At 58.4% G+C, this 57671-nt stretch carries 49 protein-coding genes, 1 tRNA gene and 1 other RNA gene (2 of these 51 only partly in view); 33 read left to right on the forward strand and 18 right to left on the reverse strand.

Features of this window, described 5'->3' with window-relative positions:
* The 4 genes from N7V53_RS16055 to N7V53_RS16070 form a co-directional block, all read left to right on the forward strand.
* A protein-coding gene (locus N7V53_RS16055; protein ID WP_279793986.1) for a glutathione S-transferase crosses the window boundary here: on the forward strand, positions 1–319 show its 3' portion. 290 nt of this gene lie to the left of the window's left edge; the window shows 319 of its 609 coding nt (coding positions 291–609); the start codon falls outside the window, past its left edge; its stop codon occupies positions 317–319.
* A gap of 92 nt (positions 320–411) precedes the next feature.
* Positions 412–1788: an L-seryl-tRNA(Sec) selenium transferase gene (selA, locus tag N7V53_RS16060; RefSeq protein WP_279793987.1), complete on the forward strand. Its 1377-nt coding sequence runs from the start codon at positions 412–414 to the stop codon at positions 1786–1788.
* On the forward strand, positions 1785–3635 hold the full coding sequence (selB, locus tag N7V53_RS16065; RefSeq protein ID WP_279793988.1) for a selenocysteine-specific translation elongation factor: 1851 nt from the start codon (positions 1785–1787) through the stop codon (positions 3633–3635). The genes selA and selB overlap by 4 nt, the downstream gene beginning before the upstream one ends.
* Before the next feature lie 106 nt (positions 3636–3741).
* On the forward strand, positions 3742–4209 hold the full coding sequence (locus N7V53_RS16070; protein ID WP_279793989.1) for a 4Fe-4S dicluster domain-containing protein: 468 nt from the start codon (positions 3742–3744) through the stop codon (positions 4207–4209).
* Between the two features lie 7 nt (positions 4210–4216).
* On the opposite strand, the gene avtA is transcribed toward N7V53_RS16070, so the two are convergent.
* Together avtA and N7V53_RS16080 are read right to left on the reverse strand one after the other, a co-directional pair.
* Complete coding sequence (gene avtA, locus N7V53_RS16075; RefSeq protein WP_042718646.1) at positions 4217–5515, reverse strand: valine--pyruvate transaminase; 1299 nt, start codon at positions 5513–5515, stop codon at positions 4217–4219.
* A 94-nt stretch (positions 5516–5609) separates the two neighbouring features.
* Entirely contained in the window at positions 5610–7646 is a 2037-nt protein-coding gene (locus tag N7V53_RS16080; protein WP_279793990.1) for an alpha-amylase, read from the reverse strand.
* Between the two features lie 317 nt (positions 7647–7963).
* Here N7V53_RS16080 and N7V53_RS16085 point away from each other — a divergent pair, with 317 nt between their 5' ends.
* On the forward strand, positions 7964–8791 hold the full coding sequence (locus N7V53_RS16085; protein WP_076769334.1) for a protein bax: 828 nt from the start codon (positions 7964–7966) through the stop codon (positions 8789–8791).
* A gap of 48 nt (positions 8792–8839) precedes the next feature.
* On the opposite strand, the gene xylR is transcribed toward N7V53_RS16085, so the two are convergent.
* From xylR to xylF, 4 genes are all read right to left on the reverse strand, one after another.
* On the reverse strand, positions 8840–10018 hold the full coding sequence (gene xylR, locus N7V53_RS16090; protein ID WP_042718640.1) for a D-xylose utilization transcriptional activator XylR: 1179 nt from the start codon (positions 10016–10018) through the stop codon (positions 8840–8842).
* A gap of 102 nt (positions 10019–10120) precedes the next feature.
* A complete protein-coding gene (gene xylH, locus N7V53_RS16095) occupies positions 10121–11302 on the reverse strand; it encodes a xylose ABC transporter permease XylH (RefSeq protein ID WP_279793991.1) in 1182 nt (393 codons plus the stop codon).
* On the reverse strand, positions 11280–12821 hold the full coding sequence (locus tag N7V53_RS16100) for a xylose ABC transporter ATP-binding protein (RefSeq protein ID WP_279793992.1): 1542 nt from the start codon (positions 12819–12821) through the stop codon (positions 11280–11282). The genes xylH and N7V53_RS16100 overlap by 23 nt, the downstream gene beginning before the upstream one ends.
* Before the next feature lie 87 nt (positions 12822–12908).
* Positions 12909–13901, reverse strand: coding sequence for a D-xylose ABC transporter substrate-binding protein (gene xylF, locus N7V53_RS16105; RefSeq protein WP_279793993.1), 993 nt, complete (start codon positions 13899–13901; stop codon positions 12909–12911).
* A gap of 349 nt (positions 13902–14250) precedes the next feature.
* Here xylF and xylA point away from each other — a divergent pair, with 349 nt between their 5' ends.
* From xylA to N7V53_RS16125, 4 genes are all read left to right on the forward strand, one after another.
* The gene (gene xylA / locus N7V53_RS16110) at positions 14251–15573 is read left to right on the forward strand and encodes a xylose isomerase (protein WP_279793994.1); all 1323 of its coding nucleotides are present in this window, start codon (positions 14251–14253) and stop codon (positions 15571–15573) included.
* A 39-nt stretch (positions 15574–15612) separates the two neighbouring features.
* Positions 15613–17067 carry a xylulokinase gene (xylB, locus tag N7V53_RS16115; protein WP_279793996.1) on the forward strand — a complete coding sequence of 485 codons (1455 nt, stop codon included), beginning with the start codon at positions 15613–15615 and terminating at the stop codon, positions 17065–17067.
* Between the two features lie 122 nt (positions 17068–17189).
* On the forward strand, positions 17190–17726 hold the full coding sequence (locus N7V53_RS16120; RefSeq protein WP_279793997.1) for an isochorismatase family protein: 537 nt from the start codon (positions 17190–17192) through the stop codon (positions 17724–17726).
* A complete protein-coding gene (locus N7V53_RS16125; RefSeq protein WP_128481905.1) occupies positions 17727–18644 on the forward strand; it encodes a helix-turn-helix domain-containing protein in 918 nt (305 codons plus the stop codon).
* On the opposite strand, the gene N7V53_RS16130 is transcribed toward N7V53_RS16125, so the two are convergent.
* Positions 18637–19632, reverse strand: coding sequence for an acyltransferase (locus N7V53_RS16130; RefSeq protein WP_279793999.1), 996 nt, complete (start codon positions 19630–19632; stop codon positions 18637–18639). The genes N7V53_RS16125 and N7V53_RS16130 overlap by 8 nt on opposite strands.
* 171 nt (positions 19633–19803) lie before the next feature.
* On the opposite strand from N7V53_RS16130, the gene N7V53_RS16135 reads away from it, so the two are divergent.
* From N7V53_RS16135 to glyS, 3 genes are all read left to right on the forward strand, one after another.
* Positions 19804–20103, forward strand: coding sequence for a YsaB family lipoprotein (locus N7V53_RS16135; protein WP_279794000.1), 300 nt, complete (start codon positions 19804–19806; stop codon positions 20101–20103).
* A 135-nt stretch (positions 20104–20238) separates the two neighbouring features.
* A complete protein-coding gene (glyQ, locus tag N7V53_RS16140; RefSeq protein ID WP_042718627.1) occupies positions 20239–21150 on the forward strand; it encodes a glycine--tRNA ligase subunit alpha in 912 nt (303 codons plus the stop codon).
* Positions 21151–21159: 9 nt separating this feature from the next.
* Positions 21160–23229, forward strand: a complete 2070-nt coding sequence (glyS, locus tag N7V53_RS16145; RefSeq protein ID WP_279794001.1) for a glycine--tRNA ligase subunit beta — start codon at positions 21160–21162, stop codon at positions 23227–23229.
* Positions 23230–23589: 360 nt separating this feature from the next.
* On the opposite strand, the gene N7V53_RS16150 is transcribed toward glyS, so the two are convergent.
* The 3 genes from N7V53_RS16150 to N7V53_RS16160 are packed head-to-tail and all read right to left on the reverse strand — an operon-like array spanning position 23590 to position 25561.
* On the reverse strand, positions 23590–24549 hold the full coding sequence (locus N7V53_RS16150) for a diguanylate cyclase (RefSeq protein ID WP_279794002.1): 960 nt from the start codon (positions 24547–24549) through the stop codon (positions 23590–23592).
* A gap of 2 nt (positions 24550–24551) precedes the next feature.
* Positions 24552–25193, reverse strand: a complete 642-nt coding sequence (locus N7V53_RS16155; RefSeq protein WP_042718620.1) for a chemotaxis protein CheC — start codon at positions 25191–25193, stop codon at positions 24552–24554.
* Positions 25190–25561, reverse strand: coding sequence for a response regulator (locus N7V53_RS16160; protein WP_054802698.1), 372 nt, complete (start codon positions 25559–25561; stop codon positions 25190–25192). The genes N7V53_RS16155 and N7V53_RS16160 overlap by 4 nt, the downstream gene beginning before the upstream one ends.
* A gap of 420 nt (positions 25562–25981) precedes the next feature.
* Here N7V53_RS16160 and N7V53_RS16165 point away from each other — a divergent pair, with 420 nt between their 5' ends.
* The 3 genes from N7V53_RS16165 to N7V53_RS16175 all read left to right on the forward strand — a co-directional run bounded on the left by N7V53_RS16165 (position 25982) and on the right by N7V53_RS16175 (position 29325).
* Positions 25982–27601, forward strand: a complete 1620-nt coding sequence (locus N7V53_RS16165; protein ID WP_279794004.1) for an ABC-F family ATP-binding cassette domain-containing protein — start codon at positions 25982–25984, stop codon at positions 27599–27601.
* Positions 27602–27775: 174 nt separating this feature from the next.
* The gene (locus tag N7V53_RS16170) at positions 27776–28738 is read left to right on the forward strand and encodes a hypothetical protein (RefSeq protein ID WP_279794102.1); all 963 of its coding nucleotides are present in this window, start codon (positions 27776–27778) and stop codon (positions 28736–28738) included.
* On the forward strand, positions 28738–29325 hold the full coding sequence (locus N7V53_RS16175; protein WP_279794005.1) for a hypothetical protein: 588 nt from the start codon (positions 28738–28740) through the stop codon (positions 29323–29325). Before N7V53_RS16170 ends, N7V53_RS16175 begins: the two co-directional genes overlap by 1 nt.
* Before the next feature lie 51 nt (positions 29326–29376).
* Here the strand turns inward: N7V53_RS16175 and N7V53_RS16180 are convergent, their stop codons facing one another.
* A complete protein-coding gene (locus N7V53_RS16180) occupies positions 29377–29670 on the reverse strand; it encodes an HTH-type transcriptional regulator (protein WP_042718609.1) in 294 nt (97 codons plus the stop codon).
* Positions 29671–30060: 390 nt separating this feature from the next.
* Between N7V53_RS16180 and N7V53_RS16185 the strand changes: the two genes are divergently transcribed.
* Positions 30061–30771 (forward strand): DUF3053 domain-containing protein, encoded by a 711-nt coding sequence (locus tag N7V53_RS16185; protein WP_042718608.1) that lies wholly within the window; start codon positions 30061–30063, stop codon positions 30769–30771.
* Between the two features lie 333 nt (positions 30772–31104).
* Positions 31105–31425, forward strand: a complete 321-nt coding sequence (locus N7V53_RS16190) for a hypothetical protein (RefSeq protein WP_279794006.1) — start codon at positions 31105–31107, stop codon at positions 31423–31425.
* Between the two features lie 67 nt (positions 31426–31492).
* Here N7V53_RS16190 and ghrB read toward each other — a convergent pair whose 3' ends face one another.
* From ghrB to N7V53_RS16215, 5 genes are all read right to left on the reverse strand, one after another.
* A complete protein-coding gene (ghrB, locus tag N7V53_RS16195) occupies positions 31493–32467 on the reverse strand; it encodes a glyoxylate/hydroxypyruvate reductase GhrB (RefSeq protein WP_054802695.1) in 975 nt (324 codons plus the stop codon).
* A complete protein-coding gene (locus N7V53_RS16200; RefSeq protein WP_054802694.1) occupies positions 32464–33756 on the reverse strand; it encodes an MFS transporter in 1293 nt (430 codons plus the stop codon). Before N7V53_RS16200 ends, ghrB begins: the two co-directional genes overlap by 4 nt.
* Positions 33757–33835: 79 nt before the next feature.
* The gene (locus N7V53_RS16205; protein ID WP_279794007.1) at positions 33836–34777 is read right to left on the reverse strand and encodes a sugar kinase; all 942 of its coding nucleotides are present in this window, start codon (positions 34775–34777) and stop codon (positions 33836–33838) included.
* The gene (locus N7V53_RS16210; protein WP_279794008.1) at positions 34770–35531 is read right to left on the reverse strand and encodes a sugar phosphate isomerase/epimerase; all 762 of its coding nucleotides are present in this window, start codon (positions 35529–35531) and stop codon (positions 34770–34772) included. The genes N7V53_RS16205 and N7V53_RS16210 overlap by 8 nt, the downstream gene beginning before the upstream one ends.
* A 114-nt stretch (positions 35532–35645) precedes the next feature.
* Positions 35646–36662 carry a LacI family DNA-binding transcriptional regulator gene (locus N7V53_RS16215; protein WP_279794010.1) on the reverse strand — a complete coding sequence of 339 codons (1017 nt, stop codon included), beginning with the start codon at positions 36660–36662 and terminating at the stop codon, positions 35646–35648.
* Between the two features lie 192 nt (positions 36663–36854).
* Between N7V53_RS16215 and N7V53_RS16220 the strand changes: the two genes are divergently transcribed.
* The gene (locus tag N7V53_RS16220; protein ID WP_279794011.1) at positions 36855–39185 is read left to right on the forward strand and encodes a molybdopterin guanine dinucleotide-containing S/N-oxide reductase; all 2331 of its coding nucleotides are present in this window, start codon (positions 36855–36857) and stop codon (positions 39183–39185) included.
* On the opposite strand, the gene N7V53_RS16225 is transcribed toward N7V53_RS16220, so the two are convergent.
* Both N7V53_RS16225 and tag read right to left on the reverse strand, forming a co-directional pair.
* Positions 39148–39594: an N-acetyltransferase gene (locus tag N7V53_RS16225; protein WP_279794012.1), complete on the reverse strand. Its 447-nt coding sequence runs from the start codon at positions 39592–39594 to the stop codon at positions 39148–39150. The two genes, N7V53_RS16220 and N7V53_RS16225, sit on opposite strands and share 38 nt — an antisense overlap.
* The gene (gene tag, locus N7V53_RS16230; protein ID WP_279794013.1) at positions 39572–40153 is read right to left on the reverse strand and encodes a DNA-3-methyladenine glycosylase I; all 582 of its coding nucleotides are present in this window, start codon (positions 40151–40153) and stop codon (positions 39572–39574) included. Before tag ends, N7V53_RS16225 begins: the two co-directional genes overlap by 23 nt.
* A 147-nt stretch (positions 40154–40300) precedes the next feature.
* On the opposite strand from tag, the gene N7V53_RS16235 reads away from it, so the two are divergent.
* The 15 genes from N7V53_RS16235 to bcsB all read left to right on the forward strand — a co-directional run.
* Positions 40301–40981, forward strand: a complete 681-nt coding sequence (locus tag N7V53_RS16235) for an autotransporter domain-containing protein (protein WP_128481915.1) — start codon at positions 40301–40303, stop codon at positions 40979–40981.
* A 241-nt stretch (positions 40982–41222) separates the two neighbouring features.
* Positions 41223–42425 (forward strand): MFS transporter, encoded by a 1203-nt coding sequence (locus N7V53_RS16240; RefSeq protein ID WP_076769346.1) that lies wholly within the window; start codon positions 41223–41225, stop codon positions 42423–42425.
* 118 nt (positions 42426–42543) lie between these two features.
* Positions 42544–42975, forward strand: coding sequence for an organic hydroperoxide resistance protein (locus N7V53_RS16245; protein ID WP_042718589.1), 432 nt, complete (start codon positions 42544–42546; stop codon positions 42973–42975).
* 215 nt (positions 42976–43190) lie between these two features.
* Positions 43191–44873, forward strand: coding sequence for a kdo(2)-lipid A phosphoethanolamine 7''-transferase (gene eptB, locus N7V53_RS16250; protein WP_279794016.1), 1683 nt, complete (start codon positions 43191–43193; stop codon positions 44871–44873).
* A 91-nt stretch (positions 44874–44964) separates the two neighbouring features.
* A tRNA-Pro gene (locus tag N7V53_RS16255) sits at positions 44965–45041 on the forward strand.
* 36 nt (positions 45042–45077) lie between these two features.
* Positions 45078–45209, forward strand: a non-coding RNA gene (locus N7V53_RS16260) — RtT sRNA.
* Positions 45210–45968: 759 nt separating this feature from the next.
* A complete protein-coding gene (gene dppA / locus N7V53_RS16265; RefSeq protein WP_042713259.1) occupies positions 45969–47576 on the forward strand; it encodes a dipeptide ABC transporter periplasmic-binding protein DppA in 1608 nt (535 codons plus the stop codon).
* Positions 47577–47717: 141 nt separating this feature from the next.
* A complete protein-coding gene (gene dppB / locus N7V53_RS16270) occupies positions 47718–48737 on the forward strand; it encodes a dipeptide ABC transporter permease DppB (protein WP_042713258.1) in 1020 nt (339 codons plus the stop codon).
* Positions 48738–48746: 9 nt separating this feature from the next.
* Positions 48747–49649, forward strand: coding sequence for a dipeptide ABC transporter permease DppC (gene dppC / locus N7V53_RS16275; protein WP_054802687.1), 903 nt, complete (start codon positions 48747–48749; stop codon positions 49647–49649).
* 10 nt (positions 49650–49659) lie between these two features.
* Entirely contained in the window at positions 49660–50652 is a 993-nt protein-coding gene (gene dppD, locus N7V53_RS16280; protein ID WP_042713256.1) for a dipeptide ABC transporter ATP-binding protein, read from the forward strand.
* Positions 50639–51652, forward strand: coding sequence for a dipeptide ABC transporter ATP-binding subunit DppF (gene dppF / locus N7V53_RS16285; protein WP_042713255.1), 1014 nt, complete (start codon positions 50639–50641; stop codon positions 51650–51652). Before dppD ends, dppF begins: the two co-directional genes overlap by 14 nt.
* A 1109-nt stretch (positions 51653–52761) precedes the next feature.
* Positions 52762–53181 carry a cellulose biosynthesis protein BcsO gene (gene bcsO / locus N7V53_RS16290; protein ID WP_279794019.1) on the forward strand — a complete coding sequence of 140 codons (420 nt, stop codon included), beginning with the start codon at positions 52762–52764 and terminating at the stop codon, positions 53179–53181.
* Entirely contained in the window at positions 53172–53975 is an 804-nt protein-coding gene (gene bcsQ, locus N7V53_RS16295) for a cellulose biosynthesis protein BcsQ (protein WP_279794020.1), read from the forward strand. The genes bcsO and bcsQ overlap by 10 nt, the downstream gene beginning before the upstream one ends.
* Before the next feature lie 14 nt (positions 53976–53989).
* Positions 53990–56095: a UDP-forming cellulose synthase catalytic subunit gene (bcsA, locus tag N7V53_RS16300; protein ID WP_279794021.1), complete on the forward strand. Its 2106-nt coding sequence runs from the start codon at positions 53990–53992 to the stop codon at positions 56093–56095.
* On the forward strand, positions 56092–57671 hold the 5' portion of the coding sequence (gene bcsB / locus N7V53_RS16305; RefSeq protein WP_279794022.1) for a cellulose biosynthesis cyclic di-GMP-binding regulatory protein BcsB. 676 nt of this gene lie beyond the right edge of the window; 1580 of the gene's 2256 nt are visible here — the first part of the coding sequence; its start codon is at positions 56092–56094; the stop codon falls past the right edge of the window. The genes bcsA and bcsB overlap by 4 nt, the downstream gene beginning before the upstream one ends.

Consider the following 57671-nt stretch of genomic DNA (forward strand, 5'->3'; position numbering starts at 1 on the left):
CGACGGCATTATGGACGCTGCGCTGGTCTCGGTGCGTGAATTAGCCCGCCCGGTAGAGCAGCAGTCGCAGGCGGAGCTACTGCGCCAGCGGGAAAAAGTCTCTCGCGGTCTGGATGCGCTGGAGAAGTGTCTGCAAGAGGGCGAACTCGCCGTCGATACGCTTAACCTTGCAACCATCGCGATTGCCTGCGCCATCAGCTACCTCAACTTCCGCCGCGTCTCGCCGGGCTGGAACGTCAATCGCCCGTTACTGGTGAAGCTGGTGGAAAATCTCTTCCAGCGTGAAAGCTTTGCCCGTACGGAACCGCCCAAGGCGTGATCCGTGTTATGCCCGCCTGAGAAAATCGCTGTACAATCCCCCTCACGTCAACACCCCTGACGGGAGGGGTAACTCCACAGCCGGGCCTTTTCATGACAACTCTTTACAGCCAGATTCCTTCGACCGATCGCCTGTTACGTGATGAGGCGTTCGCATCGCTGTTAACCACGTATGGCCATAGCCGCGTCACGCAAACCCTGCGTCATTTGCAGGATGAAGCGCGCGCAGAGATCCGTGACGCCCGGCGCTTGCCCGCCTGGTGTGAAAACTGGGCGCAGGCCGCGTTACAGCACCTGGAGCAGGAAAACAGTGGCGCGCTGCGTTCGGTGTTTAATCTCAGCGGCACGGTGCTGCATACCAATCTCGGGCGCGCGGTGCAGTCGCAGGCGGCCATTGATGCGGTGACCACGGCGATGGGCTCGGCGGTAACGCTGGAGTACGATCTCGACGGTGCCGGACGCGGCCATCGCGATCGCGCGATTGCGGCGCTGCTCTGCCAGTTAACGGGCGCGGAAGATGCCTGCATCGTCAACAACAATGCCGCAGCGGTGCTGCTGATGCTGGCGGCAACGTCAGCCGGTGGCGAAGTGGTGGTATCGCGCGGCGAGCTGGTGGAGATTGGCGGCGCGTTTCGTATTCCCGATGTGATGCGTCAGGCGGGCTGCATTTTGCATGAAGTGGGTACCACCAACCGCACCCACGCCAAAGATTACCGCCAGGCAATCAATGCCAATACCGCGTCGCTGATGAAAGTCCACACCAGTAACTACCATATTGCAGGCTTTACCAAAGCGGTGGAGGAAGCCGAGCTGGTGGAACTGGCGCAGGAAGCCGATCTGCCGGTAATTGTCGATCTCGGCAGCGGCTCGCTGGTCGATTTAAGCCTCTACGGTTTACCAAAAGAGCCGATGCCGCAGGCGCTGATCGCTGCGGGCGTCAGCCTGGTGAGTTTCTCCGGCGATAAGCTGCTCGGTGGGCCGCAGGCGGGGATTATCGTCGGTAAAAAAGCGTTGATTGAACAGCTTCAGCACCACCCGCTGAAACGCGCGCTACGGGCGGATAAAATGACCCTCGCGGCGCTGGAAGCGACGTTGCGCCTCTATCTGCACCCGGAAAAACTGACGCAAAACCTGCCGACGCTGCGCTATCTCACCCGCCCAGAGGCGGAGATCCGCGACCAGGCCCAGCGCTTATGCGACGCGCTTACCGCCCGCTACAGCGAGTTTGCGCTGCGCGTCGAGCCCTGTCTGTCGCAAATCGGCAGCGGATCGCTGCCCGTCGAGCGGCTGCCGGGCGCGGCGCTGACATTTACCCCGCATGACGGCAGCGGCCGTCGGCTGGAAGCGCTGGCAACGCAGTGGCGCGCGCTGCCGCAGCCGGTGATTGGCCGTATCTATGAGGGCCGTCTGTGGCTCGATTGCCGCTGTCTTGATGATGAATCCCGCTTGCTGGAGATATTGCTGAAATGATTATTGCCACTGCCGGGCATGTCGACCACGGCAAAACCACCCTGATCGAAGCCATTACCGGCGTCAATGCCGACCGCCTGCCGGAAGAGAAGCGGCGCGGCATGACCATCGATCTGGGCTACGCCTACTGGCCGCAGCCGGATGGCCGCGTGCCGGGCTTTATTGATGTGCCGGGGCATGAAAAATTCCTCAGTAATATGCTGGCGGGCGTCGGCGGTATCGATCACGCGCTGCTGGTGGTGGCCTGCGACGATGGCGTGATGGCGCAGACCCGTGAACACCTGGCCATTTTGCAACTGACCGGCAACCCGGCGCTCACCGTCGCGCTCACTAAAGCCGACCGCGTCGACGACACGCGCATCGCCGAGGTGCGCGAAGAGGTGGAGCAGACCTTACGGGCGTTTGGCTACCCGCAGGCGACGCTGTTTGTCACCGCTGCCGCCGAAATGCGCGGCATTGATGCGCTGCGCGCGCACCTGTTGCAGCTGCCGGAGCGGGCGCATCCGGAGCATCAGCGCTTCCGGCTGGCGCTGGATCGCGCCTTTACGGTGAAGGGAGTAGGGCTGGTGGTTACCGGCACGGCGCTCTCCGGCGATGTCCGTATCGGCGATACGCTGTGGCTCACCGGCGTTAATAAGCCGATGCGCGTGCGCGGTCTGCATGCGCAGAATCAACCCGTTGAACATGCTCACGCCGGGCAGCGCATTGCACTGAATATTGCCGGTGATGCGGAAAAAGAGGCGCTCAGTCGCGGCGACTGGCTGCTGTCGCAACAGCCGCCTGCGCCAACGGAGCGGGCGATCGTTGCCCTTCATAGCCATACGCCGCTCACCCAGTGGCAGCCGCTGCATATCCATCACGCCGCCAGCCATGTCACCGGGCGCGTCTCGCTGCTGGAGGATGGCTTAGCCGAGCTGGTGCTGGATACGCCGCTGTGGCTGGCAGATAACGACCGGCTGGTGCTGCGCGATATCTCCGCGCGCACTACGCTTGCGGGCGCTCGCGTGGTGACGCTGAACTCGCCGCGGCGCGGCAAGCGCAAAGCAGATTACCTGGCGTGGATAGCCGACCTTGCGCGTGCTGAAGATGATGCGCAGGCGCTCAGCGCGCACCTGTCGCGCGGCGCGGTGGATCTCACCGCCTTTGGCTGGGCGCGTCAGCTCAGCACCAGCGGCCTGAATGCACTGCTGGAGAACCCCTGTTTTATTCGGGCCGGTAATAACCTGCTCGATGCGCCGATAGCCGCCCGCTGGCAGCGCAAGCTGCTGGAGACGCTGGCGACCTACCATCAGCAGCACCATGACGAACCCGGCCCCGGCCGGGAACGTTTGCGTCGCATGGCGCTGCCGATGGAGGATGAAGCGCTGGTCTTAACGCTGATTGAGCGTATGCGCGAGAGCGGCGATATCCAGAGCCATCACGGCTGGCTGCATCTGCCGGAGCATAAAGCGGGCTTTAACAATGAGCAGGCGCAGCTGTGGCAGAAAGCCGCGCCGCTATTCGGTGATGAACCCTGGTGGGTGCGTGATTTGGCGCGTGAAACGGGGGTTGATGAGCAGGTGATGCGCGGCGTATTGCGCCAGGCGGCGCAGCAGGGGCTGATCACCGCCATCGTCAAAGACCGCTACTACCGCAACGATCGCATTGTCACCTTCGCCAGCATGATCCGCGATCTCGATCAGGGGCGCGGCTCCACCAGCGCGGCGGATTTTCGCGACCAGCTTAATGTCGGGCGCAAGCTGGCGATTCAGATCCTCGAGTACTTCGATCGCATTGGTTTTACCCGCCGCCGGGGCAACGACCATATTCTGCGCGACAAGGCGCTCTTTATTAACGAGAAGGGTTAAGGCACTTCGCCTGGGGATAAATGTGCCGATCTGCCGGGTGCGATCAAAGCGCGCAGGCGGTTTTTTCTGGCACTCTCGCTCTTTTCAGCCTCAGGCGGGAGGACGCGTGAACCGATTTATCATCGCCGATGCGGCAAAATGCATCGGCTGCCGCACCTGCGAAGTGGCCTGCGCGGTGTCGCACCAGCAGGATCAGGATTGTTCGGGCCTTAATCCCGCCCGTTTCTCTTCACGCATTCGCGTGGTCAAAACCGGCGATTTCTCCACGGCAGTTACCTGTCATCACTGTGAAGAGGTGCCCTGCGCCAGAGCCTGCCCGGTCGGTGCCATTTACCGCGCGCAGGGCGCAGTGGTGGTGGAGCAGTCGCGCTGTATTGGCTGCAAAAGCTGCATGATCGCCTGCCCGTTTGGCGCAATGGAGGTAACTTCAGCGCCGTTACAGGCGCTGAAATGCGATCTCTGTCAGCACCGCGACGGCGGGCCAGCCTGCGTTGAGGCCTGCCCGACGAGCGCGCTGAGTTGTGTCGATCCGGCGCGGTTACGCGAAGCGCGGCTAAAAAGCCTGCCCGCGTAAACCGTTGTCAGGCGCTGTGCTCCTGCCATGCGCGCTCCACCTCTTCGGCGAGGATTTTAACGCCCGCTTCGATAAGCTCTGGCTCCGGCACATAGTTCATGCGCATGCATTGATGGGTGTGCGGCCACGGCTTATCGAGGCCGGGGAAGAAGTAGTCTCCCGGCACCATCAACACGCCGCGTTTTTTCAGGCGCTGGTACAAAAGCTCGGTGCTGATCGGCAGATCTTTAAACCACAGCCAGAGGAAAATCGCCCCTTCCGGTTTATGGATCAGGCAGCGCTCCGGCGGCAGATAACGGCGCAGCGTGGCGATGGTCTCCTGCACGCGCTGGTAGTAAAAGGGCTTAATCACCTCATTTGAGAGGCGCAGCAGGTCTTTGCGCTTAATCATCTCGCACATCATCGCCGGGCCAATGCCGCCCGGTGAGAGGCTGATAATGCCGTTCATATTGCGAATGGCAGAGATCACTTTGTCATTGGCGATAATGATGCCGCAGCGGCTACCCGGCAGGCCCAGCTTCGACAGGCTCATGCAGAGAATGATATTCGGGTTCCACAGCGGGCGCGCTTCGCTGAAGATTATGCCGGGGAAGGGGACGCCGTAGGCGTTATCAATCACCAGCGGGATATTGTGCTGATTGGCCAGCACGTCCAGCTTCATCAGCTCCTCATCGGTGATGACGTTACCGGTCGGGTTGGTCGGGCGCGAGACGCAGATCATCCCCGTCTCTTCACCGATATGCAGGTGCTCGAAATCGACGTGGTACTTAAACTGCCCTTCCGGCAGCAGCTCAATATTGGGTCGCGTGGAGACGAAGAGATCCTCTTCCAGCCCGGCGTCGGCGTAGCCGATATACTCGGGCGCCAGCGGGAAGAGCACTTTGCGCGTGCTGCCGTCGGCGCGGCGGCCAGCAAAGAGGTTAAACAAATAGAAAAACGCGCTCTGGCTGCCGTTTGTCAGTGCAATGTTCTGCGGTTCAATATCCCAACCTAACTCTTCACGCAGCATCGCGGCCAGCGCCGTCAGAAGCTCGGTTTTTCCCTGCGGACCATCGTAATTACACAGGGCATCCGTGGCGCTGCCGCTCTCCAGCATCTGTGAAAGTAGCTGCTGGAAGTAGTCGGTCATCGCCGGGATTTTTGCCGGGTTGCCACCGCCGAGCATGATAGCGCCAGGGGTGCGTAAACCGTCGTTAAGATCCTCCATCAGACGCGTAATGCCTGAATGTCGGGTAAATTTGTCGCCGAAAAGTGAAAATGTCATCGCTACTGCTCTGTCGGGCTGCGGGTGAAAGTGGCTAACCATAACGCTCTCACCCGCGAGGTGCAAATCTCCCTTCGCCGCAGTTTATCGACGTTTGCTCTTAACAAGTGTGCTTTATCAGCACAATCTTCTGGTATTAATTCTGCTGCGCCCGCCCGGCCCAGACGACCATCACTTTATCCTCGCCCTGGGTGCGTACAAAGCCGTAACCCTGCGGCAACGCAAGCGATGTTTGCTTACCGCTGCCCAGCGCCGGATGGCGCGCGCGGAACTGCCCGAGCGTCTGCCAGTGGCGCAGGCTGGCGGCGGCTTTACCATCAAGATCCTGCCAGTTCATCTCCGATCGCGTGCCCTGTAGCGGATCCGAACCCGTCGGGCCAAAGGGGCGATCGGATTCGTCGCCGTAGAAGATCTGAACCGCACCGGGGGCGAGCAGCAACAGCTCTGCCGACTGCGCACCGCCTTCGCGGAACAGGCGGGTATCGTGGGAAGAGAGATAGCTCAGCACATTAAAGCTTTGCAGCTTCTCCGCCATCTCTTGCCAGACGCTGTCCATATTCGCCAGGCAACTGGCGGCATCTGCGGCCTGCTGCTGGTAGTCGAAGTTGATCATCGCATCGAAACCGTGCTGATAGTAAGCGCTCTGCATCACGCCGTGCCCCCAGGATTCGCCGGTCATCCAGAAGGGCGCATCGTCGATTTTCTTCTGCGGATTGGCCTGTTTCCACTCTGCCAGCGCCGCCGTAGCCTGGGTTTTTAATTGCTGCCAGGCCTCCAGCTCAACGTGTTTGGCTGTATCAACGCGAAAACCATCAATGCCGTAGTCGCGCACCCACTGGCTCAGCCAGTGGGTCAGGTAGTCGCGCGGCGTGTAACCGGCAATCTCGCGCGCGGCGGTGTCCGGTTTATGGCGATAAAAGAGCGGCAGCCCGGAAGGCTCTTTCGATTCGGTTTTCAGATCCGGCAGGAAGGCCAGCGACATCGTCAAATCGTCGAAACCGGGGTTGTCGTAATCGCCAATATCGGTGCGGATCCACTTTTTGCCCCACCAGTTTTGCCAGGCGGTTTTATCGCTGAAGTTGATGTAATCATTGAAGCTGTGCCAGGTTTGCCCGGCGGCGGGTTTCCAGTCGGTCCAGTGCTCGCCGAGGATTTTTTTGCGCTCCTCCTCTTTCAGGTAGAGCGCGCCGAACTGGTAGGTCTGCATATCCGCAAGCGTTGCGTAGCCGGTGTGGTTCATCACCACATCAAACAGCACGCGGATGCCGCGGCGGTGCGCTTCATCAACCAGCGTGCGCAGATCGTTTTCATCGCCCATATTGGCGTCGAGGCGCGTCCAGTCGAGCGTGTAGTAACCGTGGTAGGCATAGTGGGGGAAATCCCCTTTGGTGCCGCCGCCGACCCAGCCGTGGATCTGCTCTAGCGGTGAGCTGATCCACAGGGCGTTTACGCCAAGCTGCTGCAAATAGTCGAGCTTGCTGGTCAGCCCCTTCAGGTCGCCGCCGTGAAAGGTGCCAATCTCCTGCATGCCATCTTTGTGCCGCCCGTAACTGTTGTCATTGGCGGGATCGCCGTTGACATAGCGGTCGGTCAGCACGAAGTAGACCGTGGCGTTATGCCACTGAAACGGTGCCGCGCCGCGCGTCTGCGCTGGCTCAAGCAGCAGCAGGCCGTTGCTCTCTTTCGCTGGCAGCAGCGTGATTTTGCCCTCGCGCACCGTTGCGGTTTGCTGGCTGTAGAAATCCCGCACTTCGCTGCCTTCCGGGAAGGTGTCGCCAACCGGAATGGTCAGCGGTTTATCGCTGCGCACCGGGCACTGGCGCGCCACCACCGCTTGCTTCTCTGCCGGGGCTTTTACGCTGATTAACAGCGTCGGCGTGCCGGAGCGGGTATCAAGCTGCAACTGATAGTCGCCGTCGCGGAAGATACGCCACTGCGGCGCGCTGGCGCTGCACGGCACCAGCGACAGCATCTGATTGAGCTTGATGGCACCGGCAGGCTGCCAGCACGCGTCGCCTTGCTGCACGGTAACGGGCATCTCACCCTTTTTCAGCGTTGCCTGGCTGCGCCAGACGCCGGTGCCGTCGTCAGTTAACGCGGGAAAACCGGCCGCCGTCCAGTCGGCGCAGGCGACGCCAGGCAGTAACAGCAGAAGTAAGGCAGCGTGTTTCATCAATAAGCCCCGTGATAGCGATTTTCCCTAGTGTGCCCGTCTGCTGGCACGGGTGACTCCTCCCGATCGCCGGTTCGCCAGGGAGGAGAGCGAGGGTTGAGAAAATACGTAAAACGTGCGGTTTTCAATATTGCGATAATCACCGCAATTTTAAGAACTTGTGCGTTTTATATGCAGTTTACTGATGACATAGTTTCAGAATTGGATTATTTCTGTACGTGCCCGATAAGGTTAATTTTGGTATGATTTGCGATTCAGCCCGCAAAATCGTGCATAAAAGAAGGCGTTGGAATGCTTATATCCGACCAGGAGACCTAATGATATCGATACCCATGCGACGAAGTGGGGCGACGATACTCATGTTTTTCACCTTGATGTTTTCAGGTGGAGTGCTGGCAAAAACGCACACAGAAACAGCGAGTCACAAAGCCCACGTCACTAAGGCAAGCGTAAAAAAACAGGCAAGCAGTAAGAAAGAGTATTCTCGCAATAGTGTAAAAAGCCGTTCACTTCCTGATTTGCGAAAATACCCTTCCGGGACACCACGAAAGAGAGCGTTTCTCCGGACCGTAATGCCTTACATCACCAGCAAAAACGCTGCGATCACCGCGGAGCGTAACTGGCTGCTCAGAAAACAGTACGACAGCCAGTGGTCGCCCTCTGAGCGCACGCGCATGAAGGATATTGCCAAACGCTACAAGGTAAGCTGGTCCGGGAATACGCGCCGTATTCCGTGGAACACGTTGCTGGAGCGCGTTGACATTATTCCGGACAGCATGGTCGCCACCATGGCCGCAGCAGAGAGCGGCTGGGGCACCTCTAAGCTGGCGCGCAGTAACAACAACCTGTTCGGCATGAAGTGCGCGAAAGGCGCCTGTAAAAGCGGCTCGGGCCGAGTGAAAGGCTACTCGCAGTTTGGCTCGGTGCAGGAGTCGGTAGACGCCTACGTCACCAACCTGAACACGCACGCGGCCTATGCTTCATTCCGTAAATCCCGTGCGCAGCTGCGTAAAGCGGACCAGGAAGTAACGGCGACGGCGATGATCCACAAGCTGAAGGGCTACTCCACCCGCGGCGCGAGTTATAACAACTATCTGTTTGCCATGTATCAGGACAATCAGCAGTTAATTGCCGCCCACATGTAACCCCGCTTGCTGAAACGCCTTCCACCCGGAAGGCGTTTTTCTTTGCGTCTAAATGAGGATTTCGCTGTAGCGGTCGCGGTAATCCTTCGGCGTGCTGTCGTAGGCCTTGCGGAAGACCGAGTAGAAGTACTGCAATGACGGGTAGCCGCACATCTGCGAAATCTCATTGATAGAGAGCGAGGTGGAGATCAGCAGGCTGCGCGCTTTCTCCAGCTTCTCGGCGTGGATCACCGCGTGAATGGTTTCGCCCACCTCCTCCTTGAAACGCTTCTCCAGATTGGAGCGCGAAATACCGACCGCATCCAGCACCTGATCGACCTTAATGCCTTTGCAGGCGTGGTTGCGGATGTAGTGCATTGCCTGAATCACCGCCGGATCGTTCAGCGAGCGGTAGTCCGTTGAACGGCGGGCAACCACCCGCATCGGCGGCACCAGCAGACGCTGCAACGGCATCGCTTCGTTATCCAGCAGCCGGTGCAGCAGCTTCGCGGCCTGGTAACCCATCTGCCGCGTGCCCTGCGCCACCGAAGAGAGTGCGACGCGGGAGAGGTAGCGGGTCAGCTCTTCGTTATCAATGCCGATCACGCACAGCTTCTCCGGCACCGGGATATGCAGATGGTCGCAGACCTGCAAAACATGGCGCGCCCGCGCGTCGGTAACGGCGATAATCCCCGTTTGCGGCGGCAGCGTTTGCAGCCAGTCGGCAAGACGATTTTGCGCATGCTGCCAGTTTTCCGGCGCGGTGGTCAGCCCCTGGTAGACCACACCGCGATACTTCTCCTGCGCTACCAGCTGGCAGAAGGCATATTCCCGCTCGGCGGCCCAGCGCTTGCCGCTCGAGGCGGGCAGGCCGTAAAAGGCGAAGCGATGTACCCCTTTCTCTTTCAGGTGCAGAAACGCGCTCTCGACCAGCGCGTGGTTGTCGGTAGCGATATAGTGCACCGGCGGGTAGTGCTCCGGCGTGTGATAAGAGCCGCCGACGCCGACAATCGGCACATCGACATCCGCCAGCAGCCGTTCTATCTCGCGGTCATCGTAGTCGGCGATCACGCCGTCGCCGAGCCACTCCTTAATGTTCTCAATGCGCGCGCGGAAATCCTCCTCGATAAAGATATCCCACTCCGATTGCGACGCCTGAAGATACTCTCCAACCCCTTCGACCACCTGGCGGTCGTAGGCTTTATTCGCGTTAAATAACAGTGTGATGCGATGGCGCTTTTCAAACATAGTGGTTCGCTTCCTGACTATTCATCAGTTCTGATTACCATATTCAACACACTGCCGGACAAAAATAATCCGGCAGTGTGATCGCGCCTCGGTTCGCCCGGCTCAGGCGCGACGTTTGGTGGCGGAGTCCATCCACACCGCCAGCAGTAAAATGGCTCCTTTGACGATGTACTGCCAGAAGGTGGGGACATCCATCATGCTCATGCCGTTATCCAGCGAGGCCATAATAAACGCCCCCATTACCGCGCCCGCCACGCTGCCGATGCCGCCCGCGAGGCTGGTGCCGCCAATCACGCAGGCGGCAATCGCATCCAGCTCGGCAATGTTCCCGGCCGACGGCGAACCGGCACCGAGACGCGAGCTGAGGATAAGCCCGGCAATCGCCACCATCAGGCCGTTAATCGCAAAGACCGCCAGCTTGGTGCGCTCAACGTTAATACCGGAGAGCCGCGCCGCTTCAAGGTTGCCGCCGATGGCGTAAATGCGGCGGCCAAAAGCGGTGCGCGTTGCCATAAACAGGCCTGCCAGCAGCAGAAAGACCAGCAGCAGCACCGGTGTCGGCACGCCGCGGTAATCATTCAGCAGCCAGATGGCACCGAGCACAATTACCGCGATCAGCGCCTGGCGCCCTACCGCATGGCCGGAAGGGGAGGTGGCTAAGCCCAGCGACTGGTGGCGCATGCGCCCGCGCCACTGCCAGAGCACAAATGCCACCAGCCCGAGCGCGCCCACGCCGAAGCCCACGCCGTCCGGCAGATAGCTTTGACCGATTTGCGACATCGCCGCGCTGGTGGGGGAAACGGTGGTGCCGTTGGTAATGCCGATTAACACGCCGCGAAACGCCAGCATCCCGGCAAGGGTGACGATAAACGACGGCACTTTGCGATAGGCCACCCACCAGCCGTTCCATGCGCCGAGCAGCAGGCCAAGCAGCAGCGTCACCACCACCGTGAGCGGCAGCGGCCAGCCGAGCCAGACGTCGAAAATGGCTGCCGCACCGCCCAGCAGGCCCATCATCGAGCCTACCGAGAGGTCAATCTCCGCTGAGATAATGACAAACACCATCCCCACCGCGAGGATGCCGGTGATGGCGGTCTGGCGCAGCAGGTTAGAGATATTACGCGCGCTCAGGTAGGCACCGTCGGTCATGCCGGTGAAAAAGAGCATGATCACAACGATGGCCGCAAGCATCACAAACACCTGCAGGTTGAGTGATTTCAGCCCGGAGAAGGGGCCCGGCGACGCGGTGGATAACTGATTTTCAGACGGGTTGCTTTTCGACATGATGTTCGCTCCTCAGCGCCGCTTCCATAACCTGCTCCTGGGTCAAATGACGGTTGATAAGATCGGCTTTCAGCTTCCCTTCGTGCATCACCAGCACGCGGTCGCTCAGGCCCAGCACTTCGGGCAGCTCGGAGGAGATCACAATCACCGCGATCCCCTGCTGCACCAGTTGGTTAATCAGTTTGTAGATTTCATACTTCGCGCCGATATCGATGCCGCGCGTCGGCTCATCGAGGATCAAAATGCGCGGGTTGAGCAGCAGGCAGCGGGCGAGAATCGCTTTCTGCTGGTTGCCGCCGCTCAGCCGGCCAATCGCCAGCTCCGGCGACGAGGTTTTTACTTTCAGCCGCTGGATGGACTGCAAAATGCACGCCTGCTCGGCGGCGTCATCGAGGCTACTCAGGCTGCCGGTAAACTGGTTTAGCGCCGCCAGCGTGATGTTTTTGCCCACCGCCATCACCGGCACAATGCCGTCGCGCTTGCGATCCTCCGGCACCATGGCGATGCCGTGGCCAATCGCCTGCTGGCAGTTGCGGATCTCAACCGGTTCACCATCAAGGTAAATTTTCCCCTCCCAGCGCCCCGGCCAGACACCAAACAGGCACTGCACGGCTTCGGTGCGCCCGGCCCCGACCAGCCCGGCAATGCCGAGGATCTCGCCGCGCTTGAGGCTAAAGGAGACGTCGTTGACGCGTTTGATATGACGGTTAACCGGATGCCAGGCGGTAAGGTGCTCGACGCGCAGGATCTCCTCGCCATGGGTGTGCGGTTCATTGGGGTAGAGCGCCGTCAGCTCGCGGCCGACCATCATGGTGATGATGTCATCTTCACTCATCCCCGCCGCATCACGGGTGCCGATGTGCTTCCCGTCGCGGATAACGCAGATAACGTCGGAGATGGCTTTCACTTCATTAAGCTTATGGGAGATGTAAACGCAGGCGATATCGTGGTTGCGCAGGTCGCGGATGATATCGAGCAGCACCGCCGTCTCCTGTTCGGTCAGCGAGGCGGTCGGCTCATCTAAAATCAGCAACCGCACCTGCTTGTTCAGCGCTTTGGCGATCTCCACCAGCTGCTGCTGGCCCAGCCCTAAGTCACCGACGCGGGTATCGGGGGAGATGGCGAGGCTCACCTGTTTGAGCAGCTTCTCGCAGCGCAGGGTCATCTGATCGTAATCCATCACACCGTGGCGGGTGATCTCCGCGCCAAGGAAGATGTTCTCCAGCACCGTGAGATGCTTCACCAGCGCCAGCTCCTGGTGAATGATGGCGATCCCTTTGCGTTCGGTATCGCGGATATGGCTCGCTTGCAGAATCTCGCCGGAAAAGTAGATTTCGCCTTCATAGCTGCCGGTCGGGTAGATTCCGCACAGCACTTTCATCAGGGTCGATTTACCCGAACCGTTTTCGCCGCACAGGGAGAGCACTTCGCCCGCGTTAAGTTGCAGGCTGACGTTATCAATCGCCTTCACGACGCCGAAGGTTTTGGTGATGTTCTTCATTTCGAGTAAGTAAGGCATGGCTGCTCCACGTCGATCGCTTGTCAGACAGCGCCTGAAGTGAGGGCGGCGGCGCGTCTGATTCAGAGCTCAGGCGCGCCGTCGTTTTCAGAGCTGGTTCTTCTGGTGGAAGCCGTCTTTGATCACCGTGGCGTCAATATTCTCTTTGGTGACTTCAATCGGCGTCAGCAGGCGGGCAGGCACATCTTTCAGGCCATTATTGAGTGAGGCATCGGCCTTCGGCTGCTTACCGTTGCCAAGCTCGACGGCGATCTCCGCCGCGGTGTTGGCAAGCTGGGTGATAGGTTTATAGACGGTCATCGTCTGGCTGCCGTTCATCAGGCGTTTGACCCCGGCGAGATCCGCATCCTGGCCGGAGATGGCAACTTTGCCCGCCAGCCCTTGCGCACTCAATGCCTGAATAGCGCCGCCAGCGGTTGCGTCATTCGAGGCCACCACGGCATCGATTTTATTGTTATTGGCGGTCAGCGCGTTCTCCATTATTTTCAGCGCGTTTTCCGGCAGCCAGCCATCGACCCACTGATCGCCGACAATTTTAATTTTGCCGCTGTCGATATAGGGCTTCAATACCTTCATCTGCCCGGCGCGGAACAGCTTGGCGTTATTATCCACCGGCGAGCCGCCCATTAAGAAATAATTACCCTGCGGCACCTTATTGACCAGGCTTTGCGCCTGTAATTCCCCGACTTTTTCATTGTCGAAGGAGATATAGAAGTCGATATCCGCATTATTAATCATGCGGTCATAGGCCAGAACTTTAATTCCTTCCTGTTTGGCTTCTTTCACAACGTTACTTAATACCTGACCGTTGTAGGGAATAATAACCAGCACGTCGACGCCGCGGTTGATCATATTTTCGATTTGCGACATCTGGGTCTCTTCATTACCGTTCGCCGACTGGACAAAGACATCAGCACCGAGGGATTCGGCTTTCTTCACAAAAATGTCGCGATCTTTTTGCCAGCGTTCAAGACGGAGATCGTCAATCGCCATGCCGATTTTTATCGTTTTGGCATAGCTGAACGTGCTGGCAAGCAGCAGGGTGGCGCAGAGTGTAAGGCAGAGATTCTTTATCTTCATAATAGGAATACCTTTCGTAGGGTGGTGTGCGAGATAAAAGAAACGTGCACTGCTTAGAACGAGCAAATTCTTAACGCAGAATGGAATAGTGGCAATTACAGATTTTAATAGGCGGGTTACGTTTTTTGGTTTATTTGCTGATTTATGACCCCGATCTTATTTTAAAAAAAATAAAACTGGCGTTGCATAAAAAACAGGAAAGCACTTCGCAGCAACTTTTGCGGTTATTTTGCGAGCCAGCGCACGTTTGCGTATTCTCTCAATGGCAGTGTGAAATAACGTAATTGAGCAAGGCGCAGAGAGAATCCAGTATTAACTCAGATATGTTCACTCGCCAATGGAGCTCATTATGCACGCTTATTTTGACCAGCTGGATCGGGTTCGTTATGAAGGTTCAAAGAGTACGAATCCGCTCGCGTTTCGTCACTACAACCCGGATGAGCTGGTGCTCGGTAAACGCATGGAAGATCACCTGCGTTTCGCCGCCTGCTACTGGCACACCTTCTGCTGGAACGGCGCGGATATGTTTGGCGTCGGCTCCTTCGATCGTCCCTGGCAGCAGCCGGGCGAGGCGATGGCGCTGGCAAAACGCAAAGCCGATGTCGCCTTCGAATTCTTCCATAAGCTCAATGTGCCCTACTACTGCTTCCATGATGTCGATGTCTCCCCGGAAGGCGCCTCGCTGAAAGAGTACCTGAGCAACTTTGCCGAAATGGTCGATGTGCTGGGGGAAAAACAGCAGCAGAGCGGCGTCAAGCTGCTGTGGGGCACCGCAAACTGCTTCACTAACCCACGTTACGGCGCGGGCGCAGCCACTAACCCGGACCCGGAAGTCTTCAGCTGGGCGGCCACCCAGGTGGTAAGCGCGATGAACGCCACCCATAAACTCGGCGGCGAAAACTACGTGCTGTGGGGCGGACGCGAAGGGTACGAAACCCTGCTCAATACCGACCTGCGCCAGGAGCGCGAGCAGATTGGCCGCTTTATGAACATGGTGGTTGAGCATAAACACAAAATCGGTTTCCGCGGCACGCTGCTGATTGAGCCAAAACCGCAGGAGCCGACCAAGCACCAGTACGATTACGACGCCGCGACGGTCTATGGCTTCCTGAAACAGTTCGGGCTGGAAAAAGAGATCAAGCTCAATATCGAAGCCAACCACGCCACCCTCGCGGGCCACTCCTTCCATCATGAAATCGCCACCGCCATTGCGCTGGGGCTGTTTGGCTCCGTCGATGCCAACCGCGGCGATCCGCAGCTCGGCTGGGATACCGACCAGTTCCCGAACAGCGTCGAAGAGAATGCGCTGGTGATGTATGAAATTATCAAAGCGGGCGGCTTCACCACCGGCGGCCTCAACTTTGACGCCAAAGTGCGGCGCCAGAGCACCGATAAATACGATCTTTTCTACGGCCATATCGGCGCGATGGACACCATGGCGCTGGCGCTGAAAATCGCCGCGCGCATGGTGGAAGAGGGCGAGCTGGATAAACGCGTCGCCAAACGCTACGCGGGCTGGAATGGTGAGCTGGGCCAGCAAATTTTGCAGGGGCAGCTTAGCCTTGCGGAGCTGGCGAAGTACGCTGAAGAGCAGAACCTGGCACCGCGTCACCAGAGCGGTCACCAGGAGCAACTGGAGAACCTGGTCAACGCCTATCTCTTCGATAAGTAACCGGCTTCTGCGCGGCACACTCAAAAAGGAGTAGTCACTATGTATATCGGGATCGATCTCGGTACCTCGGGCGTGAAGGCGATTCTGCTCGGTGAGCAGGGCGAGGTGCTGGCCTCCCATACGGAGAAACTCAGCGTCTCTCGCCCACACCCGTTATGGTCGGAGCAGGATCCCGAAAGCTGGTGGCAGGCGACGGATCGCGCCATCCAGGCGCTCGGTGCGGCGCATTCGTTGCAGCAGGTAAAGGCCATCGGCCTTGCCGGGCAGATGCACGGCGCGACGCTGCTCGATAGCGAAAATCGTGTTCTGCGCCCGGCGATCCTCTGGAACGATGGTCGCTGTGGTGAGGAGTGCGGGCTGCTGGAAGCGCGGGTCGCTAACGCTCGTGCGATCACCGGTAACCTGATGATGCCGGGCTTTACCGCGCCGAAGCTGCTGTGGGTGCAGCGTCATGAACCGGAGATCTTCGCTAAGGTGGCGAAGGTGCTGCTGCCGAAAGATTACCTGCGGCTGAAGATGTCCGGCGTCTTTGCCAGCGATATGTCCGATGCCGCGGGCACCATGTGGCTTGATGTGGCGAAGCGCGACTGGAGCGACGAGATGCTCGCCGCCTGCTCGCTGTCGCGAAGCCATATGCCAACGCTGTTTGAAGGCAGCGAGATCACCGGCGAACTGCTGCCGGAAGTTGCCCGGCGCTGGGCGATGCCGGTAGTGCCGATTGTTGCAGGCGGCGGCGACAACGCCGCTGGCGCGGTCGGTGTCGGTATGGCGGATGCGGGGCAGGCGATGCTCTCGCTCGGTACATCCGGCGTCTACTTTGCCGTCAGCGAAGGGTTCCTCAGCAAGCCGGAAAGCGCGGTGCACAGCTTCTGTCACGCACTGCCGGGGCGCTGGCACCTGATGTCGGTAATGCTGAGTGCGGCCTCCTGTCTGGACTGGGCGGCGAAACTGACCGGCATGGCGTCGGTGCAGGCGTTGATTAACGCCGCGCAGCAGGCGGATGAGAACGCGGGCGATATCTGGTTTTTGCCCTATCTCTCCGGGGAGCGCACGCCGCACAACAACCCGCAGGCAAAAGGCGTCTTCTTTGGTCTGACTCATCAACACGGCCCGGCGGAGCTGGCGCGCGCGGTGCTGGAAGGGGTGGGGTATGCGCTGGCAGACGGGATGGATGTGGTGCACGCCTGCGGCGTAACGCCGCAAAGCATTACCCTTATCGGCGGCGGCGCGCGCAGCGACTGGTGGCGGCAGATGCTGGCGGATATCAGCGGCTTGCAGCTCGATTACCGCACCGGCGGGGATGTTGGCCCGGCGCTCGGCGCGGCGCGGCTGGCGCAAATCGCCGTTAATCCCGACGTACCGCTGGCAACGCTGTTGCCGCAACTGCCGGTGGAGCAGCAGCATCAGCCGGACGCGCAGCGCCATGCGCACTATGCCGCGAAGCGCGACACCTTCCGCCGCATCTATCAGCAGCTGTTGCCGCTGATGTCATAACCTTTTCGGCCCGCCGGTAAACGGTGGGCCGTAATCACCCTGATGTTGTCCTTTTTTGGTCTTAGCAGCAGCGTAAACCCTTGCCAGAATAGCGTTAACCCCACTGAGCAAGGAGTCCTGAAATGACCCGTACCGCCCTGATTAACATCGACACCCAGCAATCCTTTTTCCACCGTGACTTCTGGCAGGATAACGACTTTCCCGCCTTCCAGCAGGCGATGCTGACGCTGATTGCCGGTTGCCAGGCGCGCGGCATTCCGCTGGTGGATATCTTTCACGTCGCCGACAACGGCCCCTTCTCGCTGGAGAGCGGTTTCGTGAAACCGATGCCCTTTTTGCAGCACCAGGCGGATGTCACCTTCCATAAGCATGTCCACAATGCCTTTACCGATACTGGTCTCGATCGCTGGCTGCGTCAGCGCGATATCAATCATCTGATCATTTGTGGTATTCGTACGGAGCAGTGCTGTGAAACCACCGCCAGGGTGGCATCGGATCTGGGCTATCGCGTGACCTTTGTCAGCGAAGCAACGCTCACTTTCCCGATGACGCACAATGGCGTGACGCTGGATAGCCACACGCTGCGCCACCGTACGGAAACCGTGCTCGTCGGGCGCTTTGCCGCCATTAACACCGTCCAGGAGACGCTGGAACAATAAATGTGTGATGTCTGGTTTGTGATGCTGCCCGGCGTGCTGGCGCTCGATATGGCCGGTCCGGCGGAGACCTTTGCGCAGGCGCAGGAGACCTTTCGCCTGCACTACATCGGCCCGCAAGCGGAGGTGGCAACCTCTCTTGGGTTAACGATGGGCAACATCGCGCCGCTGCCGGAGACGTTGCCGGAGGGGAGCCTGCTGGTGCTGCCCGGCGTCAGCGATTCTTCGCAGTTATTTGATACGCCGCAGGCAACGCAGGTGCGCAACTGGTTGATGCGCCTGCAACCGCTGCTCCACCGCCGGGCGATTACGCTGATGTGCGTCTGTTCCGGCGCGATGCTGGCGGCGAAAGCCGGGCTGTTAAACGGGGTTCAGTGCACAACGCATCACAATGTGATTGCCCGCTTGCAGGCGCTCGAACCGGCGGCGCTGGTTAAAGAGAACCGAATTTTTATTGAGGATCGCGGCATCTGGACCAGCGCGGGCATCACCTCAGGCATCGATCTCGCCCTGCACATTATCAACCGCTTATGCGGGCCGGCGCGTGCGCTGGCGGTCGCGCGCGAAATGGTGGTCTGGTTTCGCCGCTCCGGCGACGATCCGCAGCTTTCACCGTGGCTGCGCTATCGCAACCATCTCCACCCGGCGGTGCACCGGGCGCAGGATGCGCTGACCGCTGAGCCGCAAAAAGCCTGGCAACTGGCGGAGATTGCCGCGCAGGCACACGTCAGCGCCCGGCATCTGACGCGTCTTTTTCAGCAGCATCTGGGGATCAGCGTGCGCGACTATCTGGAGCAGCTGCGGCTGGTGATTGCCGAGCAGGCGCTGTTGCAGGGCCAGGGCGCGGAGCAGGCGGCGCTGGCCGCCGGTTTCTCCTCCCCGCGCCAGCTGCACCGGGCACGGGCGCGAATTGCTAGCTGACAAACCGCCGCCGGTCGATGCGCTGCACCAGCATCGAGAGCGCCAGGCTCGCCGCCAGCGCCGCGCTGAAGACCCACAGAATGTCGAGCAGCGGCCAGTTTTGCACCTCAACGCCGCGCGTACGCAGCGCATGAATAATCAGCGCGTGAAAACCGTAAATACCCAGCGAGTGGCGCGAAATCAGCGCCAGCCCCGGCAGGGTACGGCTATTGAGGGTGTTTTTGACCAGCGTAAACAGCGCGATGGCGCAGAGAAAGACCATCGGGCCGCAGTAGAGATACCAGGTATCGGCGAAGTTGCCGCGCCATCTCAGCTCATGCAGCGTACCGCGTGAAATCGCCACCACCGCCAGCACCACTACCGCGGCGCTCAGCCAGTTCAGCGCCCGTTTTTGCGTCTCCATCATACCGATGGCGCGCCCGAGAATGGCGTAGAGCACATAGTAAAAGGTATCGCCGTTGATATAGAGATTGATCGGTAGCCACTCCACGCCATCGCTTTTCAGCGTCACCAGATTGGGGTTGGCGACGATGCCAATCACCGCAATCAGCGCCAGCAGCATCTTGCCGCTCAGGGCTTTGACCTGAATCAGGGGCGAGAGCAGGTAGATAACGATGACGGCGAAGAAGAACCACAGATGGTAAAAAATCGGCTTTTGCAGCACGTTCTTCAGCGACAAATCGCTGTTAATCGAAGTAAACAGCATGATGTAGAGCAGGGCGATGAGGCTATAAAACAACAGGCAGAGGCCGATACGCAAAAAGTGGCGCGGCTGGGCGCTGCGTTCGCCATAAAAGAGGTAGCCTGAAATCATAAAAAAGAGGGGAACGCTGACGCGCGAGGCGGAGTTGAGCAGATTGGCAACATTCCAGTCGAAGCTGGTAACGGCGGCTGGATTAGTAATGTACCAGGTGGTGGTGTGGATCATGACCACCATTAAACAGGCTATCCCGCGTAAATTATCTATCCAGTGAATTTTTGACGGCATCACTTCCTCAATTTCTTATTGTCGACAAATATCCTAAGACTGGTAATTTACCTGCGTATCTCTTTGGATAATTCTGAGTTTTCCCACGCGTGGTTGTGCACTAAGCGCAGTGCTGCACAATGGCGTTTTTGGCCGTTCACCCTATCAGCCCGCAAGGAAATGCGTAAGAAAATGATGAAGTTTACTCTGCCGATGCTGATGTTGCTGCTGACAAGTTGCAGTGCGCCCGAGAAAATGCCGGAGCAGAAGGCGCAAACGGCACGGCCTGGCCCGACACGCTCCCTCGATATGGAGCAGCTCTGCCGGCAAAATGCCGCACACCGCTACAACACCGGAGCGGAAAAAGTGAACGTTACCGGTTTCGAACAGTATCAGGGCAGTTACGAGATGCGTGGCGTTACGCCGCGTCATGAAGCGTTTGTCTGCACTTTTGACGCTGAAGGGCAGTTTTTGCATCTTTCGATGCGTTAAGCCCCATAATACGCGCCAATGCCGCCGCTATTTCCCAATTTTCCGTAAACAACCCCGTTTCGTACTGTATATCTTGCAGTCAGCGGGTATACTGGTCGCTTCCTTTAAATCCACACGTATCCAGCACGAAATAATATGCAAAAGTTTGATACCAGGACCTTTCAGGGTCTGATCCTGACCTTACAGGATTATTGGGCTCGTCAGGGCTGCACCATCGTTCAACCTCTGGACATGGAAGTGGGTGCCGGTACTTCGCACCCGATGACCAGCCTGCGCGCGCTGGGCCCGGAGCCGATGGCAACTGCCTACGTTCAGCCTTCCCGTCGCCCGACCGATGGTCGCTACGGCGAAAACCCGAACCGCTTACAGCACTACTACCAGTTCCAGGTGGTGATTAAACCCTCTCCGGACAACATTCAGGAACTGTACCTCGGGTCACTGAAAGAGCTGGGTATGGACCCGACCATTCACGATATTCGTTTCGTGGAAGATAACTGGGAGAACCCGACGCTGGGTGCCTGGGGTCTTGGCTGGGAAGTGTGGCTTAACGGCATGGAAGTGACACAGTTCACCTACTTCCAGCAGGTTGGCGGCCTTGAGTGCAAGCCGATCACCGGCGAGATCACCTACGGTCTGGAACGTCTGGCGATGTACATTCAGGGCGTAGACAGCGTCTACGATCTGGTCTGGAGCGACGGCCCGCTGGGTAAAACCACTTACGGCGACGTGTTCCATCAAAACGAAGTGGAGCAGTCCACTTACAACTTCGAATACGCCGATGTCGACTTCCTCTTCACCTGCTTTGAGCAGTATGAGAAAGAGGCTCAGCAGCTGCTGGCGCTGGAAAACCCGCTGCCGCTGCCGGCTTACGAACGCATTCTGAAAGCCGCCCACAGCTTCAACCTGCTTGATGCGCGTAAAGCCATCTCCGTCACCGAACGCCAGCGCTACATTCTGCGCATCCGTACGCTGACCAAAGCAGTCGCTGAAGCCTATTACGCTTCCCGTGAAGCCCTTGGCTTCCCGATGTGCAACAGAAATAAATAAGAGGCGGCCATGTCAGAGAAAACATTCCTGGTGGAAATCGGCACCGAAGAGCTGCCACCAAAAGCCCTGCGCAGCCTGGCGGAGTCCTTCGCTGCCAACTTTACCGCTGAGCTGGATGCGGCAGGCGTTGCCCACGGCGACGTTAAATGGTTCGCCGCGCCGCGCCGCCTGGCGCTGAAAGTGGCAAATCTTGCCGCCGCGCAGCCGGATCGCGAAGTTGAAAAACGCGGCCCGGCCATAGCCCAGGCGTTCGACGCGGAAGGCAAACCGAGCAAAGCGGCTGAAGGCTGGGCGCGCGGCTGCGGTATCACCGTCGATCAGGCCGAGCGTCTGACCACCGACAAAGGCGAATGGCTGCTCTATCGCGCCCATGTGAAAGGCGAAAGCATCGAAGCGCTGCTGCCGAACATGATCGCCACCTCGCTTAGCAAACTGCCGATCCCGAAACTGATGCGCTGGGGCGCGTCGGACGTGCACTTTGTACGTCCGGTTCACACCGTTACCCTGCTGCTGGGCGACCAGCTGGTTCCGGCAACGATCCTTGGCATTCAGTCCGATCGCGTCATCCGCGGCCACCGCTTTATGGGTGAGCCGGAGTTCACCATCGACAACGCCGATCAGTACCCGCAGATCCTGCTGGAGCGCGGCAAAGTGATGGCGGATTACGCCGAGCGTAAAGCCAAAATCAAAGCGGACGCCGAAGAAGCGGCGCGTAAGATTGGCGGTACCGCCGATCTGAGCGACAGCCTGCTGGAAGAGGTCACCTCTCTGGTCGAGTGGCCGGTGGTGCTGACCGCGAAGTTCGAAGAGAAATTCCTCGCCGTTCCGGCGGAAGCGCTGGTCTACACCATGAAGGGTGACCAGAAGTACTTCCCGGTATATGGCAACGACGGCAAACTGCTGCCAAATTTCATCTTCGTCGCCAATATCGAGTCGAAAGATCCGCAACAAATTATCTCCGGTAACGAAAAAGTGGTGCGCCCGCGTCTGGCGGATGCTGAGTTCTTCTTCAATACCGACCGTAAAAAACGCCTGGAAGATCACCTGCCGCGTCTGCAAACCGTGCTGTTCCAGCAGCAGCTCGGCACGCTGCGCGACAAGACCGATCGTATTCAGGCGCTGGCGGGCTGGATTGCCGGTCAGATTGGCGCAGATGTGAACCACGCAACGCGCGCGGGCCTGCTCTCCAAGTGCGACCTGATGACCAACATGGTGTTCGAGTTTACCGACACCCAGGGCGTGATGGGCATGCACTATGCGCGTCACGACGGCGAAGCGGAAGACGTTGCCGTTGCGCTGAACGAGCAGTATCAGCCGCGCTTTGCCGGTGATGAGCTGCCGTCTAATCCGGTGGCCTGCGCCGTAGCGATTGCCGATAAGATGGATACCCTCGCGGGGATCTTCGGTATCGGCCAGCATCCGAAAGGCGATAAAGACCCGTTCGCGCTGCGCCGTGCCGCGCTGGGTGTGCTGCGTATTATCGTCGAGAAGAACCTGGCACTGGATCTGCAAACTCTGACCGAAGAGGCGGTGCGTCTCTACGGTGATAAGCTGACGAATGCCAAAGTGGTCGACGATGTGATCGACTTTATGCTGGGCCGCTTCCGCGCCTGGTATCAGGACGAAGGTTACAGCGTTGATACCATCCAGGCGGTGCTGGCGCGCCGTCCGACCAAACCGGCAGATTTCGACGCGCGTATGAAGGCGGTTTCCCACTTCCGTACGCTGGAGGAAGCGGCGGCGCTGGCGGCAGCCAACAAGCGCGTCTCCAACATCCTGGCGAAATCTGACGAAACGCTGAATGAGAACGTGCAGGCGGCGGTGCTGAAAGAGGCCGCAGAGATTAAGCTGGCGGGCAACGTGGTGGTTCTGCGCGATACCCTGCAGCCGTTCTTTGCCGAAGGGCGCTATCAGGAAGCGTTAATCGAGCTGGCGCAGCTGCGCGAGCCGGTGGATGAGTTCTTTGAGAACGTGATGGTGAACGCCGACGATAAAGAGGTGCGCATCAACCGCCTGACGCTGCTGGCGAAACTGCGTGAACTCTTCCTGCAGGTTGCGGATATCTCGCTGCTGCAGTAATCGTTCAGTCGATAAAAAACCCGCTACGGCGGGTTTTTTTATGCCCCAATATTGCCGGAGCGTGTTGCCGGATGGCGGCTACGCCTTATCCGGCCTACGGTTACATGCCATCGCTCCACCCATGTAGGCCGGATAAGCGAAGCGCCATCCGGCAAAGCAGCCGGCTCGGTGCCGCCGCTCCGCCCACGTAGGCCGGATAAGCGAAGCGCCATCCGGCAAAGCAGCCGGCTCGGTGCCGCCGCTCCGCCCACGTAGGCCGGATAAGCGAAGCGCCATCCGGCAAAGCAGCCGGTTTCGTGCCGCCGCCCTGCGCCCACGTAGGCCGGATAAGCGAAGCGCCATCCGGCAACACCGCCCAACTCAGCGGCGTGGCGCGTGGGTGAATCGACGAAAGGCGGTACTGACGCGTACGGTGTTGCGCCCGGCGCGTTTCGCCTCGTAGAGCGCGTTATCCGCGCTCTGGATCAGCTGCCCATATTCGGTATGGTTCTGCTGACACAGGCTGGCGACGCCGATACTGACGCTGACGCAGCCATCCGGGGAACTGGCGTGGGGAAGCTCCAGGCGCTGCACGCTGGTGCGCAGCTTTTCTGCCAGCTCCACCGCCGCTGCCGAGCGCGTTTCCGGCAGCAGGGCGCAAAACTCCTCGCCGCCATAGCGAAACAGGATCTCATTCGGGTTACAGAGCGTGCCGCGCATCGCCGACGCAATCTGTTGCAGGCACTCGTCACCGTGCTGGTGGCCATAGCTGTCGTTGTAGGACTTGAAGTAGTCCACATCGATCAGCAGCAGCGACAGTGGTTTATTGTTGCGCTTGCTGGCGCGCCACTCGCGCTCAATGCAGAGATCGAAATAGCGGCGGTTGCCGACGCCCGTCAGGCCATCCGACAGGGATTGCGACAACAACTCATGGGCCTGATCGCGCAGCAGCGACTCACGGCGGACTGCCGCAGTGACATCGACAATCTGAATCAAGCAGTAACGCTCGGCATCGCCGAGTGGAACAATGGTCACCGCCTGGCTGAGACGGGCGGTTGGCCGCGCCGGTTCCGCATAGAGCGGAAAAGGCGAGCGGTGTAGCGATTGTGAAAGTAGGGAAGATAAATTGTGACCAATGGCCTGACGGATCGCATCGCCAACGCGGTGATAGGTCAGGTCCGGGAAGACGGAAAAAAAGTCTTCGCCAACGGTGTCGCTGGCCGCCCGCCCGGTATGCGTCTCTAACCACGCATTCCACAGCGCGATACGGTACTGCGCATCCACAAGGATGACACCGAGGCTGAGGGCTGAAAACGCATCCAATAACAACTTATCTTTCATGATTAATGCATTCCGCTGGGAACACTACCGGATTCTAAACGGCTGATATAAAGCCGAACCTGCTCGCGTAAGTCGCACAGAGCGGACATATCGAGGATAAACGCGAGATAGCCCTGGATCTGCTGGCGTTCGAGCGCAAAATCAATGCGCAGCATCATAACCAGCGGATCGTTCTCATCTTTTTCCGGGTTGAGGATCTCTTCGCTACTGCCAACCCGCACCACCGGCAGCGACCCTTGTAGCTCTTTCTGGAACATATTTGCCAGCGTACCGACGCAGGCGTTGAGCACGATATTGCCAATCTCGCTCATCGCTTCGCGCTCCATCTCGCCCAGTTCGTGCGCCGGGATCAGATCGCCAACCATCATGCGGACGATTTCGAAACTGGCGGCTTCCGGGAACATCAGAATCGCTTCGGTGGCATAGGCCCCTTCGTAATGCTGGCTAATGCCGAACAGCGATACGCCAGCCCCCATCTCGTCGGCCGCTTTCGAGCGCGGCGTAAAGCGGATGGTCGGCACCGACATGCGCACCTCTTCGTTGACGATGTTGCTCATCGCCGCCGCTGCGTGGCCGACGCCGATGTTGAAGATCTCCATCAGGCTGTCCGCTTCAATCTCGCTGATATCGGGCAACTCGGTCATGGCTGGCTCTCCAGGCTCTTCAGCATGGCGTGAAGCTGCGGCTCTTTCAGCGGTTTTGGCAGAAAACCGAGGCCCATCTCTTCGGCGGCAGCCTGCACAGAGTTCTGCACGTTAGCGGTGAGCAGCACAATGTGGGTCTGCGGGTGCGTCTGACGCAGGCGTGACGCCGCTTCAATACCGCCAATGCCGGGCATATTCACATCAAGCAGAATCAAATAGGGAGTGTTCGCCGCGGCGTGGGCAATCGCCTCTTCGCCCGTACCGGCCTCATCAATGCTCCAGTCGCTGTGCAAGTTAAGAACATACTGGCGGGAAATCATGCGTGACAGGCGGCTGTCATCGACAATCAGAATATATCTGGACATCATTCATTCTCATTTTAGGATTCAGGGCCTGAAACCAGAACAATGCTTTACTTCCGGATCTCCTCCCTGAGCACTACTGAACGATATGCCACCGTTATGCGTTTGGGGTAACGCGCGGTTTTATCGTCTCCTTTCTGAAATGGCGATCCTGGATTGCACGCATGGCCTGCTACTTTCAGTTAAGTCACCTTATTCATCGGCAATATTGCGCAAACAATTAGCCCTCAATTTTGCGCACCGCGACGTAAAGATGAAAATTTGACCTTGAACCTGGCCTGGCTCTCTGGCTATCCTGTGCGGCGACGAACTTCTCGTCTCACTGGAGCGCACCCGGAAAATGAACAAACACGACTGATGAATCCGCCACCTTGTTAAACGCTCGCGCGTTGGCAAGGCCGTTAACGATCTCATTCAGGAGTGCTTATGGCTCATTGTGCGCAGTCACCCGCCTTTATTTTGCATCAGGTCACCTGTCAGTTTGCGACGGGCGAGACCCTTTTCGGCCCGCTGAATTTAACCCTCGACGCCTCGCTGTGCGGGCTGGTCGGGCGTAACGGCGTCGGCAAAACAGAACTTTTACGCCTGCTTGCCGGGCAAAGTCAGCCCGCGTTCGGGCATATCGAATCCGCAGTGCGCTGGGCGTATGTCGCGCAGCAACACACCCTCTCTTCGCAGACTACCCTTGCGCAGCTGCTCGGCTATGGCGAGATCTTCGCTGCGCTTAAGCGCGTGACGGAGGGGAACTACCAGCCTGCCGACCTTGAGTTACTTGAAGGGCAGTGGGATCTGCATGAGCGGCTTGAGGCCGCCTTTTCGCAGGCCAACCTGCCACCGTTCGCGCCGGACAATCCCGCTGCGGCTTTAAGCGGCGGCGAGCGCGTTCGGGCACTGCTCTGCGGCGCGTTTATGACCGGCGCGGATTACCTGTTACTGGATGAACCGACTAATCACCTTGATGGAGAAGGGCGGGCATGGTTTAGCGACCAGCTCCGGCAGCATAAAGGCGGTGCCCTGATCGCCACTCACGACCGGCAGCTGCTCGGCGAGATGTCGCGCATTGTTGAACTGACGCCCGCCGGGCTTCGCAGCTACGGCGGCAATTACGCTGATTATGAGCAGCAGCGCGAGGCGCAGCAGCAGGCCGCCCGCGCGATGCTGGATCATGCCGCCGTTGAGCGTCGGCGAGCGCGCAGCCGAATGCAGAAGGAGCATGACGCCAGCCTGCGGCGTTCGGCGAAAACGCTGCGCACCGTCGATACGCTCAACATCGCCTCCTTTGAGCGGGTGAAATATAAAAACCTCGCCAAAGAGCGCCCGGCGAGCTGGCGCAAGCAGCATCAGCAGCAAAATGAGGCACTTAACGCTGCGGTCACCGAGGCGCGTGAGCGGGTCGAGGAGGAGATGCCGGTGCTGCTTACGCTGCCCGGCAGCCAGGTGCCGCCGGGCAAGCAAGTGCTGGTGCTCGACGACGTTGTGCTGCCGCACGTCGCGCTTCCTCCCCTGAGCCTGCGCATCGACGGCCCGTTGCGCGTTGCCATTCGTGGGCCAAATGGCTGCGGCAAATCGACGCTGTTAAAGGCGATCCTCGGCGAGTTATTGCCGCTGGCAGGCGAATGTCACCGTTCGGTCACCTGCGCGTGGCTGGATCAACATCTCTCACAGTTCGATCTCTCGTTATCGGTGCTTGAGCACCTTCAGCGGGGTGACTCATTGCTGGAGGAGGGGGTGCTGCGCAGCCGTCTGGCGCAGCTACAGCTGGGCGCGGAGAAAGTGATGTTGCCGCTGGCAGCCCTGAGCGGCGGCGAGCGGTTGAAAGCGGCGCTTGCCTGCGTGCTCTGGCAGCGTGATGCCACGCAGCTGTTACTGCTGGACGAGCCGACCAACCATCTCGATCTTGCCTCCACCCGTGCGATTGAGGCGGCACTGGCGGATTTTCCCGGCGCGATGCTGGTGGTTTCGCATGATGAAGCGTTTCTTGCCGGGCTTGGGTTGACGCACAGCCTGACGTGGTACGCCAGCGGATGGCGCTGGCAGCAAGCGTGAGCGGGCAACCAATTCTCGTAGTCAATCCTGCTCTAAACTTGAGTGATGAAAATAAACGCGATACGGTTGCCTGCTGTTAATAAGAAGTAACATAAGTGAAAGCGATAGATATGCTCACGCTGTTTAGCCCCGGCTGGACAGCTTCTGCTACGCCACCGCCACAAGGAAACGATGATGAATCTGCCAGGAATGAACCCCGAACGAAATCTGCCGGGGTATGAATTTGCCCGTATGACCGGTGCAGGAGCGAGTGATTTTGATTTTAAAGCCCTCGGCGCCGCAATGGATTGTACCCGTGAATTTGCCGACGCAGGCATCATCTATGCCGATGGCCCCGAGCGTTACCTGGTGCGTCCGAGTAAACGCCATCCCAACGGGCAGAGCGGCATCGTCACTCACGTTATCGTCACCAAAGCCGCCGCCCAGCCGACCAACTCCAGCAACGGTAAAGCGCTGACGGAAGCGGTCTCTGCAACCTCTATGGGCACCGAGATCGCCTCGACGGTGCTCTCCTGCGGCGCGATGCTTATCACCGCGGGCGTGATGGCCGCCGGTACCGTCGCCACACCGCTCACTGCGGGCGGCAGCACCGTGCTGGTGGCGATTGGCTATGCGGGCACGGCGGCGACCGGTTTGCAGTGCCTTAACGGTATCTATCGCGTGTACGATCTGGTGGAGAACGGCGGTGAAAATGTCGCCTGGCTGGATTCCCAGGAGTGGTATGTCGCCACCTCAACCTCGCTGGATCTTATCTCGCTGGCGAGCGCCGGCGGTGCGCTGAAAGAGGCGCTGGCGACCTGGAAAGCGATGAAGTCGGTCTCTTCGCTGAAAGCGACGCAGTGGCTGAAAGAGTATCCGCGCCAGGATCGCGCCCGTCTGACGGAGCTGATTATTCGCGCGCAGAACCCCGGTATCAGCAATAAAGGCATCAAGGCCGCCATCCGCGCCGGGCTCTATCCGAAACGCTTCCCCGTCGAGCCGGTACAGGTTGAGCTGACCCGCCAGTTGGGCCAGGTGGTGACCAGCGCGGCGGCACTGATCGGCAGCGGGGTGAGCGGCGTCATTGCCGCACCGGGCAACGTGCCGCGCACCGGGCGCTATATCGTCGGCACCATTCAGTCGCTGGCGGTGATCTGATGTCGTTGTTGAGCTGGCTGACAGGATCGGTGTTCTACGATTTATGGCAGCACGGGCGTGAAATCGAGCCGCTAATAGCGCGCAAAGATCAACGCGTCCTGTCGCGCTCCACGCCCGAGCTGGAGCGCCACTTTGCCAAACCCGCCGCCGAGCAGCCGCGCCAGAATGGCTTTCCGGTGGCGTTTGTGATCCTGCTGCTGCTGGTGGCGTTTGCGCTCAATTTGCTTTCTCTGCTGCGACTCTTGCCGGGGTTGACGCCGCCACTACACGCGCTCGCCTTTTTTGCCCCTGCACTGGTCGTGCTGGCGACAACCCTCAGCAGCATGTTTATGCTGGCGCGCGGATTTAGCGCCGGGCTTGCCGGTTTCGCGTATCTCTTTAGCGGCTTACTGCTGGTCACCGTGGCGCAGTTGGTGATTAATCTGCTGACGGGCGGCGGCGCGGCGATACCGTTGCTGATTGCATTGGCGGCATTAGTCGGGTGTCGGCGGTTGCTGAATGGCGAAGGGTTTGTGCTGTTTGCGCTTTACTGTCGAACAGCGCGTCTGACAAGAGTGGCGAGGGAGTTGCGGTTGAAGTCTCGTTAAGGCGGGAAAAACATAAACCCCCGGCGTGGCGGGGGCTCTGACCGTTGCAGCTTAGTCAATAAGCTGCTTGCTGAGCATCGGATTCGAATGAATCAGGCGCATCAGTTTCATCTCGGTGGCGGTGGGGGTTATACGTTGTGATTCCCACTCATGCACCATTGAGACTGACACTCCCATCGCACGAGCGAAGTCGTCAATCTTCAGACCGGTTCCACGTCGCAATTGTTCAAAGTCACTAAAGGAATTCGGCTTCTTGCTCAGGGTTCCCGTCTGCGCAACATCTTTCTTAAATACGATCTGTTCGAGACTGCTCATCAGTTCAAACATCGGGTCTTTGTACTCCATTGAGCACTCCTCATAAAATCACACAGCGGATATCGTGATACAGCCTGATAAGAGTAGTCGGAAAAAAACCTGGCGTATGATTTCGCCAGTGATTATTTACGTGGTAAGCGGGGTAGATGTGCTGAAAATGCACCTTCTGCCGCTTAAGTTTTGTTTAATTGATTGATTAATAAGAGAGCGATTTTGCTCGGTATAAATTTGTAAATCGTCAGCAAAAATTTGGATTAAGAATAATCTGACCGCGATCACGGAAAATATCGTGCCAAAACGGATCCGCACGCTTTTGTGTGTAATGAAGGGGTATCTTGCGAGGCTGACCTGGACTATCCTTGTAGGCCGTTGGGCACGCGTGTGCCGAGAAGCGGTTTTATGGGTGAAAGGAGTAATAAAATGGCGACAGGACAGTCCTGCTCTCGCTGGTTTGCGTCTCTTGCGGCGCTATTAATGGTGGTAAGCCTGAGTGGGTGTTTTGATAAAGAAGGCGATCAACGTAAAGCGTTTATCGATTTCCTGCAGAATACGGCAATGCGCAGCAGCGAACGTCTGCCGGCGCTGACGGCGGATCAGAAAAAACAGTTCGGCCCGTTTGTCTCTGATTATGCGGTTATCTATGGCTATTCCCAGCAGGTGAACCAGGCGATGGATTCCGGTCTGCGCCCGGTCGTTGATAGCGTTAATGCCATCCGCGTTCCGCAGGATTATATGACGCAGCGCGAGCCGCTTCGCCAGGCCAACGGTTCTCTCGGCGTGCTGAGCCAGCAGTTGCAGAACGCGAAAATGCAGGCCGATGCTTCTCATGCCGCGCTCAAGCAGGCAGACGATCTGAAACCGGTCTATGACCAGGTTTACACCAAAGTGGTGACCAACCCGGCTAACGCGCTGCAACCGCTGATCCCGGCGGCGCAGGTCTTTACCCAGCAGCTGGTGCAGGTTGGCGACTTTATCGCGCAGCAGGGCACGCAGGTGAGCTTTACGGCGAACGGCATTCAGTTCCCGACCTCCGAGCAGGCCAGCCAGTATAACGCGCTGATTGGGCCGCTGGCGGCGCAGCATCAGGCATTTACCCAGGCCTGGACGGCAACCGTCTCAGGAATGAAATAAGTAATAAGGTTACGGTGAAGCGCGGTTGCTAATGGCTGGCGCGACACCTGCTACATCCGAGCCTGAAAGGAACGGCCTGTTAATGGCCGTTCCGCTCCTCTTCAGGCAGACGAGGAAGCTATGTCAGCGCTTTTTCCTCTACATTCATCTGTCACAGTGAATCTTCGCAAACAAGTCGCCGTAAATGGCTGAGCCAGCCCATCGCCTTTACCCATGAACGCGGTTAGATTTCAACGTAGGGGTTATTTATCAGTGGAGATAACCAAATACTTACATTTTGTTCCATGGATATTGGTTGTAGTAATCATCTTTTCTTCACTTAAAGGAATAAAGGTGAATAAAGAAGAGAACACGCTAATCAGGCAGTGGAACAGCAGAGGAAAATGGCAAGGTGAAGTGACCGCTGCCTCCGTTGTTGAGTGGAAGCAGCTGAGCGTCATGCATAATTTTGACTACTTCTACCTGTTCACGCTGGAATGCATTATCAGCGGGGAAAAAACGGTACTGAAAGCCGCGGGCGTGATACCGGTATCGCAAGTGAAGCTCATTAAGAAGGGCGCGTCTGTAGTGCTCAAATACAGTCTTAACCCTCCAAAAACTGCCGTTGAAAACATTGTCGATCCCGAGGGGCAAGAGGCTGTCGATTTACCGTAGCAGTAAGCGGATGCAGGTATAAAAAAAGAGGCGATACGATCGCCTCTTTTTTATTGCTCAATTGATCTTAGCGAACGACCTGCGGGTTAACGCAGTTCTGCTCCACCTTGCCATTGAGCGCATCAATCAGGTTATCGACCGCGCAGGCCGCCATGTTGTAGCGCGTCTCATGGGTTGCAGAACCGATATGCGGCAGTGCCACAACGTTGGGCAGCGACAGCAGCGGTGAGTCCGCTGGCAGCGGCTCCTGCTCAAACACATCCAGCCCGGCGGCGTGGATTTCGCCGTTTTGCAGCGCCTCAATCAGCGCCGCTTCATCCACTACCGGACCGCGCCCGGCATTAATAAAGATGGCGGATTTTTTCATCATCGCGAACTGCGCTTTGCCGATCAGATGCTGCGTCTCTTCAGTGAGCGGCAGCACGACACAGACAAAATCGGACTCTTGCAAAACCGTTTCCAGATCGCAATGACGCGCCTGAAAGCGCTCTTCCGCTTCTGCGTGTTGGCGGCGGGCGTGGTAAAGGATCGGCATACCGAAGCCACAGTGCGCGCGCTGCGCCAGTGCCAGGCCAATGCGCCCCATACCGACAATGCCCATCGTTTTATGGTGTACATCAATGCCGAACCAGTCCGGCCCGATGCTTTTGGTCCATTCGCCCGCTTTGACCCGCTCAGCCACATCCACCACCCGGCGTGCGCTGCTTAGCACCAGCGCCATAATAGTGTCGGCCACGGTTTCGGTCAGCACGGTTGGGGTGTGCATCAGGGCAATCTTGCGCGCGTTCAGCGCATCCACATCAAAGTTGTCATAGCCTACCGAGATGGTCGAGGTGGCACGCAGCTGCGGCATCTTCTCCAGCAGCGCGCTGTCCACCGTCTGGCTGGAGCCTAACAGCCCCTGCGCGTTGGCAAATGCCTCGGCATGTTGCTGCACCGTTTCTGGTTTCAGGTTAGCAACCTGGGTCACGGTAAAGTGCGTCTCCAGTCGTGCGAGCAGATCATCGGGCAAGGCTTTGTACAGGATGATAGATGGCTTCATGCGGTTCTCCCTTGTGACGGTGCGCCTGCCGGAATCTGCTTATTGTTAGCAGGCTTAACAATTAAAGTAAGCCATACAGAGGCGAAAAGCGCCACCCCCATAAATATGTACGAAGCGGACGGGCTGCCGGTCGCGCCGTTAAGGTAGCCGACAAACCACGAGCCGCAGAACGAGCCGAGCGCGCCCATGCTATTGATTAATGCCATTGCGCCGCCCGCAACATTACGCGGCAGCATCTCCGGGATAATGGCGAAGAAGGGGCCATACGGTGCGTACATTGCCGCCCCGGCAATTACCAGCAGGGTGTAGGAGATCCAGAAGTGGTTTGCGCCCACTGCCCACGAGCCGATAAAGGCGAATGCGCCAATCAGCAGCAGCGGCCAGACAAAGAGTTTGCGGTTTTGCAGCTTATCGGAGGCCCAGGAGGCGAGGATCATCGCAATGGTCGCCGCCAGGTAAGGTACGGAAGAGAGCCAGCCCACTTCCACCATGCCAAGGTTGTCGCCGCCGCTGCGGATAATGGACGGCAGCCACAGCACAAAGCCATACACGCCGATGCTCCAGGCGAAATATTGCAGGCAGAGCAGCACCACATTGCGCGAGCGGAAGGCTTCGCTGTAGTTGCGAACCGCTTTAATGCCCTGCTGCTCTTTATCAAGCTGCGTTTGCAGCGCGCGTTTCTCATCTTCGCTCAGCCACTTCGCTTCGGTCGGTTTATCTTTTACCAGCACCCACCAGCAGAAGGCCCAGATCACCGCCGGTACGCCTTCAATGATAAACATCTCGCGCCAGCCGAAAGACTGGATCAGATAGCCGGAGACCACCGACATCCACAGCACCGTGACCGGGTTACCGAGTATTAAAAAGGTATTCGCCCGCGAGCGTTCCGATTTGGTAAACCAGTTACTGATGTAAATCAGCATCGCCGGCATCACTGCCGCTTCGACCACGCCGAGGATAAAGCGGATGGCGGCCAGCATTGGGATATTGCTCACCACGCCGGTCAGCGATGCGCAGGCACCCCACAAAATCAGGCAGATAAAGATCAGCTTACGCACGCTGCGCCGTTCGGCGTAGACCGCGCCGGGGATCTGGAAGAAGAAGTAGCCGAGGAAGAAGAGCGCGCCCAGCAGCGAAGAGACGCCTTTGGTGATGCCGAGATCTTCGTTAATCCCGGCCGCGGAGGCGAAGCTGAAGTTCGCGCGATCGAGGTAGGCCAGACTGTAGGTGATAAACACAATCGGCATGATATAGAGCCAGCGTTTGGCTGAGTTGGTGGCGTTGCTCATAAGGTTGCCTCTATGGTTGAGGTTATTTTCCACCTGTCATGTAGGGTACAGGCGGTTTGAGTATCGGCGAAACGGGCGCTTACAGCGCGTCCAGCTCCGCGCGGGTTGGCAATCCTTCGCTGTCGCCGGGCACCTGAATCGCCCGCGCGCCGATGGCATTGCCCCGGCGCACCGCATCGTGCAGCGTTTTTCCTTCCAGCAGGGCGCTGATCACCCCGACGGCAAAACCATCACCTGCACCAACGGTATCGACGACGTTCTCGACAATAACCGGCGCAACCGCCCCCTGTTCGCCATCGGCGGTTTTAAACCACGCGCCGTCAGGGCCGGTTTTGATAATTACCACCTTCACGCCGCGTTGCAGATAGAAATCAGCAATCCCTTCCGGCGTCTGCTGACCGGTGAGGATCACGCCCTCTTTCAGCCCCGGCAGCACCCAGTCCGCCTGGAAGGCGAGCGCGTTGAGCTTCTCGACCATCTCCGCTTCACTTTTCCACAGCACCGGGCGCAGGTTGGGATCAAACGACAGGGTTTTGCCCTGCGATTTCATCGCCTTCGCCGCGTGCTCCAGCAGGGCGTAAGAGGTGGTGGAGATCGCCGCCGCCACGCCGCTCATGTGCAGATGGCGCGCATCACTGAACAGCGCGGCGTTAAAATCCTCCGGCGAAAGGTGGCTGGCAGCGGAACCCTTGCGGAAATACTCCACAATGGGATCGGTTCCATCGTCGCATTTCGATTTCAGCTGAAAGCCGGTCGGGTAGCGGGTATCCAGCGTCACGCCGGAGGTATCAATCCCCTCTTTGCGCAGCGTGTTGAGGATAAAGCGGCCAAAGCTGTCATCGCCGACGCGGCTGACCCAGCTCACTTTCAACCCCAGCCGCGCAAGGCCGGTAGCGACATTTAACTCGGCACCGGCCGCTCGTTTAATAAAGTGCCCGGCCTCAGCGAGATCGCCGGTTTCGGTGGCGACAAACATCGCCATCGCTTCGCCAAGGGTGATGACATCCAGCGCGTTATGCATGGCTGAACTCCTTACGCAGCAGAGAGACATAATGGCGGGTGACGGCGGTCAAATCGTCGCCTTCAAGCGGGAATTCGATGCCGCGCGGTACATCGCCAGGCAGTGCGTCGAGCAGCGCCAGCCAGCGCGGGTTTTCGCCATTGGGAGGTATTGCGCGGTGTTTATCGCCTGCGCGCTCAACGGCTTTAACGTGCACATAACTGACGGCGGGCGCGAGCTGGCGCGCGGCCTCTTCCGGCTCATCGCCAACCCACAGCCAGTTGCCGGTATCAAAGGTAAGCGTGACGGGGAGTTGCGCGGTGTGGCAGGCGGCTTTAAAGCGCAGCATCGGCGCGAGCTTGCCGCACTCGGTTTGATCATTTTCCACTACCAGCGGCACATCGCTTGCCGCCAGCCAGCCGCGCAGGGTCTCCAGCACGGCGTTATCTTTGAAATGACCCAGCGAGACTTTCAGCCACAGCGCTTTCAGCGTGCGGGCTTCGTCCAGCAGGGAGGGCAGGCGCGGGTTTAAGCTGCCATCTTGCAGGCAGAGCGGCTCCGGCGCGGAGTAGCAGACCAGCAGGTTATGCATATCAATCGCGAAGGCGAGCGAGGGCAGATGCGACAACTCTTCGTCGTTCAGCAGTTCGCGGCGGATCTCCACGCCGTCGGCACCCGCATTGGCGATGATCGGCAGCGTGCCGACCTGGCCGCCCAGCGCCGTTACCTGGTCATGACCATAGGCGGCGGTAACAACAATAATTTTTCTTTCCATCTTCCGGTTCCCCGATAACGGCAGGGTGATTAGCTTCCATTAACGCTAGATGGAACCGGTTCCAAAGAAAAGTTCACTGTGTCGAATTTATGATCGGCATCACGAAGGGGAAAATTAACGCGACGTGGAGCCGCGCACGATCAGTTCGCCGGAGAAAACCCGCTCGTGAACCGTATCGCTGTGGCCCTCAATGCGGCGCACTACCTGCTCGACGGCGGCAAAACCGATCTGCCAGGTCGGCTGTTTGAGGGTGGTAATGCCCACACCCGCCAGCTCTGCCCACTCCAGTTCATCAAAGCCGAGCAGGCCGATATCGCTGCCCCAGTTCAGGCCAATACGCTTTAGCGAGCGCGCTACTTGCAGGGTCAACGCGCCGTTGGCGGAGATTACCGCTTTACGCATACCGCGATGGCGGGCGTGGAACTGGCGCAGCGTGTTATCCAGCTGCGCCGCTTCGTGCAGCACCACTTCCGCATCTTCCGCCACCACGCCGGGGTAGCGGGCAAGGGTGGAGTGAAAGGCGTGCAGCCGCTCGCGGCGGGTGTTGACGGTGCCCAGCGGCTCGCTGAGGAACAGCAGAGCTTCAAAACCCTGCTCGATCAGGTGTTCAGTAGCGGTGGTGGCGGCCTGGGTGTTATCCAGCCCGACCACATCGCAGGCGAAATCAGGGATTTTGCGGTCAATCAGCACCATCGGCAGGGAGGATTGTTGCAGGCGGTTTAGCCCCTCTTCGCGCATGCCCACGGCGTTCACCACAATCCCCTCCACCTGGTAGCTGCGCAGCAGGTCAAGGTAGTGCAGCTCCTGATCGACTTCGTTATTGGTGTTACAGACCAGCGGCGTAAACCCCTTTTCGCGGCAGGCGGCTTCGATGCCGCTCAGCACATGCACGGAGTAGGGATTGGTGATATCGGCGATAATCAGCCCGATAAGCCGGGTGCGTCCGCGCTTAAGACCACGCGCCATCAGGCTTGGGCGGTAATCGAGTGCGGCGATGGCCTGCTCAATGCGCGCCAGAAGGGCATCGGAAAGCAGATGTTTTTCACCGTTGAGATAGCGTGAAATACTGGTTTTGCCGGTGTTGGCCGCTTTCGCCACATCGCTGATGGTTGGGCGCGTCATTTTCGCCATTGTTGCTTCCCTCGCCGTAACTGGTTGCCCACACCTTAGCGCGAAATCGCGGGCAATCAAGCACTAACCTGCGCTTATCACCCGGCGCGCGGCGGTAATGACGTTTAATTCTTTGCCAAACGCGCTTCGCCGTGGATGATAGAGCGCAAACAACACATCCGACACCACCTGCAAGCTATTCAGGAGCGCGCTTTGGCAAACTCTGCTATCAAAACAGTTCTTACGGCGGCCCACTGGGGCCCGATGCTGGTCGACACCGATGGTGAAAAGGTGCTCGCCTCACGCGGCGCGCTGCCGACGCCTTTCCCCAACTCGCTGCAAAGCGTGGTGCAGGAGCAGGTGCACAGCGAAACGCGCGTGCGCTACCCGATGGTGCGCAAAGGCTTTCTCGCTTCGCCCGACAGCCCGCAGGGCGTGCGCGGGCAGGATGAGTTTGTGCGCGTCAGCTGGGATCAGGCACTGGATCTGATCCATCAGCAGCACAAACGTATTCGTGACAGCTATGGCCCGTCGTCAATCTTTGCGGGCTCCTATGGCTGGCGCTCCAACGGCGTGCTGCACAAAGCCGCCACGCTGTTACAGCGCTATATGAGCCTCGCGGGCGGCTATACCGGCCATCTCGGAGATTACTCCACCGGCGCTGCGCAGGCGATCATGCCGCACGTGGTGGGCGGCAACGAAGTTTACCAGCAGCAGACCAGCTGGCCGCTGATCCTCGAACACAGCGACGTGGTGGTGCTGTGGAGCGCCAACCCGCTTAACACGCTAAAAATTGCCTGGAACGCCTCGGATGAGCAGGGCATTCCTTACTTTGACGCGCTGCGCACCAGCGGCAAGCGGGTGATCTGTATCGATCCGATGCGATCGGAGACCGTTGATTTCCTCGGCGATCGCGCTGAGTGGATCGCGCCGCATATGGGCACCGACGTGGCGCTGATGCTCGGCATCGCCCATACGCTGGTGGAGAACGGCTGGCAGGATAATGATTTTCTCTCCCGTTGCACCGTGGGCTACGAGATTTTTGCCGCCTACCTCACCGGCGAAAGCGATGGCGTGGCGAAAACGGCGGAGTGGGCGGCAGGCATCTGCGGCGTTGAAGCGGTTAAAATCCGCGAACTGGCGGAACTTTTCCATAAAAATACCACCATGTTGATGGCAGGCTGGGGGATGCAGCGCCAGCAGTTTGGCGAGCAAAAACACTGGATGCTGGTGACGCTGGCGGCGATGCTCGGGCAGATCGGTACGCCGGGCGGTGGGTTTGGCCTCTCTTATCACTTTGCCAACGGCGGCAACCCGACGCGCCGCGCGGCGGTGCTCGCTTCAATGCAGGGGCTGGTCAAAGGCGGCACCGACGCAGTACATAAATTTCCCGTCGCGCGCATCGTTGAAGCGCTGGAGAACCCGGGCGCGCCTTATCAACATAACGGCATAAACGGACACTTCCCGGATATCCGCTTTGTCTGGTGGGCAGGCGGCGCAAACTTTACCCATCACCAGGATACCAACCGCCTGATCCGCGCCTGGCAGAAGCCGGAACTGGTAGTGATCTCCGAGTGTTTCTGGACGGCTGCGGCGAAACATGCCGATATCGTGCTGCCAGCGACTACCTCGTTTGAGCGTAACGACCTGACGATGACCGGCGATTACAGCAACCAGCACCTGGTGCCGATGCAGCGCGTGGTGCCGCCGCAGTTTGAGGCGCGCGATGACTTTGAGGTGTTTGCTGACTTAAGCGAGCGCTGGGAAGCGGGCGGGCGCGAGCGCTTTACCGAAGGAAAGAGCGATCTGCAATGGCTGGAGACCTTCTACACCATCGCTGGCGAGCGCGGGGCGAGCCAGCAGGTAACGCTGCCGCCGTTCGCTGAGTTCTGGCAGGCGAACCAGCTGATTGAGATGCCGCAGAGCGAGCAGAATGCGCGCTTTGTGCGTTACGCCGATTTCCGTCGCGATCCGCAGGGGCACCCGCTGAAAACGCCGAGCGGTAAAATCGAAATCTACTCTGAGCGCATCAACAGCTTTGGTTACGCTGACTGTCCGCCGCATCCGACATGGCTGGAGCCGGATGAGTGGCACGGCAATGCCGAGCCGGAGCAACTGCAGGTGCTCTCTGCGCATCCGGCGCACCGCCTGCACAGCCAGCTTAACTTTACCCGTCTGCGCGAGGAGTATGCGGTGGCCGGGCGCGAGCCAATTACGCTGCATCCGCTCGATGCGCAGGCGCGCGGGATTGCGCCGGGCGATGTGGTGCGGGTGTGGAACCAGCGCGGGCAGGTGCTGGCGGGCGCGGTGGTGAGCAGCGGCATTAAGCCTGGCGTGATCTGCATTCATGAAGGGGCATGGCCGGATCTTGAACCAACGGCGGACGGGCTGTGTAAAAACGGCGCGGTGAATGTGCTGACCAAAGATCTGCCCAGCTCGCGGCTGGGCAATGGCTGCGCGGGAAATACGGCGCTGGCGTGGGTTGAGAAGTATCGCGGCCCGGCGCTTACGCTGACGGCCTTTGATCCGCCTGCCAGCTCATGATCCACGTCGGATGACCGGTCTCCTCCTGCCATGCGCGTTCGGTAATAGTAAACCCCTGCGCATGGTAGAAGTTCACCGCCCGCTCATTCTGCTGGTAAACCTCAAGGCTTAAGCGGGGAAAGTGCTGTTTAACATGGTTAATCAGCGCTTTCCCGAACCCCTGGCCAAATGCCTGCGGGCGCACAAACAGCGCGCCGATAAACTGCTCATCCATCACGCTGACAAACCCCTGCAATTCGCCCTCCTGCTCAACGACCCAGGTTTTCGCCGACGGAAGGTAGGCATCGCGCACCAGCGCTTCGCTCTCCTGCCAGTAGCTGGCCTTAATAAAGGGGTGGGCGAGGGTGGTGCTCTCCAGCCACAGCGCCAGCAGCGGGGTTAAATCTTCACTGTTCCATGCGCGAATCATGCGTTCCTCCCGGGTAACAGATGCAGCCGACGACGTGGTCGTTAACCAGACCGCAGGCCTGCATAAAGGCATAACAGATAGTTGAACCAACAAATTTGAAGCCGCGTTTTTTTAGCGCTTTTGATAAGGCATCGGAAACGGGCGTTGAGGCGGGGATCTCGGCGAGCAGTGCGGCATGGGCGACCTGCGGCTGGTTATCGACGAACCCCCAGATAAAATCTGAAAATGACTCGCCGTTTTCTTCCATCGCCAGGTAGGCGCGGGCATTGCCAATAATCGCTTCAATCTTGCCGCGGTGGCGAATAATCCCGGCATTTTGCAGCAAGCTGTCGACATCCTGCGCCGTCATGGCAGCGACGCGCTGCGGGTCAAAGTTGTGGAAGGCGTGACGGTAATTCTCCCGTTTTTTCAATACCGTAATCCACGACAGGCCCGCTTGCTGCCCTTCGAGGCAGATCATCTCGAACAGCTTTTTGCCCTCTCTTTGCGGCACGCCCCACTCATTATCGTGATAATCGAGATAGAGCGGGTCCTGGGTAACCCAACCACAACGCTGCATATCCGTACTCCGTTTGTGAAGGAAAAATAAACGTCGTCCTGCCTTGACGTAAACCTCAGAAAGACAATATTTATTACAGGGCTTTTGCCCGTTCTAACAACGATAACAATTACGCCGAGTTCGGCTCTTCTCTGGAGTCGTAAAATAATGAAAACAACCCGCAGTGGCCTGATGATGTCGCTGCTGCCTGCCTGTCTGCTTTTTTCCCAGACGGCGGCAGCGTGGCAGCAAGAGTATGTCGGTGCTGATGACACCGATGGACGCTATCGCTGGGATAGCGAACGGCAACCCCGTTATAACGATATCCTTGAAGAGCGCATTCGTTCGACGCAAAACTCGCCGGGGCTGGCGATTAATCTCCCCGACACGTCGCCGCTCGATACGATTAGCACCATGAGCCTTGGCTGGAATATTCCGCTCTCAAGTCAAGTCACCACCGGCCCGGTGGCGGTGTGGCACTACGATGGCTCAACGACCTCAATGTATAACGAATTCGGTGACAGCGCGACCAACGTGCAGTACAGCGATCCGCTGTGGCACGCCAGCGTCAGTTCGCTGGGCTGGCGCGTCGATAGCCGCTTTGGCGATCTGCGTCCGTGGGCGCAAATTAGCGTCAACCAGCAGTTTGGCGAAAACGTCTGGAAGAGCCAGTCGGGTCTCTATCGCCTTACCGCCGCCAATCAGTATGGTAACTGGATGGATGTGACGCTGGGGGCCGATATGCTGCTCAACCCGCACCTCGCCGCCTACGCTTCGATGTCGCAATCGGAAAACGAGACCTGGGGGCAAAACTACCTCTACAGCATGGGGGTTAGCGCCCGTTTTTAGCTCGATTAAAACAATCTTTTTACACTCTGGAAACAATAACGGCGCGTTTTATATTGATAGTATGTACTAACTCACACTTAGTATTTGCCACAGTGATATTTCGCGCGGTCATTCATTCCCGCTCAGCGGCATTTCATTCCTCTCTCGCTGCATTTCATGCCTTTTTTACCCAGGCATGAAATGCGCTTCGTTATGGTTGTCGGCAGTGAATTCCTTTTTATTCTTCTGCGGGACAACTGCCATGAATAGTTCCTTTGCTCAACACACTCGCTGGCTGACGCTGGTCGGCACCATCATCACGCAGTTTGCGTTAGGGTCGGTTTATACCTGGAGTTTGTTCAATAGTTCGCTGGCGGAAAAACTGGGCGAGCCGGTAAGCCAGGTCGCATTTTCCTTTGGCCTGCTGAGCCTTGGCCTCGCGCTCTCCTCCTCGGTAGCCGGTAAATTGCAGGAGCGTTTTGGCGTGAAGCGCGTCACAATCGCCTCCGGCCTGCTGCTCGGGCTCGGCTTCTTCCTCACCGCGCATGCGACCAATTTGATGATGCTGTGGCTCAGCGCTGGCGTGCTGGTTGGCCTGGCAGATGGCGCAGGCTACCTGTTAACCCTCTCTAACTGCGTGAAGTGGTTCCCGGAGCGCAAAGGGCTGATCTCCGCCTTCTCTATCGGTTCTTACGGCCTTGGCAGCCTCGGTTTTAAATTTATCGACAGCCATCTGCTGGCGACCGTCGGCCTGGAAAGCACCTTTATGATCTGGGGCGCGATCACGCTGGTGATGATTGTCTTCGGTGCGATGCTGATGACCGATGCGCCGCTGCAGAAAGTCTCCACCGTTAACGGCGTAGTGGAAAATGACTTCACGCTGGCGCAGTCAATGCGTAAACCGCAGTACTGGATGCTGGCAGTGATGTTCCTGACCGCCTGCATGAGCGGCCTGTATGTGATTGGCGTGGCGAAAGATATCGCGCAGGGGATGGTGCATCTGGATATTGCCACTGCTGCCAATGCGGTAACAGTGATTGCGATTGCCAACCTCAGTGGCCGCCTGGTGCTCGGTATCCTCTCTGACAAGATTGCCCGCATCCGCGTGATTACCATTGGTCAGGTGATTTCATTAGTCGGCATGGCTGCGCTGCTCTTCGCACCGCTGAATGCCGTGAGCTTCTTTGCCGCCATCGCCTGCGTTGCTTTCAACTTCGGCGGCACCATCACCGTCTTCCCGTCGCTGGTGAGTGAGTTCTTCGGTCTCAACAACCTGGCGAAAAACTACGGCGTGATTTATCTCGGTTTCGGTATCGGCAGCATCTGTGGCTCGATTATCGCCTCACTGTTCGGCGGCTTTTATGTCACCTTCTGTGTCATCTTCGCCCTGCTGATCCTCTCGCTGGCGCTCTCCACTACCATCCGCCAGCCGCAGCGCGAGGTCTACCAGCAAGCGCACGCGTAATGGTTGTCTGATACGAAAAACCGCTGTCCTGTGACGGCGGTTTTTTTGTCTGCGCTCCACACTTTCCGCAAAGCGACTATCCTTATTAATCAGGTTCATCCAACAGAAGGAGTCACAAATGTCTTTAGAGAAAGTGGTTTACCGTGCTAAAGCGAAAGCAACCGGGGGACGCGATGGCCGTGCAACCTCCTCTGATGGCGTGCTGGATGTCAAGCTGGGCGTACCGAAAGAGATGGGCGGCCCTGGCGGTGAAGTAACCAACCCGGAACAGCTTTTCGCAGCGGGCTACTCGGCCTGTTTCCTTGGCGCGCTAAAACACGTGGCGTCGACCGAGAAGAAGAAAGTGCCGCAGGATGCTTACATTGAAGGTCAGGTAGGCATTGGGCCGTTGCCGACCGGTTTTGGTATCGAAGCGCAGCTGGATATCCACCTGCCGGGCATGGATCACAAAGAAGCGGAAGAGCTGGTGCAAAAGGCGCATATTGTTTGCCCTTACTCCAATGCCACCCGCGGTAACATTGATGTAAAACTCAATGTAATTACCTCCTGATAACCCATCGCGGTTAACATTTTTTGTCATCGGCCATCTATTTTTTGTAAATATATGGCCGAATCTCATCTCCCATTGACACTTTTCTCTGCCGCTATGGTCTACTTAGCGCGCTTCAGAAGTTTCACGTATTAACTTCCTTCGCATTTTTTTTAGCCTGGCGCGTGAATGACTCTCGCTTTCAGGAGCTTTTTCCTCTTTTTTGAGCTGCTTGCATGAACTATATCAAAACGATAACCCAGCAGAAGTTGAGCTTCCTGCTTGCGTTGTATATCGGCCTGTTTATGAATAGCGCTGTGTTTTACCGTCGGTTCGATGGTTACGCGCACGCATTCACCCCGCTGAAAGGGCTCTCCGCTGCCGTTGAGCTGGTCGCGACCGTGCTGGTCACCTTCTTCTTGCTACGTGTCCTGTCGCTGTTCGGCCGACGCGTCTGGCGTATTCTGACTTCGCTGATTGTGGTCTTCTCGGCCGCCGCCAGCTACTACATGACTTTCCTCAACGTGGTGATTGGCTACGGCATTATCGCCTCGGTGATGACCACGGATATTGACCTCTCCAAAGAGGTGGTGGGCTGGCAGCTGTTCGTCTGGATCGTGGCAGTAAGCGCGCTTCCACTGCTCTTTATCTGGCACAACCGCTGCCGCGACACCCTGCTGCGCCAGCTACGTCAGCCTGGCGCGCGCATCCGCAGCGCAGGGCTGGTGGTGTTAGCCGGGCTGCTGGTGTGGGGGCCGATTCGCCTGATGGATGTGCAGCAGAAGCAGACCGAACGCGCCTCAGGCGTTGATCTGCCAAGCTACGGCGGCGTGGTTGCTAACTCCTATCTGCCCTCTAACTGGCTCTCTGCGCTGGGGCTCTATGCCTGGGCGCGCGTTGATGAGTCTTCAGATAACAGTTCATTGATGAACCCAGCGACGAAGTTTACCTACGTCGCGCCGAAGGATATTGATGATACCTGGGTGGTGTTTATCATCGGCGAGACCACGCGCTGGGACCATATGGGCATGCTCGGCTATGAACGAAACACTACGCCGAAGCTGGCGCAGGAGAAGAACCTCGTCGCCTTCCGTGGTTACTCGTGCGATACCGCGACGAAGCTCTCGTTGCGCTGTATGTTTGTGCGCGAAGGCGGTGCGGAGACCAATCCGCAGCGTACCTTGAAAGAGCAGAATATTTTCGCGGTGCTCAAACAGCTTGGCTTCTCCAGCGATCTCTACGCCATGCAGAGCGAAATGTGGTTCTACAGCAACACCATGGCGGACAATATCGCCTACCGCGAGCAGATTGGTGCCGAGCCGCGCAACCGTGGCAAGCACGTTGACGACATGCTGCTGGTCGATGAGATGGACCGCTCGCTGGCGGATAACGCCAACGGTAAGCATATGATTATTCTCCACACCAAAGGGTCGCACTTTAACTATACCCAGCGTTACCCGCGCAGCTTTGCGCAGTGGAAACCGGAGTGCATGGGCGTCGATCGCAAGTGCAGTAAAGAGGAGATGATTAACTCTTTCGATAACTCGGTGACCTATGTCGATCACTTTATCGATAGCGTGATCGATAAGATGCGCGACCGCAAAGCGATTGTGTTTTACGCAGCGGATCACGGCGAATCGATCAATGAGCAGGAGCACCTGCACGGCACGCCGCGCCATATGGCACCGCCGGAGCAGTTCCGCGTGCCGATGATGGTGTGGATGTCTGATAAGTACCTTGAAGATCCGCAGAAGGCGCAGATGCTGGCGCAGCTTAAGCAGCAGGCGGCCTATAAAACGCCGCGCCGCCACGTTGAGCTGTACGACACCATTATGGGTTGCCTCGGTTATACCTCACCAGACGGTGGCATTAACGAGAACAACAACTGGTGCCGTTTGTCGTCGCAGGCCGCGAAGTAACGGCGCTGCTGGCTTTCTCGCCAGTCAGTTAGCTTTTTTCGATTAAAGGATTGACGGGGCATGTCGGCGGCAGTAAGATGCGCCCCGCATTCGGTGATTGGCGCAGCCTGGTAGCGCACTTCGTTCGGGACGAAGGGGTCGGAGGTTCGAATCCTCTATCACCGACCAAATTCAGAAAAACCCAACCGCAAGGTTGGGTTTTTTGCTTTTTGTGTCCGAAAGAGGATGAGAACCTCCGGGGGTGGAGGTTCGACTCGAGCGCAGCGAGAGAACGTTGCGCAGCAACGGCCCGCAGGGCGAGCCACGCTGTGGCGAGTCATCCTCTGGCACCGACCAAATTTAGAAAAACCCAACCGCAAGGTTGGGTTTTTTGCTTTGTGCGTCCGCACAATTGCCTGATGGCAGCTTCGCCTTATCAGGCCTACGCGATCCAGCAAAATAATCTATTCCGTAGGCCGGATAAGCGTTCACGCGCCATCCGGCAAAACCCACGATTCCGCAGCCAATACATCCCGCAAAAACCAAAACCCGCCGAAATTCCCCTTATCCCTGCTTCCCGCTGCCTGACGGCTATTTTTTGCGATATTCCATTGTATTTATTTATATATCTAACGATCTTTTTTCGCGTTGCTTATGGATAAAGTCAGCATTTTGCGCTGTGCGTTTTAGCGTTCGCGGGATATACCGCTCAGATAATCATCATTGTGATAGAAATTTTTCATAATCTGCATGAATGTTAATCACTGGGTAAGGGCGCTTTATAAGGGGAATATTCTGCCTCCGCGCCCTTAGCATAAATTTCCCTGCTGAATATGGTGGCTTGAACTTTTTTTTAACTTTGTTTGCCGATTCTCACCGTCGTTGTAAATCCCGGTTACCTGTATTGACGTTTTGACATTCTGTTGACAGATTGTAGGGCATGAGGGGCATTTCATGGAGAATCTGTACTGCAACTCAGTCAACCTTGTGAAAGGAATCCCCATCTCTCATAACGCCTGCGGGCACAACCGACCAGACCGGGTAAAAAACTAAAAAAGGCCTGTCGGACATACCCACTGCATGGGTAACAACACATATCACATTGGAGCAGAATCAATGAGTATTTCCTTGAAGAAGTCAGGGATGCTGAAGCTCGGTCTTAGCCTGGTGGCCATGACCGTCGCGGCAAGCGTGCAGGCTAAAACCCTGGTTTATTGTTCTGAAGGTTCGCCCGAAGGCTTTAACCCACAGCTTTTCACCTCTGGTACCACTTACGATGCCAGCTCTGTGCCAATTTATAACCGTCTGGTTGAGTTCAAAACCGGCACCACGGAAGTGATTCCGGGTCTGGCGGAGAAGTGGGACATCAGCGAAGACGGCAAAACCTACACCTTCCACCTGCGTAAGGGCGTGAAGTGGCAGGACAACAAAGAGTTCAAACCGACGCGTGAATTCAACGCCGATGACGTGGTGTTCTCTTTCGATCGCCAGAAAAACGCCCAGAACCCGTACCATAAAATCTCTGGCGGCAGCTACGAATACTTCGAAGGCATGGGTCTGCCGGATCTGATTAGCGAAGTGAAAAAAGTCGACGATCACACCGTGCAGTTCGTACTGACGCGCCCGGAATCGCCGTTCCTCGCTGACCTGGCAATGGACTTCGCCTCCATCCTCTCCAAAGAGTACGCGGACAACATGCTGAAAGCCGGCACGCCGGACAAAGTTGACCTCAACCCAATCGGTACCGGTCCGTTCCAGCTGCTGCAATACCAGAAAGACTCGCGCATTCTCTACAAAGCGTTTGAAGGCTTCTGGGGCACCAAGCCGAAGATCGATCGCCTGGTCTTCTCCATTACGCCGGATGCTTCCGTGCGTTACGCCAAATTGCAGAAAAACGAATGTCAGGTGATGCCGTACCCGAACCCGGCTGACATCGCGCGCATGAAGCAGGACAAAAACATTAACCTGATGGAGCAGGCTGGCCTGAACGTCGGTTACATGTCCTTCAACACCGAGAAAAAACCGTTTGATGATGTGAAAGTGCGTCAGGCGCTGACCTACGCGGTAAACAAAGAAGCGATCATCAAAGCGGTCTACCAGGGCGCGGGCGTGGCGGCGAAAAACCTGATCCCGCCGACCATGTGGGGCTATAACGACGACGTTAAAGACTACACTTACGATCCGGAGAAGGCGAAGCAGCTGCTGAAAGAAGCCGGTCATGAGAAGGGCTTCACCGTTGAGCTGTGGGCGATGCCGGTACAGCGTCCGTACAACCCGAACGCGCGCCGTATGGCTGAGATGATTCAGTCTGACTGGGCGAAAGTGGGCGTACAGGCCAAAATCGTCACCTACGAGTGGGGCGAATACCTCAAGCGTGCGAAAGCGGGCGAGCACCAGGCCGTCATGATGGGCTGGACCGGCGACAATGGGGATCCGGATAACTTCTTCGCCACCCTGTTCAGCTGCGCAGCGGCGAAAGATGGCTCCAACTACTCGCGCTGGTGCTACAAGCCGTTTGAAGATCTGATTCAGCCGGCGCGCGCCACTGACGATCACAACAAGCGTATTGAGCTCTACAAACAAGCGCAGGTAGTGATGCATGACCAGGCTCCGGCGCTGATCGTCGCGCACTCCACCGTCTATGAGCCAGTGCGTAAAGAAGTGAAAGGCTATGTGGTTGATCCATTAGGCAAACACCACTTCGAAAACGTCTCTGTCGAATAATAAGTAAAATGCCTGACTTCCCCCTCTTCGCTGGGAGAGGGGGAAAGGTCTGTTCCCTCTTGTAATAAGAGTGGAAATACATTTGTGAGCAATACAGACGTGCCGTCGCCAGGCGTCGCGTCACTACTGAGAATCCGGGTTATGTTGCAGTTCATCCTCCGACGTCTGGGGTTAGTTATCCCGACGTTTATCGGTATCACCCTTCTCACCTTTGCCTTTGTTCATATGATCCCCGGCGATCCGGTGATGATCATGGCGGGTGAGCGTGGTATCTCCCCTGAGCGTCACGCTCAGTTGCTGGCCGAGCTCGGTCTCGACAAGCCGCTGTGGGAACAGTATGTCCACTATGTGTGGGGCGTATTGCACGGCGATTTAGGTCTCTCATTGAAGAGCCGTCTTCCGGTGTGGGACGAATTCGTGCCGCGCTTTAAAGCCACGCTGGAGCTGGGCGTCTGCGCGATGATCTTCGCCGTTGCCGTCGGCATTCCGGTGGGCGTACTCGCTGCGGTCAAACGTGGCTCCATCTTCGATCACACCGCCGTGAGCATCGCGCTGACCGGCTACTCCATGCCGATCTTCTGGTGGGGCATGATGCTGATTATGCTGGTCTCGGTGCAGCTAAACCTGACGCCGGTCTCCGGGCGCGTCAGCGATATGGTGTTCCTTGATGACACCAATCCGCTAACCGGCTTTATGCTGATCGACACCGCCATCTGGGGCGAAGAGGGCAACTTTATTGATGCCGTCGCGCACATGATCCTGCCGGCCGTCGTGCTCGGCACTATTCCGCTGGCGGTGATTGTGCGTATGACGCGCTCCTCAATGCTGGAAGTGCTGGGCGAAGACTATATCCGCACCGCGCGCGCCAAAGGGCTGACCCGCATGCGGGTGATTATCGTCCACGCGCTGCGCAACGCGATGTTGCCGGTGGTAACGGTTATCGGTCTGCAAGTCGGCACCATGCTGGCGGGCGCGATCCTGACCGAAACCATCTTCTCCTGGCCGGGCCTTGGCCGCTGGCTGATTGATGCACTGCAACGCCGCGACTATCCGGTGGTGCAGGGCGGGGTGCTGCTGGTCGCGACGATGATTATCCTCGTCAACCTGCTGGTCGACCTGCTGTACGGCGTGGTGAACCCGCGTATTCGGCATAAGAAGTAAGGGGCCATCATGTCACAAGTTACTGAAAATAAAGTTGTCTCTGCACCGGTGCCAATGACGCCGCTGCAGGAGTTCTGGCACTACTTCAAACGCAATAAAGGCGCGGTTGTCGGCCTGGCCTACGTGGTGGTGATGTTGATTATCGCCATCTTCGCCAACTTCATCGCGCCGCATAACCCGGCGGATCAGTTCCGCGATGCGCTGCTGGCACCGCCGGTCTGGCAGGATGGCGGCACCTGGACGCATATCCTCGGCACCGACGATGTGGGCCGCGATACGCTGTCGCGCCTGATGTTTGGCGCGCGCCTCTCGCTGCTGGTTGGCTGCCTGGTGGTGGCACTGTCGCTGGTCGCCGGGATTATCCTCGGCCTGGTGGCGGGCTACTTCGGCGGCCTTATCGACAACATCATCATGCGCGTCGTCGATATCATGCTGGCACTGCCGAGCCTGCTGCTGGCGCTGGTGCTGGTGGCAATCTTCGGCCCGTCGATTGTGAACGCCTCGCTGGCATTAACCTTTGTCGCCCTGCCGCACTATGTGCGTCTGACGCGCGCCGCCGTGCTGGTGGAAGTGAACCGCGATTATGTGACTGCCTCCCGCGTGGCGGGTGCAGGCGCGATGCGTCAAATGTTCGTCAATATCTTCCCGAACTGCCTTGCGCCGCTGATCGTTCAGGCATCGCTCGGCTTCTCTAACGCCATTCTCGATATGGCCGCCCTTGGCTTCCTCGGCATGGGTGCGCAGCCGCCAACACCGGAGTGGGGCACCATGCTCTCCGACGTGTTGCAGTTCGCACAGAGTGCCTGGTGGGTCGTGACCTTCCCGGGTCTGGCGATCCTGCTGACGGTGCTGGCATTTAACCTGATGGGTGACGGACTGCGTGATGCGCTCGACCCCAAACTGAAGCAGTAAGAGGTTCGAGATGGCGTTATTAAATGTAGATAAATTATCGGTGCACTTCGGCGACGTTGGTGCCGAGTTCCGCGCCGTAGACCGCATTAGCTACAGCGTAAACCAGGGCGAAGTGATCGGTATCGTCGGCGAATCCGGCTCCGGTAAATCGGTCAGCTCGCTGGCGATCATGGGGCTGATTGATTTCCCCGGCCGCGTAATGGCAGAGAAGCTGGAGTTTAACGGTCAGGATTTAAAACGGATTTCCGAAAAAGAGCGCCGCAGCCTGGTCGGCTCGGAAGTGGCGATGATTTTCCAGGATCCGATGACCAGCCTCAACCCCTGCTACACCGTCGGTTTCCAGATTATGGAAGCGATTAAAGTGCATCAGGGCGGCAATAAGAAAACCCGCCGCCAGCGGGCGATCGACCTGCTCAACCAGGTCGGCATTCCCGACCCGGCTTCGCGGCTCGACGTGTACCCGCACCAGCTTTCGGGCGGTATGAGCCAGCGCGTGATGATCGCGATGGCGATTGCCTGCCAGCCGAAGCTGCTGATTGCCGATGAACCGACCACTGCGCTCGACGTTACCATTCAGGCGCAGATCATCGAACTGCTGCTGGAGTTGCAGCAGCAAAAGAACATGGCGCTGATCCTGATTACGCACGATCTGGCGCTGGTGGCGGAAGCGGCGCACAAAATCATCGTCATGTATGCAGGCCAGGTGGTGGAAGCGGGCGAATCGCGGGATATCTTCCGCGCGCCGCGTCACCCGTACACCCAGGCGCTGCTGCGCGCACTGCCGGAGTTTGCCCAGGACAAAGCGCGTCTGGCGTCGCTGCCGGGCGTGGTACCGGGGAAATATGACCGCCCGAGCGGCTGTCTGCTTAACCCGCGCTGCCCCTATGCGACGGACAAATGCCGCGTCGATGAGCCGGATCTGAACACCGTCGACGGCGGCCGCCAGTCCAAATGTCACTACCCACTCGATGATGCCGGGAGGCCGAATTATGAGTACGCATGAGGCCACTTCGCAGCAGCCACTGTTGCAGGCGATCGACCTGAAAAAACACTATCCGGTGAAGAAGGGCTTTTTTGCCCCGGAGCGCCTGGTTAAAGCGCTGGACGGCGTCTCGTTTTCGCTGGAGCGCGGCAAAACCCTGGCGGTGGTCGGCGAGTCCGGCTGCGGCAAATCAACGCTTGGCCGCCTGCTGACGATGATTGAAACACCGACCGGCGGTGAGCTTTACTACCAGGGCCAGGATCTGCTCAAGCACGATCCGCAGGCGCAGAAGCTGCGTCGGCAGAAAATCCAGATCGTCTTTCAGAACCCCTATGGCTCGCTGAACCCGCGTAAAAAAGTGGGGCAGATCCTTGAAGAGCCGCTGTTGATTAACAGCTCGCTCAGCAGGGAGGCGCGCCGCGAGAAAGCGCTGGCGATGATGGCGAAAGTGGGCCTGAAAACCGAGCACTACGACCGCTACCCGCATATGTTCTCCGGCGGTCAGCGGCAGCGTATTGCTATCGCCCGTGGCCTGATGCTTGACCCGGACGTGGTGATTGCCGATGAACCGGTCTCCGCGCTCGACGTCTCCGTGCGTGCGCAGGTGCTGAACCTGATGATGGATCTGCAGCAGGATTTGGGGTTGTCCTACGTCTTTATCTCGCACGACCTGTCGGTGGTGGAGCACATTGCCGATGAGGTGATGGTGATGTATCTCGGCCGCTGCGTGGAGAAGGGCAGCAAAGAGCAGATCTTTGCCAACCCGCGCCACCCTTACACCCAGGCGCTGCTCTCCGCGACGCCGCGGCTTAACCCGGACGATCGCCGCGAGCGCATCAAGCTCACCGGCGAGCTGCCGAGCCCGCTCAACCCACCGCCGGGCTGTGCCTTTAATGCCCGTTGTAGCCGTCGCTTCGGCCCCTGCACGCAGTTGCAGCCGCAGTTGAAGGATTACAACGGTCAGCTGGTGGCCTGTTTTGCGGTGGATAAGGATGAGAATCGCGAGATTCCGCAGGTGTAGGTTGCTCCGTAGGCCGGATAAGGCGAAGCCGTCATCCGGCAATGGGCCTGGTATGTGGCATTGGTGGAAGGGTTCCGATCCGTAGGCCGGATAAGCGTTTTACGCGCCATCCGGCATGTTTCGCGGCGCTAATGCCGGATGGGTGGGATTTTTCCGTTCACCACGGGGACGGGATCCTCATAAATCTTCTGTGCGGTGAACGGGACAAGGGAAGCGGCCGCGCTCCCCTTGTCAATCCCCGCGGCCCCGCAAGGAAATCGGTGCTGCGCACTGCGCTCACCTCCCGCGAGCCTGACTGCGGCCGGCTCGACTCGACTTACTCGTTCCATTCTGGAACTCGTCCATGTCTCGGTTCGCCTCTGTCCGCCATCCATGGCGTCCAGACCTTGTCATTCCCGCTTCGGTTCGCCGATTTCAGCGGGGACACAACCCCTCGCTGTCATATTGCAGATATAAGCAACGCTGGTATCGCTGAAACATTGCCGGATGGCGCGTACCGCTTATCCGGCCTACAAGGTCGGAGCGGTTTTGTAGGCCGGATAAGGCGTAGCCGCCATCCGGCAGTGGTGCCGCGGAAATAATGCCGGATGGCGCTAACGCTTATCCGGCCTACACGGTTTCAGTAGCTCGGATTACGTAGGCCGGATAAGGCGCAGCCGCCATCCGGCAATTGGTGCCGCGGAGAAAATGCCTGATGGCGCTTCGCTTATCCGGCCTACGCGGTTTCAGAAGCTCTTCGTGCTGCATTGTTCTGTTTATGCTCTTTTCTCGCCCCGGTTCGCTGTTTAAATAATCTGATTTAACTTTGGTATTCGTATAAATATCGCCCGTCTGTTTATTGGCAGCGATTAACGCTGTCACCCCTCTTCGTACCTAAAAAAAAAGATGCAAACAGCAGCATTGTTTATATATTTAGTGCCAGTTAAAGCGCGAATTAGTGCCACTAAAATTACTAGCGCAACCGCAGGCCGCAGGTCATCGCCGTTTCATTCACCTGTACCCTCATAAAAAGCACCGCCCATAAAAACATTCATCACCCTACGCGTGGCAGAAGAGCCTCTCCTGCTGGTGGGGAGTACTCGTTTATTGCGTAAATCACGGATTCAACCATGAAGCATTATGATGATTTGCAGAGATTCAGGGAGAAGAGCGGCAAACAGCATCACGCCTTCAAAGACCTCTCTACCCAATCCCTTGCCGCCGACCAGGGTAACTGGGCAATCCTCAACCAGCTCGCGCCCGCCGATGAAAATGCCGGGCTGGCGCTGGGCGGGCATGTCGCCTCTTCTGTTCCACAACCTGTTGATAGCGAACTCTTTGTCTCTGAGGCGCAAATAAGCGCCCCGCCAGTCCCGAACGCCAGCCAACCCGAGCACCCTCCCGCGCAGCGCCCGGCCGCACCGCCGCAGCGTGACGTCAGCATTCATTACGAGCAGCTGTTTGCCGCGAAACCCGCGCAGACCAAACCGCGCAGCCAGAAAAACCAGCCTCTACAACCGTTGCTAGAAAGGATTGCCGCATGCCGCTGATTTGTGTCTGCTCGCCGAAAGGTGGGACAGGGAAAACGACCCTCGCGGCGAACCTCGCCTATGCGCTGGCCCGCAACGGCAGCAAAGTGCTGGCGCTCGATTTCGACGTGCAAAACAGCCTGCGTCTGCACTTCGGCGTGCCGCTCTCCGACACGCGCGGCTATGTCGCCCGCGCTGCGGATGCCTCTGACTGGAGCCAGTTTGTCCTCACCGCCGGCGGCAATATTTTTGTCCTGCCCTATGGTGATGCCACCGACGCGCAGCGCCGCGACTTTGAAGAGCGCCTCACCCATGACGAACACTTCCTCACCCGCGGGCTGAACACGCTGCTTAACTATCCGGGGCTGATTATTGTCGCCGACTTCCCGACAGGCCCCTCGGCGGCGTTAAGCGCCCTGTCGCGCCAGGCGGATCTGCACCTTATTCCGTTGCTGGCCGATAGCGCCTCGCTCTCACTGCTGCCGCAGATTGAAAACCACCGCCTCACCGGAGAAGCGCTGAACCAGAAAGCGGGCCATTTTGTGGTGCTCAACCAGAGCGATAACCGCCGCCAGATCAGCCGTGATGTCACCGCGTTTATGGAGCAGCGCCTCGGCAACCAGTTGCTCGGCGTGCTGCACCGCGACGAAAGCGTGGTGGAAGCCAACGCTTCACAGCAGTCGGTGTTCGACTTCAGCCCGGCTTCGGCTGCGGCATTTGATATTGAGCTTATCGCCAAACGCGCCGCCGGCATGCTGGGCGTTAACATTGGCGACGGCACGCTGCACAGTTCGCCGCGCATGTCGGGGCTCTAAGCGTCAGGACAACTATGAAAAAGATCCTCTCTCTCCTGCTGGCGCTGGTTATGCTGCCGCTCGCCCTGCTGGTGATCATCACGCCGATGGACAGCCAAAAGCAGTACATTTTCGGGCTTATCAGCATCGGCGCGCTGTTTATCGCCGGGACGATCAGTAAAAAGCGCAGCGTCTCGCTGGTGATGGTGGCGATGTCGGTGCTGCTCTCCACCCGCTACATGTACTTTCGCCTGACCCAGACGCTGCACTTCAACTCGGAAATTGAAACGCTGCTCGGCATGGGGCTGTTTCTGGCCGAAGTCTATGTCTGGGTGATGTTGCTGCTCAGCTACCTGCAAACCGCCTGGCCGCTGAAGCGCGACATTGTGCCGCTGCCGGATGACACCAGCCTGTGGCCGACGGTCGATGTCTATATTCCCTCCTATAACGAGCCGCTGGAGGTGGTGCGCGACACGGTGCTAGCGGCGCAGTGCCTCGACTACCCGCGCGACAAACTGAAGATCTACCTGCTCGACGATGGTAAACGCAGCGAGTTCGCGGTGTTTGCCGCCGATGTCGGCGTCGGCTACATCACGCGTAATGACAATGCCCATGCGAAGGCGGGCAACCTCAACCATGCGATGAAGCTGACCCAGGGCGAGTTAATTTGTGTTTTTGACTGCGACCACGTGGCGACGCGCATCTTTTTACAGGCCACCGTCGGCGGTTTTCTGCAAGACCCGAAACTGGCGCTGGTGCAGACGCCGCACTACTTCTACTCGCCTGATCCGTTCGAGCGCAACCTCTCCGTCGGCCGCAATATTCCTAACGAAGGGGCACTTTTCTACGGCCCGATCCAGCAGGGGAATGACAACTGGAACGCCACCTTCTTCTGCGGCTCCTGCGCCGTGATTCGCCGCAGCGCGCTCGATCAGATTGGCGGCTTTGCGGTCGAAACCGTGACCGAAGATGCCCACACCGCGCTGAAGTTGCAGCGTCTCGGCTGGGGCTCGGCGTTTATTGATATCCCGCTGGCAGCGGGGCTGGCGACGGAGCGGCTGGTGCTGCATGTGATTCAGCGTACCCGCTGGGCGCGCGGCATGACGCAGATTTTCCGTCTTGATAACCCGCTACTCGGGCGCGGACTGACGCTGCAACAGCGGCTCTGTTACCTGAGTGCGATGCTCTATTACCAGTTTGCCCTGCCGCGCATTGCCTTCTTAACCGCGCCGCTGGCCTACTTGCTCTTTAACCTCAACATCATTCACTCCTCGGCGAGCCTGATTTTCGCCTACGCGCTGCCGCACCTCTTTCTCGCGGTGTATGTTAACTCGCGGCTCAATGGGCGCTTTCGCTACAGCTTTTGGGGTGAGATTTACGACCTGGTGCTCGCCTTCCACATTGTGCTGCCGACGGCGGTCACCATGCTGTTTCCGAAACGCGGCAAATTCAACGTCACCGACAAAGGCGGTCTGCTTAATGTCGGCTACTTCGACTTCAGCGTGGTGCGCCCGCACCTGATTATCGCCCTGCTGCTTGGCGCAGGGGTGATCGCCGGGATTGTCCGCGCCTGCGCCCACGATTACTTCGGCGTCGATCCGCGCGTCATTGCCCTCAACGTCGGCTGGGGGTTATACAGCCTCATCTTCCTGCTGGCGGCGATTGCGGTAGCGCGCGAAACGCGGCAAACCCGTAAAACCATCCGTATTGAGGTCGAAATCCCGGTGCTGATCCACTACGCCAGCGGCATTGTCTCCCGCAGCCAGACGGCGGATCTGTCGATGGGCGGCTGCCGCATTGTCGCGCCGGACGATCGTCATTTAAAGGATGAGATCGAGGAGATCGAACTGCTGCTGCACTCCGGGGCGATTGCCCTGCCGGTGCAGACCATTGCCAGCGATGAGAACGCCATCCGATTGAAGTTTAATGATATTCCGCTGGCGCGCCGCCGCGAGCTGGTGCGCGTGGTGCTGGCGCGAGCCGATGCGTGGATCCACCCGCCGAAACCGCAGGACAACCCGTTCCGCTCGATGTTGACCATTGTGCGCTGCGTTTTTGACCTCTTCTGGCTCACCTGGCGTTCGCGACGCGAAAATCGCCGCCTGCGCGGCGAAAAAGTGCAGGAGGAGAGCCGGGTATGAAACGTCTCACCTTACTTACCCTGCTGGCGAGCGCGCTGGTCACCGCGCCGCTGCACAGCGAGCCGACTTCCGTTGACGCGCTGCTGCCTGCGGTCTCCGCCTTTGCCCCCTCGCGCGTCGAAAACGTGTCGCTGGCGCAGATGGGCCAGCCGCAGGGCCTGACGCTCAGCGGCGGTCAGTTCCAGGGCGGCGTCGATTTCACGCTGCCAGTCGATCAGGTAGTCACTAACGCACGGCTGGCGCTGAACCTGAAAATATCCCCGGCGCTAGCGGCGGCGAACGCCACGCTGCAACTGATGCTGAACGGGCAACCGCTCGGCACCGTGCCGCTGAGCGCCGTCGAAGGTGATACCGCCCGCTACCAGCTTGATGTCCCGGCGGCGCTGATGGTCTCCAGCAATAACCTCAGCTTTAAAATCAACGGCGGCGATGCCGCGCAGTGCCAGCGTGATGCCGACTCCAAAAGGTATGTGACCATTCTGCCGGACTCGCGCTTTGAGCTGGAGGGGCAGCAGCTCGATATTGGTGCCGATCTCAGCCATTTCCCGCGCCCCTTTTTCGACAGCATGCAGATGACGCCCGCCGCCATCGCCATCGCTTTTTCGGCGAAACTGGGCCCTGATGCCCTTAGCGCCGGGGCGCTGATCGCCTCATGGTTAGGCATTCAGGCCGATTATCGCGGCGTCGCCTTTGCCGCGTACCACGACAGGCTGCCGGAGAAGAACGGCATTCTGATTGGTCACCCAGGCGAGCAGATCGGCGGCCTGATGCTGCCGCAGAGCCAACAGCCGCTGCTGAAGATCATCGATAACCCGGCTAATCCGGTCTATAAGCTGTTGCTGGTGGTAGGCAAAGATGATGAAGCGCTGCGGGCGGCGGCCTGGCGGCTGACGCGCGGCGAGTTCAATGCGCAGACGGCTGCCACAGAAGTCGCGGCGCAGACGCTGCCGCTAAGCCAGCCCTATGATGCGCCGCGCTGGATCGCCACCGATCGTCCGGTAATGCTCTCGGAACTGATCCGCAAGGATCAAAGCCTCACCGCCACCGGTATCTGGCACCCGTCCTTGCAGGTTGCGTTTCGCGCCGCGCCGGATCTCTTTTTGTGGGATGGCGAGACCATTCCGCTGCATATCGGTTACCGCTTCCCGACCGAGAACTGGATCGATGAAGAGCGCTCGTGGCTGAGCATGACGCTTAACAACACCTTCCTGCACAACCTGCCGGTGAACAAACAGGGCGCGCTGGAGAAGCTGTGGCACAAGCTCGGTGGCGATGCCCGCCAGGAGCAGTTTGATATGCCGCTTGAGCCCTACATGATCTATGGCGACAACCAGCTCTCCCTCTACTTCAATATCGTGCCGAAGGCGGATGCGCCTTGCAGCACCTTGCTGAACAACAACATCAAGAGCCGCATTGACGAGCATTCGTGGATCGATCTCAGCCATACGCGCCACTTCGCGCTGCTGCCCAATCTCTCCTATTTCGTCGGCGCGTCATTCCCCTTTACCCGGCTGGCGGACTACGGCGAAACGGTGCTGATGCTGCCGCCCGCACCGAGCGAAACGCAACTGGCGAC

This window comes from Kosakonia sp. HypNH10 (assembly GCF_029850615.1).
Lineage (GTDB): Bacteria > Pseudomonadota > Gammaproteobacteria > Enterobacterales > Enterobacteriaceae > Kosakonia > Kosakonia cowanii.

Excerpts from the sequence above, each read along its gene's own strand:
- N7V53_RS16175 (WP_279794005.1), top strand. The coding sequence starts at position 28,738 with ATGTCGTTGTTGAGCTGGCTGACAGGATCGGTGTTCTACGATTTATGG.
- N7V53_RS16150 (WP_279794002.1), bottom strand. The coding sequence starts at position 24,549 with ATGAAAGATAAGTTGTTATTGGATGCGTTTTCAGCCCTCAGCCTCGGT.
- xylA (WP_279793994.1), top strand. The coding sequence starts at position 14,251 with ATGCACGCTTATTTTGACCAGCTGGATCGGGTTCGTTATGAAGGTTCA.
- bcsQ (WP_279794020.1), top strand. The coding sequence starts at position 53,172 with ATGCCGCTGATTTGTGTCTGCTCGCCGAAAGGTGGGACAGGGAAAACG.
- N7V53_RS16120 (WP_279793997.1), top strand. The coding sequence starts at position 17,190 with ATGACCCGTACCGCCCTGATTAACATCGACACCCAGCAATCCTTTTTC.
- N7V53_RS16180 (WP_042718609.1), bottom strand. The coding sequence starts at position 29,670 with ATGGAGTACAAAGACCCGATGTTTGAACTGATGAGCAGTCTCGAACAG.
- N7V53_RS16165 (WP_279794004.1), top strand. The coding sequence starts at position 25,982 with ATGGCTCATTGTGCGCAGTCACCCGCCTTTATTTTGCATCAGGTCACC.
- glyS (WP_279794001.1), top strand. The coding sequence starts at position 21,160 with ATGTCAGAGAAAACATTCCTGGTGGAAATCGGCACCGAAGAGCTGCCA.
- N7V53_RS16225 (WP_279794012.1), bottom strand. The coding sequence starts at position 39,594 with ATGATTCGCGCATGGAACAGTGAAGATTTAACCCCGCTGCTGGCGCTG.
- N7V53_RS16185 (WP_042718608.1), top strand. The coding sequence starts at position 30,061 with ATGGCGACAGGACAGTCCTGCTCTCGCTGGTTTGCGTCTCTTGCGGCG.
- avtA (WP_042718646.1), bottom strand. The coding sequence starts at position 5,515 with ATGGTTAGCCACTTTCACCCGCAGCCCGACAGAGCAGTAGCGATGACA.
- xylF (WP_279793993.1), bottom strand. The coding sequence starts at position 13,901 with ATGAAGATAAAGAATCTCTGCCTTACACTCTGCGCCACCCTGCTGCTT.
- dppC (WP_054802687.1), top strand. The coding sequence starts at position 48,747 with ATGTCACAAGTTACTGAAAATAAAGTTGTCTCTGCACCGGTGCCAATG.
- eptB (WP_279794016.1), top strand. The coding sequence starts at position 43,191 with ATGAACTATATCAAAACGATAACCCAGCAGAAGTTGAGCTTCCTGCTT.
- dppF (WP_042713255.1), top strand. The coding sequence starts at position 50,639 with ATGAGTACGCATGAGGCCACTTCGCAGCAGCCACTGTTGCAGGCGATC.
- N7V53_RS16235 (WP_128481915.1), top strand. The coding sequence starts at position 40,301 with ATGAAAACAACCCGCAGTGGCCTGATGATGTCGCTGCTGCCTGCCTGT.
- N7V53_RS16135 (WP_279794000.1), top strand. The coding sequence starts at position 19,804 with ATGATGAAGTTTACTCTGCCGATGCTGATGTTGCTGCTGACAAGTTGC.
- N7V53_RS16100 (WP_279793992.1), bottom strand. The coding sequence starts at position 12,821 with ATGCCTTACTTACTCGAAATGAAGAACATCACCAAAACCTTCGGCGTC.
- xylR (WP_042718640.1), bottom strand. The coding sequence starts at position 10,018 with ATGTTTGAAAAGCGCCATCGCATCACACTGTTATTTAACGCGAATAAA.
- N7V53_RS16125 (WP_128481905.1), top strand. The coding sequence starts at position 17,727 with ATGTGTGATGTCTGGTTTGTGATGCTGCCCGGCGTGCTGGCGCTCGAT.
- bcsA (WP_279794021.1), top strand. The coding sequence starts at position 53,990 with ATGAAAAAGATCCTCTCTCTCCTGCTGGCGCTGGTTATGCTGCCGCTC.
- selB (WP_279793988.1), top strand. The coding sequence starts at position 1,785 with ATGATTATTGCCACTGCCGGGCATGTCGACCACGGCAAAACCACCCTG.
- dppB (WP_042713258.1), top strand. The coding sequence starts at position 47,718 with ATGTTGCAGTTCATCCTCCGACGTCTGGGGTTAGTTATCCCGACGTTT.
- dppD (WP_042713256.1), top strand. The coding sequence starts at position 49,660 with ATGGCGTTATTAAATGTAGATAAATTATCGGTGCACTTCGGCGACGTT.
- xylH (WP_279793991.1), bottom strand. The coding sequence starts at position 11,302 with ATGTCGAAAAGCAACCCGTCTGAAAATCAGTTATCCACCGCGTCGCCG.
- tag (WP_279794013.1), bottom strand. The coding sequence starts at position 40,153 with ATGCAGCGTTGTGGTTGGGTTACCCAGGACCCGCTCTATCTCGATTAT.
- N7V53_RS16160 (WP_054802698.1), bottom strand. The coding sequence starts at position 25,561 with ATGATGTCCAGATATATTCTGATTGTCGATGACAGCCGCCTGTCACGC.
- bcsO (WP_279794019.1), top strand. The coding sequence starts at position 52,762 with ATGAAGCATTATGATGATTTGCAGAGATTCAGGGAGAAGAGCGGCAAA.
- N7V53_RS16205 (WP_279794007.1), bottom strand. The coding sequence starts at position 34,777 with ATGCATAACGCGCTGGATGTCATCACCCTTGGCGAAGCGATGGCGATG.
- dppA (WP_042713259.1), top strand. The coding sequence starts at position 45,969 with ATGAGTATTTCCTTGAAGAAGTCAGGGATGCTGAAGCTCGGTCTTAGC.
- N7V53_RS16240 (WP_076769346.1), top strand. The coding sequence starts at position 41,223 with ATGAATAGTTCCTTTGCTCAACACACTCGCTGGCTGACGCTGGTCGGC.
- ghrB (WP_054802695.1), bottom strand. The coding sequence starts at position 32,467 with ATGAAGCCATCTATCATCCTGTACAAAGCCTTGCCCGATGATCTGCTC.
- N7V53_RS16155 (WP_042718620.1), bottom strand. The coding sequence starts at position 25,193 with ATGACCGAGTTGCCCGATATCAGCGAGATTGAAGCGGACAGCCTGATG.
- selA (WP_279793987.1), top strand. The coding sequence starts at position 412 with ATGACAACTCTTTACAGCCAGATTCCTTCGACCGATCGCCTGTTACGT.
- glyQ (WP_042718627.1), top strand. The coding sequence starts at position 20,239 with ATGCAAAAGTTTGATACCAGGACCTTTCAGGGTCTGATCCTGACCTTA.
- xylB (WP_279793996.1), top strand. The coding sequence starts at position 15,613 with ATGTATATCGGGATCGATCTCGGTACCTCGGGCGTGAAGGCGATTCTG.
- N7V53_RS16080 (WP_279793990.1), bottom strand. The coding sequence starts at position 7,646 with ATGAAACACGCTGCCTTACTTCTGCTGTTACTGCCTGGCGTCGCCTGC.
- N7V53_RS16200 (WP_054802694.1), bottom strand. The coding sequence starts at position 33,756 with ATGAGCAACGCCACCAACTCAGCCAAACGCTGGCTCTATATCATGCCG.
- N7V53_RS16130 (WP_279793999.1), bottom strand. The coding sequence starts at position 19,632 with ATGCCGTCAAAAATTCACTGGATAGATAATTTACGCGGGATAGCCTGT.
- N7V53_RS16170 (WP_279794102.1), top strand. The coding sequence starts at position 27,776 with ATGAATCTGCCAGGAATGAACCCCGAACGAAATCTGCCGGGGTATGAA.
- N7V53_RS16210 (WP_279794008.1), bottom strand. The coding sequence starts at position 35,531 with ATGGAAAGAAAAATTATTGTTGTTACCGCCGCCTATGGTCATGACCAG.
- N7V53_RS16085 (WP_076769334.1), top strand. The coding sequence starts at position 7,964 with ATGATATCGATACCCATGCGACGAAGTGGGGCGACGATACTCATGTTT.
- N7V53_RS16215 (WP_279794010.1), bottom strand. The coding sequence starts at position 36,662 with ATGGCGAAAATGACGCGCCCAACCATCAGCGATGTGGCGAAAGCGGCC.
- N7V53_RS16245 (WP_042718589.1), top strand. The coding sequence starts at position 42,544 with ATGTCTTTAGAGAAAGTGGTTTACCGTGCTAAAGCGAAAGCAACCGGG.